The organism is Microbacterium sp. 71-36, from assembly GCF_001898305.1.
Lineage (GTDB): Bacteria > Actinomycetota > Actinomycetes > Actinomycetales > Microbacteriaceae > Microbacterium.
Genome location: NZ_MKTP01000006.1, coordinates 53,064 through 108,014 on the forward strand (window position 1 = coordinate 53,064; position 54,951 = coordinate 108,014).

Below are 54,951 nucleotides of genomic sequence, written 5' to 3' on the forward strand. Positions count from 1 at the left end.
ATGTCGCCGATGAGCGACCAGTTCTCGACGTAGAAGAGATCGAGGCGGATGGCATCCTCCCAGGACAGAGCCGACCGGCCGCTCACCTGCCAGAGGCCGCTCATGCCCGGACGCACGATGAGGCGGCGACGGGCGTCGTCGTCGTAGAAGGCGACCTCCGCGTCACGCTGCGGGCGCGGGCCGACGAGGCTCATCTGCCCCATCAGCACGTTGAACAACTGGGGGATCTCGTCGAGCGAGTATCTCCGCAGGATCCGGCCGATCGGGGTGATGCGCGGGTCGTCGTCGATCTTGAACAAGGGTGCTCCGTCGCGCCCCTGGGCGGTGAGGAGCTCCGACAGGCGGGCGTCCGCGCCGTCGACCATGGAGCGGAACTTGATCATGCCGAATCGGGCACCGCCCTGCCCGACGCGCTCCTGCCGGTACAGGATCGGCCCGGGGCCCGACAGTCGCACGAGCCCCGCCAGGACGAGCAGGACCGGGCTGAGGACGAGCAGCAGCAGCAGCGACCCGACGATGTCGAAGGCGCGCTTCAAGACGCGCTGCCGCGTCGAGTACTGCGGCGTCTCGACGTGCACGAGGGGGAGGCCCGCGACCGGACGCGTGTGGATGCGGGGACCGGCGACGTCCGTCAGGTTCACGGCCACGATCAGGTGCTGTCGTCCGGGTTCGAGGCCCCAACCGATCCGCCGGATGTCGTGGGCATCGATCCGTCCGCCCCCGGTGATGAGCACGCTGTCGGCGTCCAGTTCGTCGAGACGATGTTCCAGTCGGCGGGCATGGGCGTCCGTCCACGAACTCCCGTCGACGCCCCCTACGGTGTGGACGCCCACGACCGTCAGGCCCACTCCGGGTTGACGGGCGATCTCGCCGGCGACGCGGGCGTTCTCTTCGGCGCTCCCGACGAGGACGACGCGCGACGACAGGTCGCCCCGGCGTCTGCGGGCGATGAGCCAGGAACGCGCAGCCGTCCGTGACGCGAGGAGGGTGAGCGTTCCGGCCGGCAGGCTGAGGAGGAAGTATCCGCGGGACAGGTCGGCGCCGGTGAGGTAGGCGGCCATCGCGACGAGCCCGAAGAGTTGGAAGGAGGCCGCGATGACGAGTCGATGCTCGGCGACCCCGTGCCCGACGACCCGGGGCAGGCGCGTCCCCCACAGCGTCAGGGCGGCGAGCCAGGCGATGCACAGGGCCAGCGACACGGTGGTGTAGTCGATCGGTGCCGAGCTGACGCCCGCGTGATCGGGGCCGAGCCAGAGCAGTTGGGTGCCGAAGACGGCGACGATCACCACGAGCGCGTCGGACGCGACCAGGAGGCGTGCATATCGGGATTGCCAGGTACGCCGTCGCGTCGCGCGGGCTGGGGTGAAGCTTTTTGGTAGGGCAGGTGAAGTGAATGACGAGGTAGCGAGATCCATGAGTACTCCGCTGATCGGGCTCAGTGGCCGGAGATGATGCGCCTCTGGGCTGGAACAGGAGGCGCGGGGTCCGGGCACTCTGCCATCCGCGGTGTCGGCCCGAGGCTGCGGCGCTGGCGGGGCTCGGAGGGTGAAGGGACGTGACGGGAGGGCCGTCGCGGAGCGAAGGCCCGACGGGATCGGGACCGGATCGGCGATCCCACCACGGTTCGCCCCTCTGATCACCTCCACGACGACGCCCGTCACCTCGACGGACCGCGGGGCCACCGGTGCCGGCCCGGACCCGGAACAACATGTACACATGTTCATGTGCGCGTAGCCGAACGGACAAGCTGGGTGCATGACCGACGTGCCCGATCCCTGGAACGAGTTCGCGAGACAGTTCGGAGACCGTCTCCTCAACGCCCGGGCGAAGAGAGGGCTCTCGCAGGAGCACGTCGCGCATGCCGCCGGACTCGCCACCTTCACGTACCGCAAGCTCGAACACGGCGAATCCAACCCCGGCACTCCCGCGAACCCGCGCCTGCGCACCATCGTGTGCCTCGCGGAGGTCCTGGGGATCCCGCTCGCCGACTTGCTTCCGCCGCCTCCGGAGGGCATCGCGCCCGGTCGTTGATCGCGGTGTCGGAGGCTCGTGCTTCACTTCTTCCGTGCCCACCGATGATCGGGGAGTCCTCGCGGACGACCCGGAGAGAGAGGTGTCCGGCATGAGCGAGAACGATGTCCACCCCCGTCACGCAGGTGCGCGCTGCACATACGCGTGGTGCACGACCCGCCACGGCGTCACGGTCCATCCCGACGACGAGGCGCATCGCAGCGCCGGCTCCGGTTTCGCGGCGCGCGTCCGCGGATCGGACGACTCGGGGGCGGGGCGCGAGCTCGATGTGGAGGTGGGAGTCCTCCGTCGCCCCGGCGATGTCGAGAACTGGCTCGTGATCGAAGTCGGAGCGGTCGGGCTGGCGATGACGACGGACGGAGCACGCGAACTCCGTCGGGTGCTCGTCGAGGATCCACAGATCCGAGACGCGTTGTCGTCCTGACCCGATCGTGCGTCGCCGGCGGCATTCACCCGGGTGGGCCGGCGTCGGGATGGTCGGACGCGGGTCCGGAACGGCCGCGCCGGAGCGCTGTACTCGGCGAAGCGGTCGGCTCACCCGAGCGGCCCGTCACCCGAGCCGCCATCGAGGGAGACCCGTGAACCCGTTGTCCCGCCCGCGCGTGCTGATCGTGTGCACCGCGAACGCGATCCGCTCGCCGTTCGTCGAGCACCTGCTCCGCGCGCGTCTCGCCGACGCCGGAGTCGTCGCACCGGTCATCAGCAGCGCGGGTACCGCGGCCCGCCCCGAGCGAGCCGCGGTACCGGAGGCCGTCGACCTCGGTCGCGAGTACGGTCTGGACCTCGCCCCGCATCGCACCCGCCGCCTCGACGAGACGCTGCTCCGCCAGGCGACGACAGTGCTGTGCGCGGCGGCGGTGCATCGACGGGCCGTCCTGGACATGCGCCCGGACGCTCTGGACACGACGTTCACGGTGCGTGAGTTCGCCCGTCTGCTCCGGGAGGAGTCGGGGGTGTCCGTCGCGGGCGATTGGGAGACTCTCGTGTCCCGTCTCGCGCGGGGGCGAACCCGCGCACGCAGGGTCTCCGCGGACGATGACGACATCGTCGACCCGATCGGTCGGTCGGCGACGGTGTGGCGGGAGTTCGAGCGCACGACGGTGGACGCCGTCCAGACGATCGCGGGGCACGCGGCTCGGGTGCTCGCCGAGGCGACGGCGGGTCGGGAGGCGGGTCCGCCGCCGATGACTCGTCGTCAGCTTCGCTCGCGGCGCGCTGCGGATCCCGGCACGCCGCCCGGGTGAGGGCGACCGCTCAGTCCGGTCCGCGTCGACGTCGGCGGAGGCGGCGCACCCCCGCGAGCCCCGCCGCACCGATCACACCGCCGAGGGTGTTCGCCGCGACGTCGACGGCGCTCGAGGTCCGCCCGGGGAGGAACAGTCCCTGGGCGATCTCCGCCGACAGCGGTACGACCCACGCCACGCCGAGGAGGACGAAGGGTCGTCCGGGGAGGACAGTGGCGAGGATCATCCCGAACGGAACCATCATCACGACGTTCAGCGTCGCATCCACGCCGAACGGGAACGCCGCGGGCGCAAGGCGGACCATCGCTTCGTAGACTGGACCCGCGTTCGCGTCGATGTGCTCGGGCCAGAACATGACCACCGCGAGGAGGACCAGATAGCCCGACGCCAGGACGGCTGTCAGGGACCGACCCCGATCCCGTGGAGGTGTGGTGCGCATGCTTCACCGTACGAAGCCGCGCCCACGACCTCTCCCGCGCGGTCGGGTGGGATCAGAAGGTGATCGCGCGAGTCAGACCCGCGCCCGACGGGGTGTCGAGGGTCCGGCCCTCTTCACTGTCGGCGCGGGCGATGATGCGGCCGATGCCGATCCCTGCGGCGAGGGCGGCGACGATCCAGGTGACGATGCCGACGGCGATGGCGGCGACGATGAGGACCATGGGACTTCTCCTTTGGAGTCCGGTGGTGCATGACGTGATGTGCTGGCCACTGTAGTGCCCGGAAGCGTGCCGATTCGCCTCTGCCGCGCCGAGAGGAAATGCGGTATATCAGTCGCGTCGACCGAAAGTGCGGCGTACGACCCTCAACAGACCCAGGAAGCCGAACAGGCCGATCACCGCCCCCAGGATCGCGAACAGCGTGACGGATCCGCCCAGCACCGGCCCGCCGCCGGAGACGATCAGGACCACGGCGATCACGACCGCCGCGATCGAGACGAGGGTCGTCGCGATCTCGGAGGTGATCCGGCTCAGGATGCCGGTGGTATCGGTGCCGTCGTCGGAGCGCAGCGTGATGCCGATCGAGCCGCGTTCGATGCCGGTGAGCAGGGCCTCGAGGCGTTGCGGCATGCGCTGCAGTCGGGCGAGCGAGATCACCGCGCCGGCCTGGAGGTCGGTGGCCGCGCGCGTCAGCGACAGCGTGCGCCGCAGGAGAGTGGGCATGAGGGGGAGGGCGCGACCGACCATGTCGAAATCCGAGACGATCACGCGCAGACAGCCCTCGAGGGTGGCGAAGCTGCGCAGCGCCGACGCGAGCTCGCCCGGGAGGCCGATGTGGTGCTGGCGGATGACGTCGACGATCCGCGTGAAGATCGATCCCTGGCCCCCGCTGCCGAGGTGCTCCGCGGTGAGGACGACGCCGACGTCGTGACGGAAGGCGTCCATGTCGACCCCGTCGGGTGCGTCCACGATGAGCAGGAGCGCGTCGGTGGCGGCCACGTCGTTCTCGCTGAGTGCGGCGAGCAGAAGCGCGGTCATGTGCTGGCGACGGCTTCTCTCGATGATGCCGACGGCTCCGAAGTCGATCAGCCCGAGTGTTCCATCGGACTTCAGCAGCACGTTCCCGGGATGGAGATCGGCGTGGAAGACGCCGTACACCAGGATCTGTTCGATGACCGTGGTCATCAGGACCTGGGCGAGACGGTCGCGCGCCTCGGGCGTCAGGCCGGCGAGACGATCGGCGGAGTCGCTCAGGGCGGCGCCGTCGACCAGCGCCATCGTCAGGACCCGAGTGCTGGACGCATCGGGAAAGGCATCCGGCACGGTGACGACGCCGCGTCGCGTGGGCTCCGCCGCGTCGATGCGGGCGATGGTCGCGCGGATCAATTCCGTGTTGCGCGCCTCGATGCGGTAGTCGAGCTCTTCGCGGAGCGTCGTGGTGAACCCGCGGGCCACGGACTCGATGCGCAGATCGCGGCCGAATCGCGTGCGCGCCTCGGCGCGGTGGGCGAGGCGCACGATGATGTCGGCATCCGCCTCCACCTGTGCGCGCGCGGCGGGCCGCTGCACCTTGACCACGACGGGGGTGCCGTCGCGCAGGGTCGCGCGATGCACCTGTGCGACGGATGCGGCCGCGAGCGGCTGCGGGTCGATCGAGGCGTAGACCTCGTCGACGGGGCGTCCGAGGTCGCTTTCGATGACCTCGCGGATCGTTTCCCACGGCAGGGTCGTCGCGTTGGTCTGCAGCGTCGCGAGCGCGCTCAGATACGGCTCGGGGATGAGGTCGCGGCGCGTGGACAGCACCTGGCCGAGCTTGACGAAGCTCACGCCCGCATCGTTGATGGTGGCGACGATCGCGCGCGCGCGTTCCTCGGAGGTGCTCAGCTGCTGCTCGACACGGCTGTGACCGCCGTGGAAGAGCCATCCGACGCCGTGGCGGGACGCGATCGACAGGATCTCGACATACCTGCGGGTGCGTTTGCGCTGACGGAGACCGGCGCGGACGACGTCGATCGGGTTGGGGAGGGGGCGCGTGGGGAAGATCGCCTCGATCGCGACCAGGGTGGCGACGCCGAGGGCGAAGACCCAGCTGATGGACAGGGCGATCAGGCCGAGCGCGAGCCACACGTTGTCGCTGTCGGCGAGCGTCGAGCCCTCCGGAAGCCGTGTCTGCTGCAGAACCCATTCGGCCGCGGGGAACCCGAGGAAGAACACCAGGAGTCCGACGACGATGCTGCGCGGCCACCCCACGGTCGTCCCGAGGATCTGGCGGGCGACGAACCCGACGAGGATCGCGCAGATGATCGCCACGATGGCGATGAGCAGGGTGACGAGCACGGGGTCAGCGTAGCCGCCGGCTCACGAGATGCGAGCGAGACCGCACCCCGCGCACACCCAGGCGACCGCGGATCCCCGCCGTCGGGGCGCCATGCCGTGGAGGCAGCTCGGGCAGTGGGGCGGAAATCCGCTCGCCGCGTCGTCGTCGGGGAGCGGGGACGGGTCGGGGGTGGGAGGTGCGGCAGAGGGCGGGAGCATCGAGGTCCTTCGGTCGAGGACATCTTTACATGCGCATGCACTGTCGCGGGCGTCGTCCACAGCGGTGCCGACGGATGCCACGAAGGGGGAGGGACGACGTGCGTCCTCTCCCCCTCGGTGCGTCCGGGAACTCACTCCGTCAACGGCGGAACTCCCGCAGGGCCTTCTTCGCCTTCTTCTCGGCGCGGCCGGCGGCCTTCCGCCGCCGACGACGAGCCTTCGGGTCGTCCCACAGACGGACGAGCTGGTGCCCGACCGACTCGCGGTTCTTCACCTGCACCCGCGCGGCGCGGGTGCCGAGGACGTAGGCGATCAGGACGAGACCGCCGATGACGATGATGCGGTTGCGCATGGCATCCCTCCTCTAGCTGAGGCGCTTCTGGTCGTGCGCGAGTTTCGCGCGAAGGCTCGAATGCACCGAGATGTAGGTGCGGAACTGCTGTCCGGTGAGTGTCGCGAGGTTGGCGACGAGGGTGTCGACGTACTCCGCGATCTGTCGGGGCGACGTGTTCTGACGGGGCGTGACGCTCACGTGCAGCACCGTCTCCTTGCGCACCTCGTTCGAAGCGATGCGGGAGACCAGGATCTCGTCGCGCTCGTCGAGCGAGTTCTTCAGGGCCGCGGAGGCGAAGCCGTCGGTGATCGTGATGCGCCCGGCGTCGCTCTCGGCCCCGGTGGATTGCAGCGGCACGCGATGGCGTCCGCGGACGGCGCCCACGGCGACCAGGATCAGCACGAGGACGACGACCGCCAGCGCGGCGACGGCGCCGATCCCGAGGGACGGCTGCCCGATGCCCTCGGCCCACGAGCGCACGCCGTCGGCGGTCTGCGACCACACGTCGGCGGCACCGGGGAGGGCGACGACGGCGATCAGCAAGGCGCCCAGCACCAGCAGCACCACGCCGACGACGAACAGCAGGATGCGGTTGAGTGCGCGGTTGGTGTTCCTCATCGCACTCCCTCCTTTCCTGCGTCGAGCGGGCGCTCGACGCGCACGACGGTCCGCACCGACGGCGTCAGGCGGTACGAGGCGACCTCGTCGTCGACGATCTGTCGCAGACGATCGGTGTCGACGGGGATGCCGACCGGGGGACGGACCGTCACGTCGACCGTGCGGTGCGCGACGCCGACGACGACGTTCTCGCGGGCGATGCCCGACTCCGTGGCGAGATGCTGCGCGACGGCGGACGCCACCACGCCGTTGTCGACGACCACGGCGCGGTCGCCCCACGTCATCTCGTGCTTGGACAGGCGCCCGGGCGCCACGGCCAGGACGAGCACGACCAGGCCGATGATCGCCAGCACCACGCCCGCCGCGATCAGCGCCGCCGGGACGACGGCGCTCGGCAGGTCGGCGAGGGCGTCGAACGCGGCGCCCGGAGCGACGAGCAACGGCTGCTGGCCGGTGAGCGAGAGGACGATCTCGACGGCCGCGTAGACGGCGGCCAGCACGAGGACGACCACCACGACGAGCATCGCGGCGGTGCGCGGCGAGTGCGTCTCGCGGCGCACGACCGTACGCAGGACGCTGTCGGTCATTTCACCCTCCTTCTCTTCGGGGCGGTGGCCCCGGCGATGGTCAGATCCACGCGTGACACCTCGCGTCCGAAGAGACGGGTCAGGCGGTCGTGGAGGTCGTTCTGGATGCCGCGGGCGGCCTCGAGCACGGGGGTCGCGGCGCGGACGGCCTCGGAATCGTCGAGGCGGGGAACCGGGAACGGAGCCTGGACGCGCACCACGACGGTGTCGCGGGAGGCGGCGATGTCGACCGACACGTCAGCACGGTCGACTCCGATCGCCTCGGCGGCCGCCTGCTCGGCGGCCTTTCGGAACACGCGGTCGGCCACGTCGACGCGACCGCCGGTGCGCACGGTGACCCCGCCCCCCGGGGCGGCGACCGCCACCCCGGGAAGCGCGGTGGTCACGATGTGCTCCGACCCGAGAATGCGTTGGCGATGCTGCGGATGTCGATCTCGCCCGAGACGATCCGACCGACGACCGCGCCGATCGCCATGAACAGGGCGACCAGGAGGAAGCCCCAGAAGCCGAAGATCAGTGCGGCGGCGGCCAGGACGAGGCCGACGAGGGCACCGGTGACGGTCGGGTTCATGACACGCGGGAGGGGGTCGAGTCGTCGTCATCGTCACCCGGGATGTGGATGTCGTTGACGTCGACGTTGACCTCGACGACCTCGAGGCCGACGAGACGGCTGATGGCGCCGGCGACGCGTGCGCGCACCTGGTCGGCCACCTCCTGGATGGGTGCGGGGTACTCGACCACGATGGTGAGGTCCGCCGCGGCCTGGGTCTCCCCGACTTCGACCTTCACGCCCTGCGTGAGGTCGGTCGCGTTGATCGCGTCGCGGATCGCGCCGAACGCGCGCGCTCCGCCGCCGCCGAGGGCGTGGACGCCGGCCACCTCGCGCGCGGCGATGCCGGCGACCTTGGCCACGACCGAGTCGGCGATGGTGGTCTTACCGGCCGCCTGAGCGTCGGCGGGGGTCCGGGAGCCGGTGAACGCGCGGTCCACGCGCGACCCCTGGGGCGCGGCGGTGGGGGCCGCGGGCTGTTCTTCGATAGCCATCGGAGTGTCCTTCCTGTACGTCCTGGCCCCGGAGGTGATCCCGGGCCAGCGGTGTTCGCTTACTGATGAGACGTAGGTGGAAGGAGTTTCGTCACGCCGCGGCCCCCACTTTCTCGCGAGACCGTCGTCACCGGTCAGACGGGTGCGGCGAACTCCCGGATCGTGATGCCGGAGAACTGCGCCGTGCCGCCGTCGGTGTACAGCGAGATCCCGGTGTCGCCGTCGAGGAAGTGCACCTGCTGCGACAGGACCGTGTGCCCGGCGTTGACGAAGACCTCCACACTCTGGCGGTCGACGAAGATGCGCAGGTGCACGGATCGGGCCGCGGGATCGATGGGCGCGGCCGCGCGCGTGTACGGCGCGAGCGCGTAACCGGCGCGGTCGGAGGGGCCGCGGTCGACGTACAGGTCGGAGCCGTACTTTCCGACGTTGGTGTGCCGCGACCCGTCTGCGGACCGACCGACCGAGACACCGACGTTCGTGGCGTCCGTCCAGGCGACGTCGAGTTCGAGCTCGTACGCGCGTCCGGTCCAGGGGAGGACGTCGCTGCCGTTCACCGTGCGATCCGGCAGGGTCACCGTCGAGGTCGCGCGCGCGGCCAGCGCGGGGATCGGCGCGCTGAGCAGGCTGTACCACCCGCCCGGCTGCTTCTCCAGGCGCAGTTCGCGCACGATCGAGTTCTGGCCGTTGTAGCCGTCGCTGACGTCGGTGGGGACGTCGCGCGCGGCGTACTTCCAGTTGTTCATCCAGCCGATGGCGAGGCGCCGCGTGTCGGGCGCCTCGATGCTCGGCCAGGTCACGGCGCCGTACCAGTCCCAGCCCCAGTCCAGCCACTGCGGGGTCAGGTCGTCGGCGACGAAGTGCGTGCCGTTCCACGTACCCATCCAGTACGCGTAGGTCATCGGGAGCCCGATGCCGTAGGCATCCATGCTCGCGCCGAGCACCCAGTGCCGGCTGCCGTCGTCGGCGGTCATCTGGAACAGGTCGGGGCACTCGATGCCGCCGAGCTGGGGGTTCGGGTAGTCGAAGTTGCTGCGCCACGTCCACTGGCGCAGGTTCGGTGAGGTGTAGAAACCCGCGTACCGGGCGCGGCCGAGGGCCATGACCCATTCGCTGCGCGCCGCGTCCCAGTGCACCTTGGGGTCGCGGCACCACTCGGCGTTGTCGATCTCGGCCGGCGTCTGGGCGGTGCGGCCGTCGGTGTTGACCAGGACGGGGTCGGGCAGCATCGTGAAACTGAAGCCCCCGTCGGTCGACCAGTACAGGTACTGCTCCTGGTACTTGCGGATCCCGTCGGTGGGCCGGGTCGCGAGTGCGATCACCGCTCCCGCGCCGAATCCGGCGGTATTCGCCTCGTCGACGACGAGGCACCCCGACCACACGGGGACGCCGTTCGTGAGCGGCATGACGGTGCCGTGGTGGACGAAGCTCACGCCGTCAGTGGTGGCGTGGTCCCATCCGCCGGGGCCGTTGTTGACGTCGGAGTGCAGGTAGTACAGCTGGTACTGCCCGCCCGAGACGATCGGGCGCTGCGGATCGCACAGCCAGGCCGTCGGCGGGGTCATGTGGTAGATCGCGCGTTGCGACGGCGTGGTCGCACGCGCGGCGACGGGAGCCGCGGAGGCCAGGGCGAGGCCGAAGGCCCCGGCTCCGGCGCCCTGCAGCAGGGTGCGGCGGGAGATCTCGAACGGCATGATGCTCACTTCCTCGTGATCGGCGGGCGCGACGATGCACCCGCCGGGGTGTCCGGCGGTTCGGTGGGGAAAGGGTCAGGCGGCCGCCGGAGCCGCGAGACCTTCCTGCGCGTCGTCGGCGAGGGCGACGATGCGCACGGCGGGGGCCTCCGACCCTTCCGCGGTGGCGTGCACGGTCACGGGGCCGCCGCCGAGGGTCACCAGGTGCGAGAGCACCGTGGCGCCGCGATCGGCGAAGACCTCCAGCAGAGGCCCGTCGAGCACGATCGTGAACGCCCCGGCGCCCGTCTCGAGCAGCGGCGCGGTGCGCGTGCCCGCGAAGTCGGGGTGCAGCGTCCGGGCGGCCTCGCCCGAGCGCGACACCGCGAGCGTACGGGTGGCGGGGTCGTGGACGATCTCGACCGCGGCATCCGTCGCTCCCTCCAACCGGAGGCGCAGGATGCCGGTGGACGCGGGGTCGGGATGGACCTCGATGACCGCGTGCGGGGTGACGCCCGCGGCGGGGGAGGGGACGTCGTCGAGGTCTGCGGGGAGCACCGGATGCTGCACCAGCCGTAGGACGCCCGCGATGCGGCGGAGGCCCAGGGTGCGCGGCAGCGACATCGCGCCGCGCCACGGAGCCGTCGGCACGGCATGCGCGTAGCGCCAGTTGCTCATCCACGCGAGCATCACCGCCGCACCGCCGGGCGCGCCGTGGAACGTGACGCCCGCGTAGAGGTCGCGTCCGTGGTCGACGGGCACGAGCGCGTCCTCCTCGGCGCGGAAGACGCCGTCCACGAGGTCGCCCACGACGTAGTGCATCGCGGAGCCGGAGGGGTCGGCGTCGTCGCCCACCGGGTTGGTGCTCAGTAGCAGTACCCAGGCCGTGGCATCCGTTCCCTCGATCTCCAACCGGACGAGATCGGGGCACTCCCAGACGACGTCCTCGGGGCCGAGCGGTCCGTACGCCCCCGTCTCCCGCCACGTGTCGAGATCGTCGGAGGCGTAGAACACGACGCGACGCTCGACGGCCTCCACCGCCAGCATCAGCCAGCCGCCGTCGGGGAGCGCGATCACCTTCGGGTCGCGGAAGTCGGCGCTGCCGCGGTCGAGTACCGGGTTCGCGGCATCCGGGGTCCAGGTGAGGCCGCCGTCGACGCTGGTCGCGCGGGACTGGGCCTGGATGCCGTGGGCGTACGCGCTCGTGTAGAACGCCGTCAGAGTGGAGCCGGGGCCGGCCACGACCGAACCCGAGAAGATCTGCTCGTCGGGGCGGTGGGGGAGGGCGACGGGATGCTCCTCCCAGTGCAGGAGGTCGGAGCTGGAGGCGTGTCCCCAGCTCATGTTCCCCCAGTCGTTCCCCTCGGGGTTGTACTGGAAGAACGCGTGCCACCGGCCGTCGATGTGCACCAGACCGTTGGGGTCGTTCATCCAGTTGCGCGCGGGCGCGAGGTGGACGCGCGGGCGGGGCAGGCTCACAGCGACTCCCGGAGGACGGGCGGGCAGGCGACGAGGTGACGTGCTCCCGTCGCGGGCGACTCGAGCCCGAGGAGCGTGCGCACACCGGCGGCGCCGAGCTCGTAGTGCGGCAGCGCGACGGTCGACAGCGGCGGACGCAGGTGCGCGGCGATGACGTCCTGGTTGTCGAAGCCCATGACCGCGACGTCTCCGGGGATGCGCAGGCCCCGGTCGCGCAGGCCGTCGTAGAGGCCCATCGCGACGCGGTCGTTGTGGCAGAACACCGCGGTGGCGCCGGAGTCGACGACCGCTCCGGCGATGTCGTAGCCGCCCTCCTGCTCGGGCGCCGCCTCGAACACGAGCGCGTCGTCGACGGGCACACCGGCATCCGCCAGGGCCGCACGGTAGCCGGCGAGACGTCCGTCCCGCGCGGGGGACGGCGACGTCGTGTTGACGAAGGCGATGCGGCGGTGCCCGGCCGAGAGGAGTTCCTCGGTCGCCGTCCGTCCGCCCTGCACCTCGTCGGGCACCACCGCGGGGAAGGCGTCGTCGGCGGCGAAGCAGTTCACCAGCACCGTCTCGGTGTGCTGCAGCGGCGACGGCACGTCGATCTCGCGGTGGTACCAGGTGGAGTACAGGATGCCGCGCACCTGGTGCTCCAGCATCATCGCGATCGCGTCGTTCTCGGCGGCGGCGTTGCCCTCGGTGTTGGCCACGAGCAGGACGAACCCGTGACGCCACGCCTCGTCCTGTGCGCCGTGGATGATCTGTCCGGCGAAGGGCGTGGTGGCGATGGCATCCGCCACCAGCCCGATGAAGCGGGAACTCCCCTCGGACAGCGTCTTGGCGAGCGCGTTCGGCCGGTAGCCGAGCGCCGCGATCGCCTCGTGCACGCGGCGTCGGGCATCCTCGCCGATACGCGCGCCCGGCTTGTCGTTCACGACGTGCGACACGGTCGCCACCGAAACCCCGGCCGCCCGCGCCACGTCGCGCATCGTCGTGCTCATCCCTTGGTGGCTCCGCTCTCCAGGCCGGCGATCATCGCCTTGTTCAGCACGAGGAACACCAGCAGCAGTGGCGTCACCGTGACGCACACCGCGGCGAACGTCGCCGTCCAGTCGGTGTTGCCCATCGCTCCGATGTAGTTTTGCAGCCCCAGCGGGATGGTCTTGAGTCCATCGGAAAGAACGAACGTGTTCGCGAAGATGAAGTCGTTCCAGATGAAGATGCTGTTGACCAGCACGACCGTGATGATCGTGTTCACCGACAGCGGCGCCGTGATCTGCAGGAAGATCCGGTACGGCCCCGCACCGTCGAGGGAGGCGGCCTCGTACAGCTCGCGCGGGATGTACTCGTAGAACGACGAGAACAGGTACACGCCCATCGGCAGCGAGAACGCCGCCAGCGGCAGGATCATCGACAGGTGCGTGTCGAGCAGGCCCACCTGCGAGTAGTCGATGAACAGCGGCACGAGCGCGATCTGGACCGGGACGATGATGCCCAGCAGGAACAGCGCCCGGACGAACCCGCTGAAGCGGAAGCCCAGGACCTGCAGCGCGTACGCGGCCATCATCCCGGCCACGACGATCAGGACGCTGGCACCGAGGGTCACGAGGAAGCTGTTGGCGATGTTCAGCGCCAGGTTGCCGGTGGCGAAGGCGCGGGAGTAGTTCTCCAGCGTCCACTCCGACGGCAGGGCGAACGGGTCGCCGCCCGCGAAGTCGCTTGCGGTCCGGAAGCTCGTGAGGAACAGCCACAGCAGCGGGTACACCTGCACCACGACGATGAGCACCACCGTGACGGTCAGCAGCGTCCGCTGGACGCGCACGCGCGGCGAGCGGTGCACGGGACGCGGCCCCGGTGCGGGGGAGAGGGGGACGGATGCCACAGGGGCCGGGGCGAGTGTCGTGCTCATCACGCGTCCTTTCGACGCAGCAGCAGGAAGATGAGGCCCACGGCGACCAGGCACTCGACGACGATGAAGACCGAGATGGCGCTGGCGTAGCCGTAGTCGGTGTGGACGAAGGCCGTCTTGTACATGTAGGTGGTCAGGAGCTCGGACGCCTGCCCGGGTCCGCCGTTGGTGAGCAGGTACGGGATGTCGAAGCCGCGCAGCGCGAACGTGGTGGCCATGACGGTCGTGGTGATCCAGACGGGACGGATGTAGGGGAAGCGGATCCGCCAGAAGGTCTGCCACCAGGAGGCGCCGTCGAGGCGCGCGGCCTCCTCGAGCTCCTTCGGCACCGCGATGAGCGCCGCGTAGATGATGAGCATGTAGAGGCCGGTGAAGCGCCACCCTTCGGGGACCGACACCGCGGCCAGGACCGTCTGCACGTTGGAGAGCCAGGCCGTCTGGAGGCCGTCGAGTCCCACCCACGCGAGCAGCTGGTTGAGCAGCCCCACGGGTTCGAGCGAGTAGATGCGGACGAAGAGGAACGCGATCGCCACGGTGGAGATGACCGCCGGCAGCAGGTACAGCGTCTTGACCAGTTCGCGCGCCCGGGGGAGGGCGGTCAGCAGTCCCGCGACCGCGAGGGCGCCGCCGAGCTGGAGCACGAGGCAGATGGCGAGGTAGCCGAGGGCGTTGCCGAACGCGGTCCAGAACACGTCGTCGCGCGTGAACATCTTCACGTAGTTGTCCAGGCCCACGAATGTCAGGGCGGTGATGCCGTCCCACGAGAACAGGCTCAGCACCAGCGACTGCACGATGGGGAGCAGGACCGCGGCGCCGTAGAGCAGCAGCGGCGGGACGAGGAACACCGCGACGGCGAGGCCCGAGCGGCGCGGCAGCATCGACGCACGCATCGGCGCGCGACGCCGGGCGGGGGAGCCGGCCCCGGTGACCCGGGGCCGGCTCGGTGCGAGGGTGTCAGCCACCGACGTTCTCCGTGAGAGAGGCGTCCATCGTGCTGACGAACTCGTCAGGGGTGATGTCGCCCTGGACCAGCAGGGTCAGCTCCTGCTGGAGCCGGGTGTTCGTCGCGGGGTCGAGCTGCGTGTCCCACGGCATCGCGATCTTGGTGCCCACGTCGCCGGCCTGCTCGATCGCCCGGGTGTACAGCGGCGTCGCATTCGCGGGGATGGTCGTCTCCACGCCGGTGGTCGGGGAGAGGGCTCCCGACGCGGCGACCTCGGCGGGGTAGCGCTCGAGGGCGAAGCGCAGGAAGTCGCGTACGAGCGGGTCGTAGGTGGCGGAGTTGACCGCCATGCCGATCCCCGACGGGGTCACGTACTCGTTGTCGGCGGTCACGGCGCCGGGGAGCGTCGGGAGGGTGAAGTAGTCGACGCTGTCGCGCACACCCGCGTCGAGCTTGTCGGTGGCGAGGTTCGCCAGCTCCCACGTGCCGATGTTGTAGACCGCGGCCTTGCCCGAGGTGAACTGGGCCTGGGCGTCGGCATAGCCGGTGGCCGAGAAGCCCTCCTGGAAGCAGCCGGCCTGGCCGAGTCCGTACAGCCAGTCGGCCGCGGCGCGGCCGGGCGCGTCGGAGAACTTCGCCTGGCCGGTCTTCAGCTTCTGCACGTACTCGGGGCCGGCCTGGCGGAACGGGTAGTACGCCATGTACCGCTCCAGCGGCCAGCCGTCGGAGCCGTCGAGGGCGATGGGCGTGATGCCCTTCGCGCGCAGCGCCTGGCACATCGGGGCGAAATCGTCGAGCGTCGCGGGGACCGACACCCCGGCCTGCGCGAGGAGGTCCTTGTTGTACCAGAAGAACTCCAGCTGGAATTCGAACGGCACCATGTAGAGCGAGCCGTCGTCGAAGCGCTGGTAGTTCAGGGCGGCGTCCCGGTACTGGTCCGACAGACCGAGGTCTTTCAGCAGCAGGTCGACGTCGACCATGCGGCCCTGCTGTGCGAGCTTCTGCGCGAAGGGGGTGGCATCCGTGTCGAAGAGCTCCGGCAGCTTGTTCGCGGCGGCGAGGGTCTCGTACTTCTGGATGTAACTGGGGCGGTCCGGCGTCGTGATGAGGTTCAGCGAGAAGCCGGGGTGATCGGCGGCGTACTCGTCGGCGATCTTCTGCATCGCCGTGATCACGCCCCCGTCGGCCGGACGCGACAGCAGCCACGAGATCTCGCGGGGCTTGATCTCGCCCTCGGGGTTGACGTCGGTGGGATCGCCGGCCGAGCCGGTGGCGCCGCATCCGGACAGGACGAGCGCGGTGGCGGCGGTCAGCGCGACCCAGGAGGCCGCTCGGGTGAGGTGGACCATGTGAATCTCCATTGATGTGGTGGTGCGGGTGGTGGGGTGGTGCGGGTCAGGAAGAGGCGAGGAGAGCGTCGTCGAGCGACGACGCCGGTGCGGTGTCGGCGGACGGTCCGGTGACCTCCAGCGAGAGCACCGTCGCGGTGCCCTCGCCGACGAAGGCGCCGACGCGACCCTCGGTCCGGTCGTAGAGGCGCGTGCTGAGGGTCACCGAGCCGTCGACCGTGGCGACGCAGAGGTCGCCGTCGACGACGACCTCGAGCCGGTGCGGCCCCGGAACGAGCGTGACCGGGCGTTCGAGCTCGACGACGTGGGGGACGTCGCCCGAGATCTGCCACTGCTCTCCTCCGGTGCGGCGGCGGGGCCAGCGGTCGAAGACCAGGCGGTTGCGTCGCGGCTCGAGGCGCAGGACGTACGCTTCGTCGCCGTCGGCGCTCGCCCGCAGCAGCAGACCGCATTCGGTGGTCCCGGGGGCGATGTCGAAGACGGCGTCGACGCGGAAGGCCGCGGGCAGATCGACCGGAAGGACGATGTCGGCGTAGCCGTCGGGGGCGGACAGAGCGGTCCCGGATGCCGTTGCGACGAGCCGTTCGCCGAAGGTCTCGGCGAGCTCGATCGGCGGGTGGAAGCGCAGAGAGCCGTCGGCGTTCTGCTCCGCCTCGAGGACCGACAGCGTGCCGGCCCACTGCCACGCGCCGTCGTCGGTGCCGCCCTCGCGGGAGGAGATCCATCCGAAGAAGAACCGGCGTCCGTCGCGGGCGGCGGACTTCGCGGCGTAGTAGGCGCGTCCGTCGATCGTGTCGTTCTCGGGTACCTGCCACGGGCCGTGGAGGCTGCGGGAGACGCGGTAGCGCGTCGTGAAGGATTCGCTGAACTCGGAGTACACGAGGTACCACCACCCGTTCCACTCGAACACCTCGGGGCATTCGTGAGCGATGTAGCGGCGCGGATCCCAGAAGGGCTCGACGGCCTCCCACGTGCGCAGGTCGTGCGAGACGCACTGCGCGATCACTCCGCGCCGGCGCTCGGGGCCGTCGGCGTGACGGGCCGTGACGAGCATGCGCCAGAGGCCCGCTTCGTCGTCGCGGAAGACGAAGGGATCGCGCCAGTCGGCGGTCTCGTAGCCCGAGGTGGCGCCGAAGGTGTCCTCGAGCTGGCGCACCCACGTGCGCATCCCGTCGGTGCTCGTGGCGTGAAGGACGACCTGCAGCGGGAGGCCGTCGGCCCCGATCCGGTCGGGGTTCTGCCCGGTGTAGAAGACGTGGTGGATGCCGCCTTCCACGACGACGCTGCCGGTGTAGACGTTGAAGTCGGCGGCATCCGATCCTCCGGAGGGGAGGGCGGGACCGGTCTCGACGAAGGTGACGAGGTCGTCGGTGACGACGCGGTGCCACGGCATCCCGACCTTGGGGACCTGCCGGGACTCGTGCAGGTAGAAGAGGTGGAACCGGCCGTCTTCCTCCCACGGGATGACGTCGCCGACCCATGCGTTCGGCGGTCGGAAGAACCCTCGCTGGTCCATGCGGATGACTCCTCATCGAGACGATGTCGCCGACGAACCGGGGATGGTTAATCGGTTACGCAGAACGTAGCAACGTCTTGCAAGGTTGGTCAAGCGGTTAATCAGATGATGTCGCGATCCCTGATGCGCGAAGCACGGGAGCGCCCGCGGTGACCCTGGCCCCGCCGTCGACCGGGGTGAATGTGCGGTCGCCCGCGTGCGTGACGATGGTCATCACGACGGGATCCAGACCCGCGCCGACGATCGCGTCGAGGTCCACCTGCGCGAGCGCCTCGCCGACGACCACGCGGTCGCCGCTGCGGACGAGCGGCCGGAACCCCTCGCCGCGCAGCCGCACCGTGTCGATGCCGACGTGCACCAGCACCTCCGTCCCGCCGGATGTGGTGATGCCGTAGGCGTGCGCCGTCGCCGCGACGGCGGTGATCGTGCCGGATGCCGGTGCGACGATCAGGCCGCTCGAGGGTGTCACCGCCGACGTCGGCCCGAGGGAGCCGGAGGCGAACGCCGGATCGGGGAGCGACTCCACGGTCACGCGTCGGCCGGAGACGGGGGACACGATCACGGGCCCGTCGCCGTCCCGGCCGGGACCATCGGCGTCGATCGTACGGCCTCTCCGTCGCCGCCATCGCGCCCACGTCAGCGTGCCCCCGAACGACAGCAGCACCGCCACAGCCAGGCAGACCAGGAACGGCCCGACGCTCCCCGGCGCGATCGAGGCGAACCCGAGCACCCCCGCGGCGCCCAGTGTCACCGCCTGGACATGCCAGGCGGCCAGGAGCGCCGCCGACACCGCGGTCGCGCCCACCGCGATCAGGAAGGGCACGCGCAGCCGGAGGGTCACGCCGAACATCGCCGGTTCGGCGATCCCGAGGGCGGCGGGGGCGGTCGCCGTCGCCGCCAGGGCGCGCAGGCGGGTCCCTCGGCGCGCGCTGAGCCACACCGCGAGAGACGCCGCGGCCTGCGCCACGTTCGCGGCCGCGGCGATGGGGAAGATGAACGATCCGCCCGTGGACAACAGACCCAACTCGATCGCGATCAATCCCTGGTGGAGTCCCGTCACCACCAGCGGGGAGTAGACCGCGCCCACGAGAGCCCCGCCGAGAACCCCCGCGCTCGTGTACAGCCACTCCATCCCCTGTGCGGCTGCGTCGCCGAGGAAGCGCAGGACCGGCCCGAGCAGCAGGAAGGCCGGCAGGCCGGTGGTGAGCAGGGTCAGTAGTGGCACGAGCAGCAGGCGCGCCGATCCCCGCGTCCGTCGCGCGAAGAACCGCTCCAGGCGGGCCAGGACGAAACAGATCGCGATGATCGGCACGACGGTGCCCTGGTAGTCGATGGCCAGCACATCCACACCCGCGATGACCCACCCCGTGTCGGGCGCGAGGTGGATCGCCGGCAGGGTGCGGTCGGCGGTGAGGCCGGGCGCGGCGACGAGCGCGGCGCCCATCGCGGCGCCGAGGTACGGACTGCCGCCGAAGCGTCCGGCCGCGGAGAATCCGAGGAGGACGGGGAGCAACGCGAACACCGCGGCGCCGAGCAGTCCCACCAGGGCCACGGGGCCGCGCAGCCAGGTCACCATGTCGACGAGGGCTGCGTCGCCGAACACCCCGGGGCCGGCGAGGACGTTGTGGAGGGCCGTGAGGAGGCCTCCGGCCACGAAGGCCGGGAGCAGCGGCGTGAACACGTCGACCAGGAGGCCCACGGCCCGCGCCGGCAGTCGGCCGGGATCTGCGGGAGTCGGGGCGGATCCGGCTCTCCGGCGGACGGCTGCGGTGACCGCCTCCACCCTTCCCGGCCCGACGACGATCTGCACGCGCTCGCCGACCACCTGCGCCGCGAGGACGCCGGGGATCCGAGCGAGCGACGCGACGTCCACACGCGCGGCTTCGGCCGGCTCCACCCGCACACGTGTCGCGCAGTGCGTCACGTCGCGGACGTTCCCGGCGCCGCCCAGGGCGTCCAGGATCGCGTCGGCCATCGTCATGGCATCCATCGGCACCCGGACCCCTCGCACCCTTCCCCGGGGTGGTGACGTCCAGGCTACGCGGTCGGCAGGGAAGACGAACGGGGCCCCGCATCGCGGGACCCCGTTCGGGAGGAGGGAGCGTCAGCCGATCGGCCGCGGGTCGGCCGCGGGGGAGATGTCGTGAGCGTATCCCGAGGGGATGTCGGCCCAGCCGCCGAGGCCGTTCGTGCCGTACGAACGGTCGACGGTCACCGCGTCGCCCTCGATGTCGACACGGACGGTCGGGGCGAGGGTTCCACCGCGCACGAAGTCGTCACTGGTGCCGATGGTGTCGATGAACGACTGCACGAGGCCGTCGGGCATCACGTAGTGCGAGTACGCCTGGAACTGTCCCGGGTGCTGGTCGGGATGCGGAGCGAAGGGGGTTCCGACCGGGAAGTTCAGGTTGGCGGGGCTGCCGAGGGCCAGTCCCGAGCCGCGGTTGACCGGCTGGAAGTCGCTCCGGATGCCGTCGCCGACGAAGCCGTAAACGCCCTCGGGGCCGTCGATGCCGGCCGCGTACGTGCCGCGGTGCGTGATCGTGAACAGGTAGTACTTGCCGTCCTTGATGTAGATCTGCGGACGCTCGGTCTGGTCGTTGACGCAGTTGGCCGACAGGATCGGCGGCAGGAACCGCCACTCGGTCAGCGCCGCGTTCTCGGCGACGGCGAGCCCCACATTGGCCATCTGGAAGTGCGCACCCTGGTCCATCGCCTGGTCGGCGGTCTCGGCGTGCGGGTCGCCGGGCGCGTAGCCCATGTCGTCCTCGGTGCACGCCCGCTCGCCGCGGGCGAAGGCGGAGTTGCCCTCGAAGACCATGTACGTCTTGCCGGGGTGGGCGGGGTCCTCGAAGGTGAACGGGTCGCGGAAGTTGAAGAACTCGTTCTGCGCGCCGGTCTGGTAGTACTCGCCGTCGGCCTGCAGCATGTCGTGCTGGTCGCGGAAGCCGGTCATCCACACGCCGCTCTCATCGGCGAAGAGGCGGCCCTCGCTCTGGACGAGACGCGGGTCGTACGGCTTCCGGTTGGAGCCGTCCTCGTTGCGGTAGAACGCCACCGCGGTGTAGAAGATGCGCAGCTTGTTGCCGTCGAAGATCCGGGTCGAGCCCGACCACTCGGTCTGGTGGCTGAAGGACTGGTCCTCGAAGATCGCGCCGGACGCGCCCTCGGGGAACACCAGGCCGCCGTAGGTCCAGCCGCCGTCGGCGGGCCGCTCGGCCACGTCGGCCTTGCGGAAGAAGTAGCCGAGCTTGGCGTAGGTGTGCCGGTCGTCGAAGCCGAGCTTGCGGTCGGCGACGAGGGAGAACACCACCTCCCAGCCCTTGAAACTCGGCTGCGCGGAGGTGCCGTCGGTGAGGGTCCAGCTGTCCCAGACCCACACCTCCTCGTTGCTCATGTCGGGGAAGTCCTGGGGCACCGTCGGCATCGTGTAGTCCTCGGGCATCGAGTTCGCCCGCGACGGCGCGGCGGGATCGCTCATCGCCTTGAGCTGCCGTGCGTCGGCCCGAGTCCACTTGGCGGTGAAGTCGGCCTCGGGGTCGTACGCCTTCTGCGTGTGCGTCGTCGGTGCCGGGAAGCCCGGAACCGCTTCGGGGGTGTCCTGCGCCTGCGCCGGGGCGCCCGCCGCGAGTGCGGCGGTCGTGGCGATCACGGCGGTGATCGCGGCGAGCCGGAAGCGCGTACGCCCCGCTCGGTTGTGCGTGGTGGTCACGTCGTTCTGCTTTCTCGTTCGCAAGACGTGGATCCTTCTCCTCAGGGCCAGCGTAAGAAGTCATCCGCAATGTGTCAAACGATTGGCATAATTTGTGTTCGCTGGGAATCTCTGGCACTCTCGACGCGAGCCGCCGCAGGGCGTGCTCCGTGGCATCCCTCCTCTCCGCGGTCATCTGAGCCCGCATCCGCCACCCCTCGCGACGACGTGAACCCGGTCGAACAGACCCGCGTCCGGCGCGCCCGCCACCATCCTCTGGAGTGTCATGACCCCTCTCGTCCCCACCGCCCGCCGGGCGCTGTCCCGCCGGCTGCCCGCCGCGACGGCGGCTGCCCTGGCGTCCTCCGCGGCGCTGATCCTGCTCGCCGCCGCCCCTGCCCACGCGGCGACCTCCCTCTCGACGTTCGAGGCGCAGGACGTCGCGGAAGCGGCAGAATCCCTGATCGGAGAGCACGTCACGCTCGCGTCCGCGTCGCTCGCGGCGGGGCGTGGGGTGCAGGCGGGCTCCTTCTCCGACCTCGACCTCGGGCTGCCCGCCGGCCCGGTCTCCGGCGTGGCACTCAGCACCGGTTCGCTGCGTGCGGCGGATCCGTCGTCCGCGGCCGACGTCGACTTCACCGTGTCGGCGTTGACCGGCCCCAACGCCAAGCTCACCACCACGGGCGACCTCGGTGGGGGCGGCTCCGCCGTGTTGGAGTCCTCGTTCGGTCGCACCACGTACGACGCGGCCGAACTGCACCTCGAGCTGGTTCCCGCGGGCGAAACTCTGACAATCGTTTATCAGATCGGGAGTGAAGAGTATGCCGGCTGGGCCGGGCGCGATTACACCGACGCGTTCGGTGTCTACGTCGACGGCCGCCTCTGCTCGACCGTCGGCGACCTGCCCGTGGGGCTGGAATCCATCAACGCGGACACGCACTCCGACCTGTTCGTCTCGAATGTCACGGCTGACGGCGCTCCCGGCGACCGCGCGACCGAGATGAACGGCTACACCGTGCCCCTGACGTGCACCGCCGCGGTCACCCCCGGCCAGCCGGTTACGGTCGTGGCCGCGGTGGCCGACACCGTGGACGGTCAGCTCGACTCGACGCTCCTCCTCGCCGCCGGGGGCATCAGCTCCGTGGCCGGCCCCACGACGCCGACCACGCCCCCGACGGACGGTGACGGCGGAGCCTCGGCATCCCCCGATCCCGTCCCCGCCGCCGACACCTCGTCCACCGCCTCCGGGTCGACCCGGCCCGGCTCGCCGCTGGCGAACACCGGTGTCGACGGGTCCGCGCTCGCCGCCGGGGCCGGCATCGCTGCGGCCGCGATGGGGGCCGGAGTGGCCGCCCTCGTGATCGCCCGCCGCCGCCGTGCCCGCGACGGGGTGAGCGCGCCGTGATCCGCGTCGGCTCCCGCCTCCCCGTCCGTTGCGCCGCCGGCGTGGTGCTCGCCCTTGCGGGAGCGACGGTCCTCGCCGCTCCCGCCCACGCGCGCAGCGACCTGTCGCTCGTGGCGGAGACCACCGTGGTCCAGGACGGCCCCTCCACCGTCTCGGACGTGCGGTGGACGCTTCCCGCGGAAGCCGCTCCCGGTGACACCGTCGAGCTCTTCCTCCCGGAGCACGCGGGCGGTGCGGCGGGAGCCGACTGGATCTCCTCCACCGGGGTCGTGATCGGGACCGCCCGGCTCGACGCGACCGGTCGGCTCGTCATCGAACTCACCGACGCCGTCGCCGACCCGGCGAATCGCGTCGGCGAGGCCATCGTCCGCTCGACCGCCGACCCCGTGCCTCCGATCGTGACGACCTCGTCGTCCGAGGCGGATGCCACGCTGCGTCCCGGCGAGCGCCCCGGACCGTTCTACGGCATCCCCGATCGCACCCGCGGGAACAAGTACGGCTTCTGGGTCGACGAGGACGAGACCCGCGCGCGATGGGTCGTCGAGTCGCCCCGCGGTCCGTGGGACGTGCTCGACATCATCGACAGCGTGGGCCCGGGTCAGCGCATCGACTGCGCGGCGGGCGTGAGCGTACGGTCCGCGACCGCGACGGATCCGGACACGGGTGCCCTCGTCGAGCCCGTCGCGGTGCCCGCGGATCGTGTGCGCGTCGACTGCTCCGAAACCGAAGTGACCGTGCGCGTCGCGCCCGTGGCCGACGAGATCGTCGAAGTCGCGCTCGACACCGTGCCGGAGGCGCCGTCCAGCGAGATCACCAACGTGGCGACCTTCGAGGCCCGTCGCACTCAGACGGGGGAGCCGGTGCGCACGGTCGGGTGGGAGCCCGTCCTGATCGTGCCGCCCACGGTTCCGCCGACCACTCCGCCGCAGCCGGAGCCGCCGCTGCCGGAACCCCCGGTCACGGGGACCCCGACGCCCGCAGCGCCGGTGCCCGCACGCCTGGCCGAGACGGGGGCGGGAGACACCGCCCTTCCGCTCGGGGCGACCGCCGCCCTTCTGCTGGCGGCGGGGTGCGCCGTTCTCGCGGTGCGCGCGCGCCGTGTCCGGGGGCGTGCGTGACGGGCGTCGAGAACCCCCGCGCCGCACGCGCCCCTCGCCCGCGCGGGGGAGCCCTGCTCGCCCTGATCGCCGGCGTCGCGGTCGTGGCGATCGGTCTCGTCGTCCTCCTGGTTCCGCGCGACGCTCCGGCGCCCGTCGTGCCGACGCCCACGGCCGTACCCGACGCGTTCGACGTGCCCGAGGGCTGGGAGAGGTTCCGGCCGACGTTCCACCTCACGCCGGAGCGCCACTGGATCAACGACCCGCAGCGCCCCGTCCTCGTCGACGGCGAGTGGCACCTCTACTACCTGTACAACGCCGATTACCCCGAGGGCAACGGCACGGAGTGGCACCTGGCCACCTCGACCGACATGGTGACCTGGAAGAACCGGGGCATCGCGATCGAGAAGTACCGCAACGGCCTGGGCGACATCCTCACCGGCAGCGCCGTCGTCGACGAGCGCGACACCGCGGGGTTCGGCGCGGGCACGATCGTGGCGCTGACGACCCAGCAGGACGACGGGGTGCAGCGGCAGTCGTTGTTCACCTCGACCGACGGCGGGCGCACCTTCCAGGACTACGAAGGGAACCCGATCATGGACAACCCCGGCGCCGCCGACTGGCGCGATCCCAAGGTCGTGTGGGACGACGCCCACGAGCAGTGGGTGATGGTCCTGGCGGAGGGGGAGCGACTGGGCTTCTACACGTCGAGGAACCTGCGCGAATGGACCTACGTCTCGGACTTCGCCCGCGAAGGCTACGGGTTGCTCGAGTGCCCCGATCTGTTCGAGATGGTCGACCCGGTCTCCGGGCGTCGTACCTGGGTGCTCGGCGCGAGTGCGGATGCCATCCGCACGGGCGGCACGACCGGATTCGCGTACTGGACCGGTGCGTGGGACGGGGAGCGGTTCACCGCCGAGGCCGAGGAGCCGCAGTGGCTCGACGGGGGCGCCGACTTCTACGCCGCGGTGACCTGGGACGACCCGCGGGATGGGGACCGCGGCCGTCTGGAGCGCCGCTTCGCGCTCGCGTGGGTCAACAACTGGTCCTATGCCCGCGATCTGCCCGGCGGGACCTGGCAGGGCGGTTCGCTCTCGACGACGCGGGAGATCACTCTGCGCGAGGTGGACGGGCGCCTCACGCTGCTCTCGCAGCCGGTTGCCGCGGTCACGGCTCACGAGGGTCCGGTGCGCTCCGGCGTCGCCCCCGTGGAGATGGCCGCGGGAGAGATCACCTCGCTGCCGGTGCGGGGGACCGGGGGCGCCTACCGCCTCCGGGCGACCGTCTCGGCGCCCGACGGCGGCGAGGTGCGTCTGCGGCTGGGATCGTCCGATGGGGGCGAGGTCACCGTGGGCTACGACGCGGAGGCGGGCGTGGTCTTCCTCGACCGCCGCCGCGATCAGGTCGCGGACACCCTGCCGGCGACGTACCGTCAGGTGCGCGTGGCTCCTGTGGACGCCGACGGGATGCTGGTGCTCGACGTGATCGTGGACGCGTCCTCGATCGAGGTCTTCGCGGGGGAAGGGCGGGCATCGCTCACTTCCGCGGCCTATGTCGACCTCGCCGGAGGCGTCACGGTCGAGGCCGTCGGCGCCGCGGCGCGGATCCGTGACGTCGCGCTGTCCCCGCTGGCGGTCAACGACCCGAACGCCCCGTGAGTCAGGTGTGACTCCGTCGGAGGACCGGCGGGGTCGCACCCTCAGGACGTCCACCCCTGCAGCAGTTCGACCGGCAGCGGTTCCTCCGCCGTGTCGGACGCCGTGGCATCCGCGATCCTCGCCCGCAGCAGGTCGACGGCCCGCTGGGCCATCCGCTCGATCGGCTGACGGACGGTGGTGAGCCCGGGCACCGCCGTCCGCAGCGCGGCGGCGCCGTCGTATCCCACGATGCGGAGATCGTCCGGGACGCGCCGTCCGGTCTTGCGCGCCCATTCCAGTGCCATGAGCGCGGTGAGGTCGTCGCTGGCGAACACCCCGTCCGCCGGATTCAGCGACAGCCATGTCTCGATGGCGGCGCGGCGACGATCGACCGGGGTGTCGTAGCCGTAGGCCACCACCCGCGGGTCGATCCCGTGTCGCTGCATCACCTCGCGGTACGCGGCGGCGCGGGCGTTGCCCGGATGATCGGTCGCGGTGATGTGCACGGGTGCCCGTGAGCCACGGGCGACCAGGTGCTCGGCGGCGAGGAGCCCTCCGGTGCGATTGTCGCTGTGGACGGTCGGGATGCCGTCGCCGAGACGCCGGTCGATCGCGACGATCGGCAGGTCCGCGCGTCCGTAGCCCGCGATGTCCCGGTTGTGCGTGGAGCTGATGATGCCGTCGACCCGATTGCCCTGGAGGAGGTCGAGATAGCGCTCCTCGCGCTCGGGGGTGTCGTGGCAGTCGCAGAGCAGCATCTTGTAACCGCTCTGGGCGAGCGCGCCCTCGACATGCGTGGCGAGTTCGCCGAAGAACGGGTCGGACACCGTGGGCACGATGAGTCCCACGAGCGTGGACCGCTGGCCGATGAGCGACCGGGCGATCTCGTTCGGGCGATATCCGAGGGCGGACACCGCCTCGTCGACGCGGCGGCGGATGTCGTCGCTGAGGTAGCCGCGGTTGTTGAGGACGCGCGAGACGGTGGTGACCGAGACGCCCGCGTGCGCGGCGACGTCCTGCAGCTTGGGTCGGCTCATCGGATGCTCACGCTCCAGGTTCGGGAAACGGGCGCGGGCGCCCCTTCGACGCTATCCCACCGGAACAGGGACACCGCATCCGACGCCGGCGACGGACGACGTCGGGCCCGCGACAGGATGCCGCGGGCCCGACGTTCCACTCGTCCGAGGTCAGGGGCGACCCATGCCGTAGTAGGTCCAGCCCGCGGCGCGCCAGGCGGCGGCATCCAGGCAGTTGCGACCGTCGACCACCACGAGGCCGGCAGCCAGCTCGGCGGCCCGGGCCGGGTCGAGCTCGCGGCGGTACTCGTCCCACTCGGTGACGACGATGACGGCGTCGGCACCACGGAGGGCCTCGTCACGGTCCTCGACGTAGGTCAGCTGCGGGTGGATGCGACGGGCGTTGTCGATCGCGGCCGGGTCGGTGAGCGTCACGTCCGCGCCGAGGCCGTGCAGGCGCACCGCCACGTCGAGCGCGGGGGAGTCGCGGATGTCGTCGCTGTGCGGCTTGAAGGCCGCTCCGAGCACGGTCACCTTCTTCTCGAAGACCGAACCGCCCAGCGCCTGGACGGTGAGGTCGACGGCGCGGTCCCGTCGCCGCAGGTTGATCGCGTCGATCTCACGCAGGAACGCCACCGACTCGCCGCGGCCCAGCTCTTCGGCGCGCGCCGAGAAGGCGCGGATGTCCTTGGGCAGGCAGCCGCCGCCGAAGCCGATGCCGGCCCCGAGGAAGCGCCGGCCGATGCGCGCGTCGTGACCGATCGCGTCGGCGAGGGTCGTCACATCGGCGCCGGTGACCTCGGCGATCTCCGCCATGGCGTTGATGAAGCTGATCTTGGTCGCGAGGAACGCGTTCGCCGACACCTTCACGAGCTCGGCCGTCGCGTAGTCCGTGACGATGAACGGGGTGCCCTTGGCGATGGAGGGGTGGTACACCTCGCGCAGGACGTCCGCCGTCCGGGCGCCCTCTTCGCTCGGGGCGCCGTCGAGGCTCGGCACGCCGGCCACGAGACGATCGGGGTCGACGGTGTCCTGCACGGCCCATCCTTCGCGGAGGAACTCGGGGTTCCAGACGAGGGTGGCGCCGCGCTCGGAGACGCGCGGCGCGAGCGACTCCGCCGTCCCGACCGGAACGGTCGACTTGCCCGCGACGATGTCGCCCTCGGAGAGATAGGGGAGCAGACCGTCGACCGCCGCGTGGACGTAGGTGAGGTCCGCGGCGTACCCGCCCGGCTGCTGCGGTGTGCCGACGCCGATGAAGTGGACCTTCGCGCCCTGCGCCGCAGACATGTCGGTCGTGAACGAGAGCCGGCCGGAGGCGATGCCCTCGGTGAGGATCTCCTGGAGTCCGGGCTCGAAGAAGGGCGCTTCGCCCTTCGAGAGGGAGGCCACCTTCCGCTCGTCGACATCGATTCCGACGACCTCGTGTCCGATCGAGGCCATCGCCGCCGCGTGAACGGCTCCCAGGTATCCGCAACCAATCACAGAAAGACGCACAGGTCTCCTCCAGCTTTGTAGAGAGACGGCGCGCGAGTGTCGCGCCGTCGGCCCGCGCGGGAGCGCGGGGAGTTCACGCGGCCGTCTCGCCCGGCGCCAGGGCGGCGCGGGCGGTCTTGCCGAGGATGACGAAGTCGCCGACGAGCGTCCAGTTCTCGACGTACGACAGATCGAGGCGCACCGACTCCTCCCACGAGAGGGAGGAGCGCCCGCTCACCTGCCACAGGCCCGTGATGCCGGGCTTGGCCAGGAACCGACGGTGCACGTGATCAGCGTAGAGGGCCACCTCCGACGGCAGCGGGGGGCGCGGGCCGACGAGCGACATCGAGCCGCCGATCACGTTGAACAGCTGCGGCAGTTCGTCGAGGCTGAACTTGCGCATGATCCGGCCGATCGGAGTGACCCGCGGGTCGTTCTTCATCTTGAAGAGCACCTCGTTGCCGGCATCCCGTTCCTGCCGGGCGAGCTGCTCGAGGAGGTCCTCCGCGTTGACGACCATCGAGCGGAACTTGATCATCGTGAATTCGCGACCGCGGAATCCCACGCGCTTCTGCCGGAAGAACACCGGCCCCTCGCTGGAGAGTCGGACCGCCATCGCGAGGAACGCCAGGAGGGGGCTCAGGACGATGACGCCGACGACGCTCGCGATCAGATCGACGGTGCGCTTGAGGAAGACCTGGCCGCGCGAGAACCGCGGTGTCTCGACGTGGATGAGGGGAAGACCCGCGACGGGGCGGGTGTGCAGCCGCGGGCCCGCGATGTCGATGATGCTCGGGGCCAGCACGAGGTGCTGTCGGCCGGCTTCGAGGCTCCACGAGATCTGCTTCACCTTGTCCGCCGGCAGCTCGTCCGCACTCGTCACGGCGACGGTGTCCGCGCCGGTGACCTGCAGGGCGCGGGAGATGTCGCCGACGTGGCCCATGACGGGGATGTCGGTTCCGGGGATGGTGTCGGCGACCTTGCCGCTGGGGACGCAGGCCCCCACGACGCGGTACCCGGCGTTCGGGTTGCGCGCGAACTCACGGGCGAGCTGGGTCACGGACGGCAGGGACCCCACGAGGAGCACGTGCGCCGAGTACTTGCCCCGGGAGCGCTGCACGACCAGCCATTGCCGCCACAGCCATCGCGTGAAGATGAGGACCAGGATGCCGACGGGCAGGCTGATCAGCAGGTACCCGCGCGCGACGTCGATCTGCGTCAGGAAGGCGATGATCGCGATCGTTCCGAAGAGTCGGAAGCTGGAATCGAGGACGCGGATGTACTCCTGGGAGCCGGTGCCGAGGACTCGGTCGCTGCGGGAGTCGACGAACGACAGCGCCCACATCCACGACACGATCAGGACGGCCGAGAAGATCCAGTACGAGAGATCCGTGATGCGGTTGTCGCGGCTCGCCGCGACCGCGGCGTTGCCCGTTCCGAACCAGGCCAGCTGCGTGCCGTAGACCACCCAGATGAGGGAGGCGAGGTCCGTGAGGATGAGGTTGCGGCGATACCGCTGGCGCCAGCGGTCGTGCGTCGAGGCGGTGCCCTGGGGGTCACGGTCCAGGAAGGAGCGGACGGCCGGTGCCATCGTCGCCGGAGCGTCGATGTCGGTGCCCTGCGACGTCGATGTCGCGTCGACCTTGAGGTCAGACGTCACAGTGCGTGGGCCCCTTCCCCCGGATGACCCGGATCGTGGTTCTCCTCGGAACGATAACAGCCTCAACTTACCCCGTGAATCACCCCTGTATGAACGAATTGTTTCCTGAACGCGCGGGCTTGTCACCCGGCGTTTCTCCAGGTGACGACGGGTGTCCGCCGATTGGTGGACACGACCGCGGGTGGCCCAGACCGCTCGATGCATGTTCGCGAGCTCCTGTCAAGTGTCCGACGGGCAGCGTCGCTGTGGTGTACAAGGTGCCAGTCCCCTAGACTCGACCGCGGTCGGCGACGTCGCACGCCGTCCGATCGCGACGCCGGGGGGATCGCTCATGACTCGCGCCGACCGGTCGAATCCCCGGCACCTCGGGTGGGGTGCCGGTGCTCTCATCGCGGTGCTCGCGGTCGTCCTGCTCGTCGGCGGATCGATCGTCGTCTCCACCGCGCTCGGGGTCTGGCCCCTCGGGGCCGCCACCAGTCGGTCGGGTCTGGTGGCCACCCCGTCCCCGAGTCCGACGCCCACCCTCGCGTCCATTCCCCCGCGCGTGCCGTCCGAGACGGCGAGCCCCGCGCCGACGACGAGCGCCGCGCCGACAGTGCCGGCCTCGCCCGCGGCGCAGGCCTGCGCGGGTGACACGGTCCTGACGGTCTGGGCGCACCCCGACGACGACATCATCTTCGGCAACCCCACGATCTCCGACGCCATCGCGGCGGGCGAGTGCGTGCGCACCGTCTTCCTCACGGCGGGCGACGCCGGGAAAGGCCTGGACTACACCCACTCGCGCGAGCTCGGCATCCTGCGCGCGTACAACCACATGCGCGGCGTCGACGGACTGTGGGACTCCGCCGTCGTGACGCTCGACTCCGGGCTGCGGATGGAGCGGCTGACCCCGCAGAACGACCCGCGATTGTCGGTGATGTTCGTGCGGCTCCCCGACGGCAACATCACCGACGGCGGCTTCGACGCCACGGGTCACGCCACGCTGAGCAAGCTCCTCGACGGCGGCATCACCACCCTCGGCCCGATCGACGGGGGACCGGTCGTGGACCGCGCGCAGCTGTCGGCCTCCCTCAGCGAGATCGCCGCCGCACTTCACCCGGCGCGCACCCTCACCCACGTCCCCCGCGGCAGCGCTTACGCGCCCGGCGACCATCCCGATCACTCCGCGGTGGGGACGTTGGTGCGCGAATCGATCGGTCGCGATGCGGCGGCCGCGCCCGGCATCCGATACTTCGTCGGCTATCCGTCCCTGGATCTGCCGCGGACGCTGGACGGCGCGGTCCTGGACGCCAAGGTCGAGACCTACCGCATCTATGCGCAGCAGGACTCGGTGGTGCGCTGCGTCGATCGAGACGCCTGCCTGAAGACCCGCAAGTTCGGCGAGTGGTTGCGGAGGTCGTACCCGCTCGGCGAGGCCGACCTCCGCATGTCCTGACGCACTCCTCCTCAGTGCTGGAAGGTGCCGTGCACGATGGCACGGCCGAGCGTGTGGAACGCCAGGGCGAAGGACACGGCGGCGGGGGTCGCATCGGCCTCCGCGCCGAGGCTCTCGGCGCCCACGGCGTGGACAACGAAGAAGTAGCGGTGGGGCTGATCCCCTTCGGGTGGCGCGGCACCGAGGAAGCCGGCCTGCCCGCCGTCGTTGCGGACGTGGAAGGCTCCCGCCGGCAGGTCTCCCGTCGCGAAGCCGGCGGGGATCTCGCGTACGTCGGCCGGCAGATCGACGAGCACCCAGTGCCAGAAGCCGCTCGGTGTGGGCGCATCCGGGTCGAAGCAGGTGATCGTGAACGAGGCCGTGCCCTCGGGCACGTTCGACCAGCGCAGGTGCGGGGACGTGTTGCCGCGGGAGGCGACCTGGTCGTCCTTGAGGGGCCGACCGTCGGCGATGTCGTCGCTGACGACGTCGAAGGACGGTACGGCCGGGAGGAGCGGGTACGGATCGGGGGTCTGGGGGCGGGTCAGATCAACCATGACCGCACGATAGGGCGTCGATCCGGCGGTCACGTCGGGCTTGCGTCGTCGGCGCCCGCTCGGTAGTCGCCCGTCAGTCCTCCCGGCGCACGGCGAGCAGCGCGCGGGCCGCCTCGGCGCAACCGTCGGGGGAGGGGAGCCCGTAGTCCGTTTCGAGGACGGTGCGCAGATCGTCCGCGAGCTCCTCGACGCTCGGCCGCTCGGCGAGGGCCGCCATGAGCGGCAGCAGGAGGTCGTCGTACTCGTCTTCCGGCCAGCCGGCGCCGATCGCGCGCACGCCGATCGGGTCCCAGTCCCAGAGCACCGCACGGATGCGTCGGGCGAGGGGAGACAGTGACCGCGGCGGCGAGGACGTCTGCATCCCCCGAGTGTTCCCAGCCTCTCTAGGTGTCCGCTGAGGGAGTGCGATGAACGACGTGGATGCCGTCACCGTCCCGCCGCTCCGGTGAACGGACCCGCCGATCGGCGTCTGTCGCCCCGCCGGTCGGTGGGGCCGAGGCGTGTGCGCGGCGGATTCGGGATGTCGGCACGCTAGCGTCGTAGGGTCACGCCGACCGCCGACGACCCGAAGCCTTCGTCGCGCTCGGCCGGGGGGACACGGGACGGAGCCACGGTGCAGGACGACGACCTTTCCGGGGCGGAAGGCGACGGAGACGGCGGGGCGAACGACGCCCGCCGCATCCGCGTGAGTCGACGCGGCCTCCTCATCGGCGGTCTGGCGGTGGTCGGTCTCGGCGGCGGTGCGCTCCTCGCACGCCAGTTCCGGCGGGGCGGTCCGCCGGTCGGGGCGTGGATCCCGCTCCGGGCGATCCCCGCACCCGCGGTTCCGGCCTCGCCGTCGCCGGCGCTCGAGCCGGCCGGCGTCGATACGAGCGTGACGATGTGGGCGCACGCGGACGACGACATCATCTTCGCCAACCCGGAGCTGTCCGACGCGATCTCCCGCGGCGCCACCGTACGCGCGGTGTACGTCACCGCGGGCGATGCCGGAAAGGGCCTCGACTACGCCCGGGAGCGCGAGGCCGGCATCCGTGCGGCGTACGACCTCATGCGAGGTTCCACCGCCGAGTGGGACGAACGTCGACTGACGCTCCTCAGCGGTGCCGTCGTGACGCGATTCGTGCCGACCGATGAACCGCGACTGTCCATCACCGTCCTGCGGCTCCCCGACGGCGGACTGAACGGGAAGGGCTTCGCCGCCACGGGCGACGCGGGGCTCACCCAGCTCGTCAACGGCGGGGTCGCGGAGCTCGCCCCGATCGACGGCTCGCCGGCCTACGATCTGCCCCGGCTGACCGCGACGCTCGCCGAGCTCCTGGCGGCGGCGCAGCCGCGGCGTGTCAGCACCAACGTCCCGCACGAGAGCGCCTTCGCCCGCGGCGACCATCCCGACCACTCGTGCGTCGGCTCGCTCGTGCGCGCGTCGGCACCCGTCGTCGGCATCCCGGTGGAGGCCATGTCCTACTTCCTCGGGTATCCCTCGCAGGACCAGCCCGTCAACGTCACCGGCGAGGCGCTGGATGCCAAGGTCGAGGTGTACCGCACCTATGCCGCCGACGACCCGGTCGTCCGGTGCGCGGAGGCGTCGACGTGCCTGGCGCAACCCGGTTTCGGCGACTGGCTCCGACGGACCTACCCCAAGTCCGAGGCGGAGTTGCGGCTGTCCTGACCCGGGCTCAGCCCTCCGGGGTGCGGCGGGGGAGCGACACCGCGAGTCGGAAGGCCCCGCCCGGTTCGCTCGAGGCCGCCAGGCGGCCCCCGAGCAGTTCGGCCCGTTCCCGCAGCCCTCGGAGCCCGGCTCCGCCCGAGGGCAGGGCCAGCGCGGGTTCCGTGGGCGCGTCGTTCTCGATCACGACGTCGATGGTCGCGGTCGACGTGCGCACGCTCACCCGCACGGCGGCACCGGGAGCGTGCTTTCGGGCGTTCGTCAGCCCCTCCTGGATCGTCCGGTACACCGCGCGCTGCAGCGGTGGCGCGAGATCGGTGGTGACATCGGTGACCAGTTCCGCGGGAAGGCCGCTGTCGGCGACCAGCCGAGGCAGGTCGTCGAGGGTCGGTTGCGGTTTGTCGCCACGGGTCGGTGCGCCTTCGGCGCGCAGCACGCCGACCATCTGGCGGAGTTCGTCGAGCGTGCGCACCGCCAGGGACCGGATCACGCCGGCCGCTCCCCGGGCCGCCGGGTCGGGCGACGACACCTGGAGCGCGCCCGCCTGCACGGCGATGAGGCTCACCTGGTGGGAGACGACGTCGTGCATCTCGCGGGAGAGACGGGCGCGTTCCTGGCGCAGGACGTCCTGTTCGTCGCGGAGTCGCTCGGCCGCGCGCGCCGCCGAGAGCTCGGCGACCCGGTCGCTCAGTTCGCTGCGCGTGCGCACCAGTGCGCCCAGGGCGATCGGCGTCGCGGCGTAGAGGAGGGCGTACAGGAGGGAGGGAGCCAGGTAGTCCAGCTCCGGCAGCTGCCAGTCGGGGAGGAGGAAGCACACGAAGGTGACGGCCCCGGCCACCAGCAGCGGCGGGAGGCGTCGCTCGCGCACGGCGACGGAGTACAGCGCGATCGGTGCGGCGATGGTCATGGCATCCACGAGGAGGCCGGGGAGCACCAGCGCGAACGCGACCCAGGGCAGGCGCCGGCGGACCAGCAGCCCGAGGACGGCGACGGCGGCCAGCGCGATCTCGAACGGCGTCCACTCGGGCAGCAGGACGATGACGTCCACGATCGCCGCGCCGGCCAGCGCGAGGTCGGTGACGACGGCGAACCACCGGCTGCGGGTGACGGCCGCCAGACGATCGCGGGCGCCGGTGGTCACCGGCGTTCGCCGCCCCGGCGGGCGCGCTCGGCGATGAGGGCGGCTTCGAGCCGCGTGGAGACCGAGAGCTTGGCGAGGATGGCGCTGACGTGGTCCTTCACGGTTGCGCCGCTGAGATGCAGGCGCTTGCCGATCTCGGCGTTCGACTCGCCCGTGGGCAGGTGTTCGAGCACGTCGCGCTCGCGCTCGGTGAGCAGCGCGACGCGCTCCACGGCGTCGGGGTCCGGCGCGCCGACGTAGCCTTCGACCAACGTCCGCGAGACCTGCGGGGAGAGCACGACGCCACCGGCGGCGAGTGAGCGCACCATGGCCGCGAGGTGCTCGGGCGGGGTGTCCTTCACGAGGAACCCGGAGGCGCCGTCCTGCAGTGCGCGGGCGATGTGCTCGTCGGTGTCGAAGGTCGTCAGGATGCCGATGACCGGCCGGTCCGGGTCGTCGCGGAGGTCGGCCAGCACGTCCAGACCGCTGCGTCCCGGCATCCGGATGTCGAGGAGGACGACGTCGGGACGTTCGCGTCGGATGGTGTCGACGGCGCCGTCACCGTCGACCGCGGCGACCACCTCGATGTCGGCGGCGGCGCCGAGGATGAGCTCGAAGCCCGAACGGACGAGGGCCTCGTCGTCGACGACTACCACGCGGATCACGTCTGTCACCCTACGTCGCGGCGGGCCGGGACGCCCGCCCCGGAACGCGAAAGGGGATGCCGGGCGACCGGCATCCCCTTTCGCGCTGCGGGTCAGTCGTCGGAGACCGTGACCGTCACCTCGATGTTGCCGCGCGTGGCGTTGGAGTAGGGGCAGACCTGGTGCGCCTCGTCGGCGAGCTGCTGGGCCTGGTCGTGCTCGATCCCGGGCAGGACGACCTCGAGCAGCACGGCGAGCTGGTAGCCGCCCTGACCGTTGGGGCCGATCTGCACGCGACCGCCCACCGACGAGTCCTGCAGCTTCACCTTGTGGCCGCGGGCGACGGCGTGGAGGGCGCTGTGGAAGCACGCGGCGTAACCGGCGGCGAAGAGCTGCTCGGGGTTCGTGCCGTTGCCGGATCCGCCCATCTCCTTCGGGACGGCGACGTCGAGGTCGAGCTGGTCGCCGGCGACGACGTGACCGTTGCGGCCCTCTCCGGTGGACAGGGCTTCGGCGGTGTAGAGGACGTCCATGGGTGGGTGTTCCTTTCTCGAGGACGAACGGATGCCGGACGGCACACGTGGGCAGGGGGCGGACGCGCGGGGCGTCCGGTGATCAGGCGCGCGTGGTCCCGGTGACCACGTCGAGGACGGTCCGCGGGTGGTCGCGCAGGTCGCGCATCGCCACCGTCAACTGCTGGAGGGCGCGGATCAGCTCGTGGGCGCTGTCGGCGTCGGGGATGCCGGATCCCACGGCGATGCATCGCGGGACGTGGGCCAGCTCGTCGCGCATCTCGCGTCCGCGTGCGGTGAGCGACACCGTGACGACCCGCTCGTCGTCGGCGCGGCGCTCGCGGGTGACGTACCCCGCCGTTTCCATGCGAGCGAGCATCGGCGAGAGCGTGCCGGAGTCGAGCTGCAGGGCGTCGCCGAGTCCGCTGACGGTCTGATCGCCGTCGTTCCACAGGGTCACCAGCGCGAGGTACTGAGGGTACGTGAGATCCCACGGATCGAGGAGGACGCGGTAGGCCTGCGTGGTCGTGCGGCTAGCCGCGTACAGAGCGAAGCAGACGAGGGAGTCGACGGCGGGCATGGGAAAAGAGTTGCACACAATTTAGTTGCGCACAACTTGAATCGAAGAGAGTCGCGGAAGTCAACCCCTGCCACGAAGCCGGGCGCACCCGCACCATGGGTCGCATGACCCCCCGCAGCGACGCGAGCGCCGTGGCTTCGTCGAGCTTCCCGCTCGACGGCGATCGGGACGTCTTGGCCATCAACGGGCACCACTTCGATCTCGCCGTCCCGGGCGTGCCGGGCCTCGCCGAGCCCGCCTGATCGGCCTCGGCTCAGCGCTCGACCGTGCCGTCGGCCACCGCGACCGCGACCGTCCCGCCGTCGACGAACTCCACCGACCAGGCTGCGTCGGCGCCGGAACGCAACGCGACCTCCGCGACGCTCCCGTCGCCGTCGTGCGCGGCCACCGCGACGCGGATGCCGTCGGCCAGCGTCGTCGACGCCGAGGCCAACGCCGCGCGGTCCTCGCTCTCGACCTCGCCCTCGTCCCGACGGTCGGTCACCGTCGGGCCGGCGAGGTCGACATCCACCTCGACGGCGCGGTCGCCGGCCGCCACGTGCACCTGGGCGGTCGCGTCCTCGATCTCCACGTCGAACGCCCGTCCGCCGGCATCCGATTCCGCCAGCACGACCGCGGCGATCACCTTCTCGTACCCGACGTCGACGGTGGCGCCCGTCCCGCCCGCGGGGGCGCAGGCCGTCAGGCTGAGAGCGAGGCCCGCGGGAGCGAGGGCGGCGATGAGGGCGCGAGGGGATGCCATGGCGCGAGGCTAGTGACCGGACCGGAACCGAGGTCGGTCATTGCATCGCGCCGGGCGATGTGCCAGTTCATGGTCGTGATAGCAACCGCGGCCAGCCGCGTCAATGGCGGCCGCGCACCCAGGTCGGCGTCCGAGCATGACCGGCATGAGCGAGATCACCGCACACCACGGACTTCTGACCGACATCGACCTCCACGTGGACGACACCGGCGGGGCAGGGCGCCCGGTCGTCCTGATCCACGGCTGGCCCCTCTCGGGCGAATCGTGGGCCCACCAGGTCCCCGCCCTCGAGGGCGCAGGCTACCGGGTGGTCACCTACGACCGCCGAGGTTTCGGACGCAGCGACAAGCCGCGCACGGGCTACGACTACGACACGTTCGCCGACGATCTGCACGCCGTCCTCGAGGCCCGGGGCCTCCGCGACGTCACTCTCGTGGGCTTCTCGATGGGTGGGGGAGAGGTCGCGCGCTACCTGACCCGCCACGGCGCCGACCGGGTGCGCAGCGTCGTCTTCGCCGCCGCGGTTCCGCCGTACCTCGCCCAGACCGACGACAACCCCGAGGGTCCGCTCGACGCGGACACCGCTGCCGGGATGGAGAAGGGTCTCAAGGACGACGAAAAAGCCTTCTACCACCAGTTCACGACCGACTTCTTCTCGGTCGACGGAGCGCTCGTCGTTCCCCCCGCCGAGCAGGCCGAGGCCGAGCGTCTCGCGAACCAGGCCGACCACCACGCCGCGCTGAAGGCGATGGAGGCGTTCGCCACGACCGACTTCCGCGACGACCTTCGCAACGTCTCGGTCCCCGCGCTCATCCTGCACGGCGACAGCGACGCGACCGTCCCCTTCGAAGGGTCCGGGAAGCGCACCCACGCCGCGATCCCCGGCAGTGAGCTGCATGTCGTGGCCGGTGCCCCGCACGGCGTCAACGTCAGCCATGCCGACGAGTTCAACCGTGCGCTGGTGGACTTCCTCCAGCGCTGACCCGTCACCGCGCCCTCGATCTCGCCCGCGATCCCGCGGAGGGCAGTGACCACGCCCCCGGCACCACCCCGGTGCCGGGGGCGCTGTCGCGTGTCCGGAGGCGGGATCGGACCGATCGCGAGACGCGCGGCTCCGTTTTGGTCCTGGCATCCGGATGGCGTAAGCTCTCCCTTTGGTGCCTGCCTCACTGCGAGCGGGTCGCCCGAACGTGAGCCCTCCACCGGCCCTGTTCCTCCGTCGTCGATGGGGCAACGGACCACCGGAGCGGGATTCACGAACTCCTCCGTTCGATCAAGAAAGCAGCACTACTGTGACGCGCACTTTCACCCCCAAGGCCGCTGAGGTCACGCGCGAGTGGGTCGTTATCGACGCCACCGACGTCGTCCTCGGCCGTCTGGCCTCGCACGCGGCGGCCCTCCTCCGCGGCAAGCACAAGGCGACCTTCGCCAACCACATCGACTCGGGCGACTTCGTCATCGTGATCAACGCCGACAAGGTCGCGCTCACGGGTCAGAAGCTCGAGAAGAAGAAGGCCTACCGCCACTCGGGTTACCCGGGCGGCCTCAAGTCGGTCACCTACAACGAGCTCCTCGAGAAGAACCCCGAGCGGGCCGTCGAGAAGGCCGTCCGCGGCATGCTCCCCAAGAACAGCCTCGGTGCGGCGCAGCTCAAGAAGCTGAAGGTCTACCGCGGCGCCGAGCACCCCCACGGCGCTCAGCAGCCCACCGCGTACACCTTCGACCAGGTCGCCCAGTAAGCGCCGCCGGAAAAGGACGAAACAGTGTCGAACATCGACTCCAGCAACTACAGCACCGAGACGCCGGCCGAGCAGACCGCCGTCGCGGCCGAGCGCCCCGTTCTCTCGGTCCCCGGCGCAGCCGTCGGCCGTCGCAAGCAGGCCATCGCCCGCGTGCGCCTGGTCCCCGGCTCCGGCACGATCACGGTCAACGGCCGCACGATCGAGGACTACTTCCCGAACAAGCTCCACCAGCAGCTCATCAACGACCCGTTCACGGTCCTCGAGCTCGCCGGCGCCTACGACGTCATCGCCCGCATCTCCGGCGGCGGCCCCTCGGGTCAGGCCGGCGCTCTGCGCCTCGGCATCGCCCGTGCGCTCAACGAGATCGACGCCGAGAACAACCGCCCGGGTCTGAAGAAGGCCGGCTTCCTCTCGCGCGACGCCCGCGTCAAGGAGCGCAAGAAGGCCGGTCTCAAGAAGGCCCGCAAGGCGCCTCAGTACTCCAAGCGCTGAGTTCGATCCTCCGTATGCCTCTTTTCGGCACGGACGGGGTGCGGGGGCTGGCCAACGGCCTCCTCACCGCCGAACTCGCGCTGCACCTGGCCCAGGCGACTGCTGTCGTCCTGGGCCAGGGCCGTTCTGCGGAGACGCGCAAGGCCGAAGGCCGCCGCCTCACCGCAGTCATCGCGCGCGATCCGCGGGTCTCGGGAGAGTTCCTCTCGGCCGCGGTCGCCGCGGGTCTTGCCTCGTCGGGCGTCGACGTCCTCGACGCGGGTGTCATCCCCACTCCGGCGACGGCGTTCCTGATCGCCGACCGCGATGCCGACTTCGGCGTCATGGTCTCCGCTTCGCACAACCCCGCCCCGGACAACGGGATCAAGATCTTCGCGCGCGGCGGCACCAAGCTTCCCGACATCGTCGAGGAGCGCATCGAGCGCGCCCTCGAGTGGGAGCGGCTGCAGCCCACGGGCGCGGGCGTCGGTCGCATCCGTCGCTTCGCCGACGCCGAAGACCGCTACGTCGTGCACCTTCTCGGCTCGCTTCCGCATCGGCTCGACGGCATCCACGTGGTGCTCGACTGCGCCCACGGCGCGGCCGCGGGCGTGTCGCCCGAGACCTTCCGCGACGCCGGTGCGACCGTGACCGTCATCGGTGCCGACCCCGACGGTCTCAACATCAACGACGGTGTCGGCTCGACCCACCTCGACGTGCTCGCCGAAGCGGTCGTGCGCCTCGGCGCCGACGTCGGCATCGCGCACGACGGTGACGCGGACCGGTGCCTGGCCGTCGATGCCGACGGCAACGTCGTCGACGGCGATCAGATCATGGCGATCCTCGCGGTGGCTATGAAAGAGCGCGGTGCGCTGGTCGACGACACGCTCGTCGCGACCGTCATGAGCAACCTGGGCCTCCATCGCGCGATGGCGGAGCATGGCATCCGCGTCCTGCAGACGGCCGTCGGCGACCGCTATGTGCTCGAAGCCATGAACGAGGGACGGTACTCGCTCGGTGGCGAGCAGTCCGGCCACGTCATCATGAGCGACTTCGCCACCACCGGCGACGGACTACTGACGGGCCTGCACATCGTGGCCGAGATGGCGCGGCAGAAGAAGACCATGGCCGAGCTCGCCTCGATCATGACCGTCTACCCCCAGGTGCTGGTCAACGTCCGCGGCGTCGACCGCGATCGGGTGTCGGACGACGTGGTGCAGGAGGCCGTTCGTGCGGCCGAAGCGGAGCTGGGCGATTCGGGCCGCGTGCTGCTGCGCGCGTCGGGCACCGAGCCGCTCGTGCGCGTGATGGTGGAGGCGGCGTCCGAGGGTGTCGCCCGCGCCCACGCCGACCGCCTCGCCGAGGTCGTGCGCGAGCGTCTCGCCCTCTGACGCACGGCCTTTCCTGCGCACCGCGTCGCGGGGCCGGGATCCGCTGACTTCGGGAGAATGCTCGCCCGGCCACGCTGCGCGCGTACATAGGGCCGAAGTCAACGGGAGGGTGTGCGCCGACGCACGCGAGCGACATCTCGCTGACTTCGGGCGAATGCTCGCCGGGGATGCCGCGCGCGCGTACGTTCGACCCAAGTCAACGGAATACTGGGTACCCGCCCGCGGGTCAGTACTCCAACGACTCGATGTAGCGCAGAAGGACGCCCTCGCGCAGCGCCCACGGTGAGACCTCGAGCTCGTCGACGTCCATCGCCTTCATCGCGCGCTCGACCACGATCGCGGCCGCGACGATCTGGAACGTCCGGTCGGCGGTGATGCCGGGCAGCGCCTCGCGGGCGTCCGCCGGGATCCGCGCCAGGCGCGGGATCCAGTCCTTGAGCTCCCGGCGGGGCAGCACCATCCGGTCGATGCCGGACCATCCCGGCACCGGGTACCCCGCGAGCTTCGCGAGCGAGCGGATCGCCTTCGACGAGCCGATGACGTGGTCCGGGCGGGGGAGGGCGGCGAAACGCTCGGCGACGGGGGCGAGCACGTCCATCGCGTGTCGGCGGAGGGCGTCGATCTCGTCCTCGCTCGGCGGGTCGTGGGGCAGGAACTGCACGGTCGAGCGTCCGGCGCCCAGCGGCACCGACTCGGCGAGTTCGGGCAGCTCATCGGCGCCGCCGGCGATCTCGAGCGACCCGCCGCCGATGTCGAACAGCAGGATCTGACCGGCCGACCACCCGAACCAGCGGCGCACCGCCAGGTAGGTGTACCGCGCCTCGGTCTCGCCGCCGAGCACCTGCAGAGGCTGCCCGAGCACCTCCTCGATCTGCGCGATGACCGCCTCACCGTTGGTCGCCTCGCGCACCGCGGATGTCGCCGTCGCGAGCAGCTCGTCGACCCCCTCGGCCCGCGCCGTCTCGCAGGCCTGGGTCACGGCATCCACCAGTCCGGTGACGCCCTCGGGAGAGATCGAGCCGTCGGGCTCGAGGTACCGCATGAGGCGCAGCACCGAGCGGTGCGAGGTCGTCGCCGTGGGCCGACCCCCCGCGCGCGCGTTCGCGACGAGCAGGTGGACGGTGTTGGAACCGATGTCGAGTACCCCGAGTCGCACGCTCCGAGCGTAGTGGGAGGCCGCGGGTAGCATGAGCGGGTGTCCGCCGCAGAGACCGCCGCTCCCGCACCGTCGCTGAGCCCCTACCGTCAGATCGACCGCGCCGACTGGGCTCGCATGGCCGGCGGCATCGAGCAGCCGCTGACCGAGACCGAGGTCGTGCAGCTGCGCGGCATCGGCGACCGGCTCGACCTTCGCGAGGTCGCCGAGGTGTACCTGCCCCTCAGTCGCCTGCTGAGCCTGTACGCCCGCGCCACGCGTCGGCTCGGCGCCGACACGAGCGCGTTCCTGGGCGAACCGGATGCCACGACCCCCTTCGTCATCGGAGTCGCAGGTTCCGTCGCGGTGGGGAAGTCCACGATCGCGCGTCTGCTGCGCGAGTTGATGAGCCGCTGGCCGGACACGCCGCGCGTCGAACTGGTCACCACCGACGGGTTCCTCTATCCCAACGCCGAGCTCGAGCGGCGCGGCCTCATGGACCGCAAGGGCTTCCCCGAGTCGTACGACCGTCGCGCGCTGGTGGAGTTCCTCAGCGAAGTGAAGTCCGGGGCCGAAGAGGTGCGGGCGCCCTTCTACTCGCACGTGCAGTACGACATCATGCCCGACGCCCACGTCACGGTGCACCGGCCCGACGTCGTGATCATCGAGGGGCTCAACGTTCTGCAGCCCCCGCCCACGCCGAACGACGTCGCGGTCAGCGACCTGTTCGACTTCTCCATCTACGTGGATGCCGATGCGGCCCACATCGAGCGCTGGTACGTCGACCGCTTCCTGGCGCTGCGCGACAACGCGTTCACCAACCCCTCGTCGTTCTTCCGCGTCTTCGCCGACATCAGCGACGAGGAGGCAGTGTCCCGGGCGCTCGGCTTCTGGCGGGAGATCAACCTCCCCAACCTCGAGGAGAACGTCCTCCCCACCCGGCATCGGGCCAAGCTCGTGCTGCAGAAGGGGGCGGACCACACCGTCGATTCGGTGCTGCTGCGCAAGCTCTGAGCGCCCCCGGCCCACGGGGGTTCCCCCAGGCGCGGCCCCGTAGACTCGGAAGCTATGTGCGGAATCATCGGATACGTGGGTCCTCGGCCGAGCCAGGACATCCTGCTGGCGGGTCTGTCGCGGCTGGAGTATCGGGGCTACGACTCCGCCGGCATCGCCGTGATCGACGGCGACGGGGGCCTCGGCATGCGCAAGCGCGCCGGCAAGCTCGCCGTGCTGCGTGACGACCTGGCATCCACGCCGCTGGCCGACGGCACGACGGGCATCGGGCACACCCGCTGGGCGACGCACGGCGGTCCGACGGATGCCAACGCGCACCCGCACCTCGCGGACGACGACAAGCTCGCCGTCATCCACAACGGGATCATCGAGAACTTCGCCGAGCTCAAGAGCGAGCTCGTCGGCGAGGGCGTGACCTTCCGCAGCGAGACCGACACCGAGGTCGCCGCCGCGATGATCGGCCGCGAGTACGCGCGCACGGGGGATCTGGTCTCGGCGTTCCGTGCCGTGGTGTCGCGCCTCGAGGGTGCGTACACACTGCTCGCGATGCACGAGGACCACCCGGGCCTCGTCGTCGGCGCCCGCCGCAACTCCCCGCTCGTGATCGGCCTGGGCGAGGGCGAGAACTTCCTCGGCTCCGACGTCGCCGCGTTCGTCGAGCACACCCGCAAGGCCCTCGCGATCGGTCAGGACGAGATCGTCGCGATCACCCCCGGCGGCGTCGAGGTCACCGACTTCTCCGGCGCCCCGGTCGAGGTCGAGGCGTTCGAGGTCACGTGGGACGCGTCCGCCGCCGAGAAGGGCGGATGGTCGTCGTTCATGGCCAAGGAGGTCTCGGAAGAGCCCGAGGCCGTGGCCAACACGATCCGGGGTCGCATCCACGAGGGCCGCGTCGAGATCCCCGAGCTCGACGGCATGGACGAGTTCCTCGCCGACATCGACCGCATCCTCGTCATCGCGTGCGGCACCGCCGCGTACGCCGGCATGGTCGGCAAGTACGCGCTCGAGACGTGGACCCGCGTCCCCGTCGACGTGGAGCTCGCGCACGAGTTCCGCTACCGCGACCCGGTGCTCTCGCCCCGCACGCTCGTCGTCTCGATCAGCCAGTCCGGCGAGACCATGGACACGCTGATGGCGGTGAAGTACGCCCGCTCGCGGGGCGCCAAGACCCTGTCGATCTGCAACACGCAGGGAGCCACGATCCCGCGCGAGTCGGACGCCATCGTCTACACGCACGCCGGCCCCGAAGTCGCCGTCGCCTCGACGAAGGCCTTCGTCGCGCAGATCACCGCGCTCTACCTGCTCGCGCTGCACGTCGGCCGGGTCCGCGGTGCGATCGATCCCGTCGTCGCCGTCGAGGCGGTCACCGAGCTCGAGGCCGTCCCCGGCAAGATCGCGCGCGTGCTCGAGACCGAGCAGGCCCGCATCGAGCAGCTCGCGCACTGGATGGCCGATACCCGGTCGGTGCTGTTCCTCGGCCGCAACGTCGGGTACCCGATCGCCCTCGAGGGTGCGCTGAAGCTCAAGGAGCTGGCGTACATCCACGCCGAGGGCTTCGCCGCGGGCGAGCTCAAGCACGGCCCCATCGCGCTGATCGAGCCCGGCCAGCCGGTGTTCGTCGTCGTGCCGTCGCCGCGCGGTTCGGGCGAGATGCACAAGAAGGTCGTCTCCAACATCGAGGAGATCCGCGCCCGCGGTGCCCGCGTCATCGCGATCGCCGAAGAGGGCGATGTGGCCGTGCTGCCCGCCGCCGACGAGGTGCTCCGCATCCCGCTCGCGGCCCCGATGTTCGAGCCGCTCCTCGCCGTGGTGCCGTTGCACATCTTCGCCATGGGGCTCGCCGAGGCCAAGGGCCTCGACGTCGACCAGCCCCGCAACCTCGCGAAGTCCGTGACGGTCGAGTAACACCGCACGTTCTCGGGGTCGGATGCCGGTGGCATCCGGCCCCTTCTTCGTCGTGTGCCGACGCGGGCTCGCCGTGGCACCGGCAGAATGGACAGGATGCCAGGGAAGGAGGGCGCATGATCGTCGGAATCGGCGTCGACCTGGTCGACGTGCCGCGCTTCGAGCAGCAGCTCGCGCGGACCCCGCGCCTTCTCGAGCGCCTCTTCGCGCCGGCGGAGCGGCTGCTCAAGCCCCGCTCGCTGGCCGCGCGCTACGCCGCGAAGGAGGCGCTGATCAAAGCCCTGGGCGGATCCGACGGGGTGTACTGGACCGACATCGCGGTGACGCCCGAGCCCTCGGGCCGTCCGACCTTCACCCTCACCGGTGAGACCGCGGCGACGGTGTCCGCGCGCGGGATCACGGCGCTGCACCTGTCGATGTCGCACGACGCGACGCTCGCCACCGCGTACGTCATCGCCGAGACCGGACCCGCCGCATCCGAGGCCGGGCCCGCGGAACCGACCCGGGAGGGCGTCGCATGAGGATGGCATCCGGAGTCCTGCGCGAAGCGCTGATCGACGTCGACGCGATCGCGGAGAACGTGCGGCACCTGCGCCGCTTGACCGGCGTCGAGGTCATCGCCGTCGTCAAGGCCGAGGGCTACGGGCACGGGGCGCACCGTGCGGCGCTCGCGGCGCTGCGCGGCGGGGCGACCCGCATCGGCGTCTCCGACATCGACGAGGGGCTCGCGCTGCGGCGTCGGGGGATCCGTGCGCCGCTGTTCGCGTGGCTGCACGCGCCGGGGGCGTCGTTCGCCGAAGCCGTCCGCGAGGACATCGAGCTCGGCATCTCCGACATCGACCAGCTGCTGCGCGCGGGCGACGCCGCGCAGGGCGACCGCCCCGCCGCCGTGCACCTGAAGATCGAGACGGGTCTGTCCCGCAACGGCATCGCCCCGGCCGACTGGCGCGTGGTGTTCTCCGAGGCCGCGCGCCTGGAGCGGATCGGGCGCCTGCGGGTCGTGGGGCTGTTCTCGCACCTGTCCAACACGAGCGAGGCCGACGATCGCGCGGCGCTGGCGCGGTTCGAGGAGGGCGTCGTGCTCGCCGCGTCCGCCGGGCTGAACCCGCCCCTCCGGCACATCGCCGCGACGCACGCCGCGATCGCCCTGCCCGAGGCGCGGCTGAACGCGGTGCGCATCGGCATCGGCATCTACGGCATCTCTCCGTTCGACGATCGCTCCTCGGCCGACCTGGGCCTGCGGCCCGCGATGACGCTGCGCGGCGCGGTCGCGGCGGTGCGTCGCGTGCCCGCCGGCACCGGGGTCTCGTACGGCTACGCGTACCGCACCGAGACCGACACCACGCTGGCCCTCGTGCCCCTCGGATACGCCGACGGCGTGCCGCGGCAGGCGTCGGGCCGCGGCCCGGTGACCATCAACGGCCGACGCTTCACGGTGGCGGGCCGCATCGCCATGGATCAGTTCGTCGTCGACGTCGGCGACCACCCCGTCGCCGTCGGCGACGAGGCCGTGCTGTTCGGCGACCCGACGCTCGGCGTGCCGGCGGCGCGGGACTGGGCGGATGCCGCCGACACCATCGACTACGAGATCGTGACGCGCATCGGCGCACGCGTGCCGCGCCGGGAGGTGGGCGCATGAGCGTTCCCGACGAGCTGCTGGGCGAGCGCGAGGTCGCCGGCCCCGCCGACATGGAGGAGCTCGGGCGTGCGCTCGGGCGCGCGCTCGGACCCGGCGACGTGGTGGTGCTGACCGGTCCCCTCGGCGCCGGCAAGACGACGCTCACCCGCGGAATCGGCGAGGGGCTCGGCATCCGGGGTCCGGTCCAGAGCCCGACGTTCGTCATCGCGCGGACGCACCCGTCGCTCGTCGGCGGAGCTCCGCTGGTGCACGTGGATGCCTATCGCCTCGGCGCCGCGGTCGAGCTCGACGACCTCGACATCGACGTCGACCACTCGGTCGTGATCGTGGAGTGGGGCCGCGGCGTCGCCGAGTACCTCGCCGACGCGTGGTGGGAGATCGAGATCTCGCGGCAGACGGGCGGTCGCGGCGTCGACAACGCGTGCGGCGAGATCGCCCCGCACACCCTCGACCTGGATGCCGACGCGCCGCGGACGGTGACGATCTCGCGGAGGCCGTGACGGCTCACGTCGGCTGGCGGTCGCGCGACGCGCTCGAGCGGCGGTCGGGCTCGGCGGTCCAGACGTCGCGCAAGGCGCGCAGCGTCTCGTACGCCTGCTCGACGTGGGCGAGGTGACCGCTGTCGTCGAGCACGGTCTCGCGGTAGCCGGGGATGCGCCGGCGCGCGTCGCGCGCGTCGTGGGGCCTGGCGAAGACGTCGTGGCGACCGCGAACGGCCCGCACGGGCGCGATGATCCGCTTCCAGGCGGCGTCGTCGTGCGTGCGGGCGGCGCGCGCCGCCGAGAGGAACGCGGCGGGGCGGATCTCGTCGGCCAGCGCACCCGAGACCACCGGGTCGACGCGATCCGGATGCCGGAACAATGGGCGCGCCAACACGCGCAGCGCTCCGACGCGGCGCAGACCGTGCAGCAGCGGAGGGGCGAGCGGGCCGAGACCGCGGAGGATGCCCATCGCCACGACCATGCCGCCGAACGCGGGGAGCGTCAGCCATCCGGTCAGCGGGCGCCGCACCACGGCGCGCACCGCGGCGCCGGTGGGGGAGACGAGTCCGACGGCGACGGTCTGCGCCGGGAATCGTGCCGCGACGTCCAGGGCGATCACGGCGCCGAGCGAGTGGCCGACGACGCGCCACCGGGGGTATCCGAGGGCGCGGGCCACCGCGACGACCGCCTCCGCGGCATCCTGCGGCGAGGGTGCCGGGCCGGGGGACTCGCCCCACCCGGGCAGGTCGACCGTGATGACGTCATCGAGCGGGATGCCGAGTCGATCGGCCGCGCTGAGGAGTGGCATCCACGTCTTCCATGACCCTGCGGCACCGTGCAGCAGCAGTGTCGCGACCGTGCCGGCCGAGCGTCGGCCGGTGTGCGCGACGATCGGCCCGGCAGCCGTCGGCACCACCAGTCGGCGCAGGTGTCGTTCCATGCTTATTGTTCGGAGCCGAGCGACTCGTCGGATGCCTGCAGAACTCCGGCAATTCCGCCCGTCCGCAGCCAGCGATGCGCAGTGCGGCGCCATCCGCAGGAGTTGTGCTCGGCGAGCACCGACCCACCGCCCGCGGCAACGGTGTCGGGCGCCCCGGATACCCTGGAACGGTGATCATCGGCATCGACAGCTCCCTCGGCACCGCGGTGGCGGCGATCGCGCGCGACGGCGAGGTCCTCGCCGACGAGCAGAGCGAGAACGCCCTCGGGCACGCCGAGGTCATCGGCGATCTGCTGAGCCGCGCCCTCCAGGCTGCGCCCGAGCCGACGCACGTGGCGATCGGCATGGGGCCCGGGCCCTTCACGGGCCTGCGTGTCGGCATCGCCACGGCGCGCGCGTTCGCGCTGGGACGCGGCATCCCGCTCGTCCCCGTGCCGAGCCACGACGGCATCGCCCTCGGCGTCCTGCTCCGAGACGCCCTCACCGGCACCGAGACCCCGCGCTTCGCCGTCGTCACCGACGCCCGTCGCAGGGAGTTCGCGTACAGCGTCTACGACGGCATCGACGACGACGGGCTCCCGATCCGGATCCTGGATGCCGCGCTGAGCCCCCGCGACGAGCTCGACGCCCGTCTCGCCGAGCTCGAGGCCGTGCGCTATGACGCGACGGGGGTCTCGGCCGCGATGATCGCGCTCGCCGCCGCCCGCGCGCTCGACGCCGGTCGCGCGCTCGCCGGCTCCGAGCCGCTGTACCTCCGCAGCCCCGACGTCGTCGCCGCCCACGCCCCGAAGCGGGTGAGCTGATGCCCACTCGCACCGCGACGCTCGACGACCTCGACGCGATCATGGCGCTCGAGCACGCCTCGTTCCCGACCGACGCGTGGAGCCCGGCGATGATGCGCGAAGAGCTCGCGTCGCCGCACGGCTGGTACGTCGTCGTCGAAGAGGCCGGTCGCCTCGTCGGCTACGCGGGGCTGCGCGCCGTCCGCGGGGCGAGGGATGCCGACATCCAGACGATCACGATCGCCGAGACCGCTCGCGGTCGCGGGCGCGGCCGTGCGCTGCTGACGGAACTGCTCGACGAGGCCGCGCGGCGCGACGTGCACGACGTCTTCCTCGAGGTGCGCGCCGACAACCCCGTCGCGCAGGCGCTCTACGCGTCGGAGGGTTTCGCCGAGGTGGGTCGCCGCCCGCGGTATTACCAGCCGGACGACGTCGACGCGATCGTCATGCAGCTCGACCTTCGGGCGTGGTCCGCGCGGCGCACCCCCGACGACACGGCGACAGCAGGAAAGGGATGGTGCTGATGGACGCGCCCCTCGTGCTCGGCATCGAGACCAGCTGCGACGAGACCGGCATCGGCATCGTCCGCGGCCGGCAGCTGCTGAGCAACACCATCGCCTCGAGCATGGACGAGCACGCCCGCTACGGCGGTGTCGTCCCCGAGGTCGCCGCCCGTGCGCACCTCGAGGCGCTGCAGCCCTCGATCGACGCGGCGCTCGCCGAGGCGGGGGTGACGCTCGACGAGATCGACGCCGTCGCCGTCACCAGCGGCCCCGGACTCGCCGGCGCCCTGATGGTCGGCGTCGGTGCGGCCAAGGGCCTCGCGGTCGCGTTCGACAAGCCGCTGTACGCCGTGAACCACCTGGTCGGCCACATCGCCGCCGACATCCTCGACGCCGAGGCCGGCGAGCTCGAGTACCCCACCGTCGCGCTCCTCGTGAGCGGCGGCCACACGTCGCTGCTGCTCGTCCGCGACCTCACCAGCGACGTCGAGCTGCTCGGCGAAACGATGGACGATGCCGCGGGTGAGGCGTTCGACAAGGTCGCCCGCCTGCTGAAGCTGCCGTACCCCGGCGGTCCCGAGATCGACCGCGCCGCCGCCTCCGGCGATCCGACCGCGATCCGCTTCCCCCGGGGGCTGTCGCGCGCGTCCGACATGGCATCCCACCGCTACGACTTCTCGTTCTCCGGGCTCAAGACCGCCGTCGCCCGCTGGGTCGAGCAGCACGAGGCCGCGGGCGAGCCCGTGCCGGTCGCCGATGTCGCGGCGTCGTTCCGCGAGGCCGTCGTCGACGTGCTCGTCACCAAGGCGCTCGACGCGTGCGAGCGCCACGGGGTGCCCCGCCTGCTCCTCGGCGGCGGCGTGATCGCCAACAAGCGTCTGCGCGACGTCGCCCTCGAACGTGCCGCCGCCGCGGGCGTCGCCGTGCGCATCCCGCCGCTCCGGCTCTGCACCGACAACGGTGCCATGATCGCGGCGCTCGCCGCCGAGCTCATCGCGTCGGGGCGCCGCCCGTCCACCCTCGCCTTCGGTGCGGATTCCACGCTCCCGGTGACCGAGATCCAGGTCGCCGAAGATCCGGATGCCGTGGCCCCCGGTCCGCTGCCCGCCCGGGCGGCCTCATGAGCGAGGTGCCGCCGCCGAGCCGACGCGCGCTCAAGGCGACCGAGGCGGGGGCTGCCCCCACGGCCGCGGAGCAGATCGCCGCGGGCGACGCGCTCGACGACCATCGTCTCCCCACCGCGCAGCTGGAGCGTGCAGCGTTCGGCGAGCACATCGTGCCGTGGAGCCCGCCCGCACCCACCGCCCCTCCGTCGGTCGCGCCCTGGGCCCTGGCCGTCGCGATCGCAGCCCTGATCGCGTCGCTGTTCGCGGGTGTCCTGCTGCCGCTCGGCGTGATCGCGATCGTCATGTCGATCATCTCGCTGCGGCGCGCGCACGACAGCCGTCGCGTGGCGATCTGGGCGCTCGCCCTCGCGGTGCTGTCGGTGATCTTCAGCGCCGGGTGGCTGCTGTGGGCGCTGTCGCAGCTGTCACCGGTGTGACCCGCGCAGCTCTCCGAGCATCTCCGACACGATGTCCCGGATGCCGGGATGCTCCGCCGTGCGTCCGACGCGAGGTCCCACCGCCGGACCCGGTACGGTGTGGCCGCCGCCGCGCGCGACGTACAGGGTGACGGGTGGTCGTCCCGCCTCTCGGTGGGCGAGGATCTCCACCGGGACCTTCGCGGACGCCGCGGGCTCGCTCCGGTACGGCTCGACCGTGATCCCGTTCCGCTGGGCGAAGTAGTCCGCCGTCGCGACCGCGGAGAGCGTCCGGCCGCCGATGGAGAAGACCGTGCGCGCCCACCACGGCATCCGTCCACCCTCGAAGGGAATGATCGGGTCGGCCGTACCCGCCACGATCGTCACCGGGACGGGATGGTCGGTCCGGGCGGAGAACTCCGCGCCGAAGTTCTCGCGTTCGGGCATGGTCGCCGCCACGATCACGGCGCCGGCGAGCAGCTCCGCGGCCTCGTGGAGAAGTCGGATGACCATCTGCCCGCCGTTGGAGAAGCCCACCGCGACGACGGAATCGGTGTCGATTCCGTGGCTCTCGGCAACGGATGCCACGACCTCACGGGCGAAGGCGATGTCGTCGACGTTCTCCTTGCGTGCGGGGAAGGAACTCTGGACGCGGGCGTCGTTCCAGTTGCTTCGGTACCCGTCGAGGTAGGCGACCACCGCACGGCCCTCCGTCGCGAGAGAGTCCAGCGCGCGCCCCGTGAAGCGTCGGTGGCTCTCGCCGGTCTGCTTCGACCCGTGGAAGACCAGGACGAGCGGCCGTCCCGCCGGTTCGTCGGCCTCGCCGACCACGACGAATGTCCGGGTTCGGCCGCCGGCCTCGACGTGCGCGTTCATGATCCCCTTCCGCCTCCGGGCCCTCTGCCCCGCGGCGTGGGAGAGCGTATAGATTGACATTGTGTCAAGGTCAAGGCGGATGGCGTGAGGATCGGCGAGGTCAGCCGTCGGAGCGGAGTGAGCGCGCGCTCCCTGCGGTACTACGAGCAGCTCGGGCTCATCTCGTCCGAGCGGGAGTCCAACGGCTACCGCCGCTACGACGACGTCGCGGTGGAGCGGGCGATCGTCATCCAGCTGCTCTTCGGCATGGATTTCCCGCGCGAGATCGTGACGTCGGTGCTCGCCTGCACCGGCGATGCGCCGGCCGAGGCGCACGACGCGCTCGCCGAACAGCTCACCCGCGTGCGAGAGGATCTGTCCGCGCGCATCGCCACGCTCACGGCCACGCGGCGCAGCATCGACGAGTTCCTCGCCGAGCGCGCCGCCTGAGGGTCGTCAGCTCACGCGGTCGGCCAGCAGTGCGACTCGACGACCCGCGACCCGGGTCATCAGCAGCGTCGCCGACTCGTCGCCGCGCAGCGAGAGGCGCGTGCGCAGGACCGCGGGGTCGACGTCCACGCCGCGCTTCTTGATCTCGAGCGTGCCGATGCGCCGCTCCCGTAGTGCCCGCGCCAGCTTCTTGGTGTCCGCGGGCAGCTCCTCGCGTACGCGGAACGACGAGACGAAGGGACTCGTGAGCGCCGCGTCCGACGTCAGGTAGGCGATGCCGGGCGCCAGCATCCCGGCATCCAGGGACCGTGCGACCTCGCCGATCAGCCGGGCGCGGATGACCGCCCCGTCGGGTTCGTGCACGAAGGCGCCGAGTTCGCGGGGCTCGACGTCGGGTGCGTCGGCCGGAGCCGTCAGCTCCCAGGCCTCGTCGCCGCGCACGACGAGCGCGGCGCGGCGGATGTCGTCCCGCGCCAGGCTTCCCGCCCACAGGACGAGCTCGATCGTCGAGCCGTCGGCGCTGATCCACTGCGCCTCGACGTCGTCCGGGATCAGCTCGCGGTCGAACGCGGGGCCGAGCTTCACGCCGCCGGGCCGCTCCTGCAGCAGTCCGAACACCCAGTCCAGCGACGGCGACCACTGGTCGGCCGACACGCGACGGGTCTCCCCGTGCCCGGCGGTGCGTCGCGCGGGATCGAGCCACACGGCATCCGCCTCGCTCAGGTCGGTGTCCTCCGCGCGCCCGTGGGCCACGGTGACCGTGTCGCCGAAGGGGGCGAGGTTGTACGCGGCGATCGCGGCCGTGACCTCGTCGGCGTCGACGGCGTGCACCCGGATGCCGAGTCCCGCGAGCCCCAGGGCGTCGCCGCCGATCCCGCAGCCGAGGTCGGCCACGGACGAGACGCCCGCGGCGCGGAAACGGCCCGCGTGCCGCGCCGCGATCGGCAGCCGTGTGGCCTGTTCCAGTCCCGCCCGCGTGAACAGCATGCGGTCGGCGAAGGGTCCGAACTTCGCCCCGGCCTTCACGCGCAGCCGGGCCTGGCCCACGACGGCGGCGACGAGATCGGGGGAGTGGCCGGCCGCGCGCAGCCGCGACACCGCGCGAGCGGCTTCATCGGTCGTCGTGAGCGGACCCACCTCGTCGAGCAGGGTGAGGCCGGCGGGGGTGAGCAGGGCGGTCAGCTCGGCGATCTCCACCGGGCCAGCCTAGGTGTCGATTGTGCTGGCACTCGCGTTGCGTGAGTGCCAGCGCTTCTCTACACTCGGATTAGCACTCTCCCCGCGTGAGTGCTGACAAGTCTTCTGTAACGAGAAAGAAGAGGTAGACCGTGTCGGTTTCCATCAAGCCGCTCGAGGACCGCATCGTCATCAAGCAGGTCGAGGCTGAGCAGACCACCGCGAGTGGTCTCGTCATCCCCGACACCGCCAAGGAGAAGCCGCAGGAGGGCGAGGTCGTCGCCGTCGGACCCGGCCGTATCGACGACAACGGCAACCGTGTCCCCCTCGACGTCACCGTCGGTGACCGCGTGCTGTACAGCAAGTACGGCGGCACCGAGGTCAAGTTCGGCGCCGACGAGTACCTCGTGCTCTCGGCCCGCGACGTCCTCGCGGTGGTCGTTCGCTGATCGCTTCGCGATTTCTTCGGAACCCCGGATGCCTCGGCATCCGGGGTTCTGCTTTTTGGCGCGGAATGCGCGATCTCCGGCAGGTCCGCGTCGGTGCCCCGGCCTAGGCTGGGGAAGTGACCCCCGCTTCGCCGCCCGCCTCGGGAGCCGTCCGCGGCGGCCTGTTCGCCTTCGCCGCCTATCTCCTGTGGGGCGTGCTGCCGCTGTACTTCCTGCAGCTCGAGCCGACCGGTCCGTGGGAGCTCGTCGCGTGGCGCATCCTGCTGTCGTTCGTGTTCTGTCTGATCCTGCTGACGGTGCTGCGCGCGTGGCGCCCGTTCCTCGTGATCGTGCGGCAGCCCCGCCTCCTCGGCCTGACGGCCCTGGCCGGAGCCCTGATCTACGTCAACTGGCAGACCTACGTCTACGGTGCGCTGAACGACCGGGTGATCGAGACGAGCCTCGGCTATTTCATCAACCCCATCGTCACGGTGCTGCTCGGGGTGACGGTGCTCCGCGAACGGCTGCGCCCGGTCCAGTGGATCGCGATCGGGCTGTCGGTGGCCGCGGTGATGGTGATCGTGGTCGGATACGGGGCGTTCCCCTGGATCGCCCTCACCCTCGCGCTCTCGTTCGGCGTGTACGGCCTGGTGAAGAAGCAGATCGGTCCGTCCGTGGATGCCGTCAGCGGGCTGACGCTCGAATCCTTCTGGCTGCTCCCGGTCGCGATCGTGCAGCTGGTCGTCGTCGCGGTGACCGGTGGGTTGACCATGGGGGCGAACGGCCCCGTGCACACGGCCCTGCTGGCGTCGGCGGGCGCGATCACCGCGGTTCCGCTGCTGCTCTTCGCCGCGGGGGCGCGTCGGGCGCCGTTGACCGTGATGGGGCTGATCCAGTTCGTCGCCCCCATCATCCAGTTCGGCATCGGCGTGTGGGTGCTGCACGAGCCGATGACGCTCGAGCGCTGGATCGGGTTCGGCCTCGTCTGGGTCGCGCTCACCGTTCTGAGTGTGGATTCGCTCGTAGCGGCGCGGCGCCGTCGACCCGCAATATCGGATGTCGGTGAGCCCGTCTAGGGGGCGTTATGACGCCGTGACCTCGACGACGCACATCGTTAACGAACGGCAACACGACGAAAACGTGGGGGCGATTAGGTTTAGGACACCAGACGGCACCCCTGTGTCGTCGAACGTTCATCCACAGCAAGGAGCACTATGAGCGTCTTCACGCGTTCGCGTGCCGGCAAGGTCCTGGGCGGTCTCGCCCTGGTCGGTGCCAGCGCGCTCGTCCTCGCCGGTTGCGCCGGTGGCGGCGACGCCGCCGCCCCCAGCGCATCGTCCGGCGGAGGCGCCGTGTCCAAGGCCGACGGTACCTTCAGCGTCGGCACGATCCTTCCCGCCACCGGTAACCTCGCCTTCCTCGGCCCGCCCGAGGTCGCCGGCGTGAAGCTCGCGATCAAGGACATCGAGGCCACGGGCGACGCGTTCCCGTTCAAGACCACGCTCACCGAGCGCGACTCGGGTGACACGACGACCGACATCGCCACGCAGTCGGCGACGGAGCTCGTCAGCGCCGGTGCCGACGTCGTCATCGGTGCCGCGTCCTCGGGTGTGTC

The 54,951-nt window shown here is 71.2% G+C and carries 59 protein-coding genes (2 of these 59 running past the window's edge); 26 read left to right on the forward strand and 33 right to left on the reverse strand.

Features of this window, described 5'->3' with window-relative positions; translation table 11 throughout:
* On the reverse strand, window positions 1–1,286 hold the 5' portion of the coding sequence (locus BGO45_RS14330) for a sugar transferase (RefSeq protein WP_292695352.1). The gene continues 58 nt to the left of window position 1, outside the view; only the first 1,286 of its 1,344 coding nucleotides appear in the window; its start codon is at window positions 1,284–1,286; its stop codon lies beyond the left edge, outside the window.
* Window positions 1,287–1,755: 469 nt separating this feature from the next.
* Between BGO45_RS14330 and BGO45_RS14335 the strand changes: the two genes are divergently transcribed.
* From BGO45_RS14335 to BGO45_RS14345, 3 genes are all read left to right on the forward strand, one after another.
* Window positions 1,756–2,031 (forward strand): helix-turn-helix transcriptional regulator, encoded by a 276-nt coding sequence (locus BGO45_RS14335; protein ID WP_076491238.1) that lies wholly within the window; start codon window positions 1,756–1,758, stop codon window positions 2,029–2,031.
* A gap of 91 nt (window positions 2,032–2,122) precedes the next feature.
* Entirely contained in the window at window positions 2,123–2,455 is a 333-nt protein-coding gene (locus BGO45_RS14340; protein ID WP_292695355.1) for a hypothetical protein, read from the forward strand.
* A gap of 154 nt (window positions 2,456–2,609) precedes the next feature.
* Complete coding sequence (locus BGO45_RS14345) at window positions 2,610–3,275, forward strand: hypothetical protein (protein WP_292695357.1); 666 nt, start codon at window positions 2,610–2,612, stop codon at window positions 3,273–3,275.
* A 10-nt stretch (window positions 3,276–3,285) separates the two neighbouring features.
* Here BGO45_RS14345 and BGO45_RS14350 read toward each other — a convergent pair whose 3' ends face one another.
* The 18 genes from BGO45_RS14350 to BGO45_RS14435 form a co-directional block, all read right to left on the reverse strand.
* Window positions 3,286–3,714, reverse strand: a complete 429-nt coding sequence (locus tag BGO45_RS14350) for a VanZ family protein (RefSeq protein WP_292695358.1) — start codon at window positions 3,712–3,714, stop codon at window positions 3,286–3,288.
* Window positions 3,715–3,766: 52 nt separating this feature from the next.
* Window positions 3,767–3,934, reverse strand: a complete 168-nt coding sequence (locus BGO45_RS14355; RefSeq protein WP_175611045.1) for a hypothetical protein — start codon at window positions 3,932–3,934, stop codon at window positions 3,767–3,769.
* 108 nt (window positions 3,935–4,042) lie between these two features.
* Window positions 4,043–6,049: an AarF/UbiB family protein gene (locus BGO45_RS14360; protein WP_292695361.1), complete on the reverse strand. Its 2,007-nt coding sequence runs from the start codon at window positions 6,047–6,049 to the stop codon at window positions 4,043–4,045.
* 337 nt (window positions 6,050–6,386) lie between these two features.
* Window positions 6,387–6,599, reverse strand: coding sequence for a hypothetical protein (locus BGO45_RS14365; protein ID WP_292695364.1), 213 nt, complete (start codon window positions 6,597–6,599; stop codon window positions 6,387–6,389).
* Window positions 6,600–6,611: 12 nt separating this feature from the next.
* On the reverse strand, window positions 6,612–7,199 hold the full coding sequence (locus BGO45_RS14370; RefSeq protein ID WP_292695367.1) for a hypothetical protein: 588 nt from the start codon (window positions 7,197–7,199) through the stop codon (window positions 6,612–6,614).
* Entirely contained in the window at window positions 7,196–7,786 is a 591-nt protein-coding gene (locus tag BGO45_RS14375) for a DNA/RNA endonuclease G (protein WP_292695370.1), read from the reverse strand. Before BGO45_RS14375 ends, BGO45_RS14370 begins: the two co-directional genes overlap by 4 nt.
* Window positions 7,783–8,172, reverse strand: a complete 390-nt coding sequence (locus BGO45_RS14380; protein WP_292695372.1) for a hypothetical protein — start codon at window positions 8,170–8,172, stop codon at window positions 7,783–7,785. The genes BGO45_RS14375 and BGO45_RS14380 overlap by 4 nt, the downstream gene beginning before the upstream one ends.
* Window positions 8,169–8,357, reverse strand: a complete 189-nt coding sequence (locus BGO45_RS14385; RefSeq protein ID WP_076491230.1) for a DUF2273 domain-containing protein — start codon at window positions 8,355–8,357, stop codon at window positions 8,169–8,171. Before BGO45_RS14385 ends, BGO45_RS14380 begins: the two co-directional genes overlap by 4 nt.
* On the reverse strand, window positions 8,354–8,830 hold the full coding sequence (locus BGO45_RS14390) for an Asp23/Gls24 family envelope stress response protein (RefSeq protein WP_076491229.1): 477 nt from the start codon (window positions 8,828–8,830) through the stop codon (window positions 8,354–8,356). The genes BGO45_RS14385 and BGO45_RS14390 overlap by 4 nt, the downstream gene beginning before the upstream one ends.
* A gap of 134 nt (window positions 8,831–8,964) precedes the next feature.
* Window positions 8,965–10,524 (reverse strand): glycoside hydrolase family 32 protein, encoded by a 1,560-nt coding sequence (locus tag BGO45_RS14395; protein ID WP_292695377.1) that lies wholly within the window; start codon window positions 10,522–10,524, stop codon window positions 8,965–8,967.
* 75 nt (window positions 10,525–10,599) lie between these two features.
* Window positions 10,600–11,982: a glycoside hydrolase family 32 protein gene (locus tag BGO45_RS14400; RefSeq protein WP_292695380.1), complete on the reverse strand. Its 1,383-nt coding sequence runs from the start codon at window positions 11,980–11,982 to the stop codon at window positions 10,600–10,602.
* Window positions 11,979–12,968 carry a LacI family DNA-binding transcriptional regulator gene (locus BGO45_RS14405; protein ID WP_292695383.1) on the reverse strand — a complete coding sequence of 330 codons (990 nt, stop codon included), beginning with the start codon at window positions 12,966–12,968 and terminating at the stop codon, window positions 11,979–11,981. The genes BGO45_RS14400 and BGO45_RS14405 overlap by 4 nt, the downstream gene beginning before the upstream one ends.
* Window positions 12,965–13,876 (reverse strand): carbohydrate ABC transporter permease, encoded by a 912-nt coding sequence (locus BGO45_RS14410; protein ID WP_076491226.1) that lies wholly within the window; start codon window positions 13,874–13,876, stop codon window positions 12,965–12,967. The genes BGO45_RS14405 and BGO45_RS14410 overlap by 4 nt, the downstream gene beginning before the upstream one ends.
* Window positions 13,876–14,754, reverse strand: coding sequence for a carbohydrate ABC transporter permease (locus tag BGO45_RS14415; protein ID WP_076491225.1), 879 nt, complete (start codon window positions 14,752–14,754; stop codon window positions 13,876–13,878). Before BGO45_RS14415 ends, BGO45_RS14410 begins: the two co-directional genes overlap by 1 nt.
* 76 nt (window positions 14,755–14,830) lie before the next feature.
* The gene (locus BGO45_RS14420) at window positions 14,831–16,168 is read right to left on the reverse strand and encodes an ABC transporter substrate-binding protein (protein WP_292695386.1); all 1,338 of its coding nucleotides are present in this window, start codon (window positions 16,166–16,168) and stop codon (window positions 14,831–14,833) included.
* Window positions 16,169–16,214: 46 nt separating this feature from the next.
* Window positions 16,215–17,684, reverse strand: a complete 1,470-nt coding sequence (locus BGO45_RS14425; RefSeq protein WP_292695388.1) for a family 43 glycosylhydrolase — start codon at window positions 17,682–17,684, stop codon at window positions 16,215–16,217.
* 97 nt (window positions 17,685–17,781) lie between these two features.
* Window positions 17,782–19,674, reverse strand: a complete 1,893-nt coding sequence (locus tag BGO45_RS14430; RefSeq protein ID WP_292695390.1) for a glucose PTS transporter subunit IIA — start codon at window positions 19,672–19,674, stop codon at window positions 17,782–17,784.
* Between the two features lie 114 nt (window positions 19,675–19,788).
* Entirely contained in the window at window positions 19,789–21,396 is a 1,608-nt protein-coding gene (locus tag BGO45_RS14435; RefSeq protein WP_292695393.1) for a glycoside hydrolase family 68 protein, read from the reverse strand.
* 265 nt (window positions 21,397–21,661) lie between these two features.
* Between BGO45_RS14435 and BGO45_RS14440 the strand changes: the two genes are divergently transcribed.
* The 3 genes from BGO45_RS14440 to BGO45_RS14450 are packed head-to-tail and all read left to right on the forward strand — an operon-like array spanning window position 21,662 to window position 25,535.
* Window positions 21,662–22,780: a choice-of-anchor L domain-containing protein gene (locus tag BGO45_RS14440; RefSeq protein ID WP_292695395.1), complete on the forward strand. Its 1,119-nt coding sequence runs from the start codon at window positions 21,662–21,664 to the stop codon at window positions 22,778–22,780.
* A complete protein-coding gene (locus BGO45_RS14445) occupies window positions 22,777–23,898 on the forward strand; it encodes a hypothetical protein (RefSeq protein WP_292695396.1) in 1,122 nt (373 codons plus the stop codon). Before BGO45_RS14440 ends, BGO45_RS14445 begins: the two co-directional genes overlap by 4 nt.
* A complete protein-coding gene (locus tag BGO45_RS14450; RefSeq protein ID WP_292695398.1) occupies window positions 23,895–25,535 on the forward strand; it encodes a glycoside hydrolase family 32 protein in 1,641 nt (546 codons plus the stop codon). The genes BGO45_RS14445 and BGO45_RS14450 overlap by 4 nt, the downstream gene beginning before the upstream one ends.
* A 41-nt stretch (window positions 25,536–25,576) precedes the next feature.
* Here BGO45_RS14450 and BGO45_RS14455 read toward each other — a convergent pair whose 3' ends face one another.
* The 3 genes from BGO45_RS14455 to BGO45_RS14465 form a co-directional block, all read right to left on the reverse strand.
* Window positions 25,577–26,551, reverse strand: a complete 975-nt coding sequence (locus BGO45_RS14455; RefSeq protein ID WP_292695400.1) for a LacI family DNA-binding transcriptional regulator — start codon at window positions 26,549–26,551, stop codon at window positions 25,577–25,579.
* Window positions 26,552–26,701: 150 nt separating this feature from the next.
* Window positions 26,702–28,027: a UDP-glucose/GDP-mannose dehydrogenase family protein gene (locus BGO45_RS14460; protein ID WP_292695405.1), complete on the reverse strand. Its 1,326-nt coding sequence runs from the start codon at window positions 28,025–28,027 to the stop codon at window positions 26,702–26,704.
* A 73-nt stretch (window positions 28,028–28,100) separates the two neighbouring features.
* A complete protein-coding gene (locus tag BGO45_RS14465; RefSeq protein ID WP_292695408.1) occupies window positions 28,101–29,666 on the reverse strand; it encodes a sugar transferase in 1,566 nt (521 codons plus the stop codon).
* 331 nt (window positions 29,667–29,997) lie between these two features.
* On the opposite strand from BGO45_RS14465, the gene BGO45_RS14470 reads away from it, so the two are divergent.
* A complete protein-coding gene (locus BGO45_RS14470; RefSeq protein WP_292695410.1) occupies window positions 29,998–31,101 on the forward strand; it encodes a PIG-L family deacetylase in 1,104 nt (367 codons plus the stop codon).
* A gap of 11 nt (window positions 31,102–31,112) precedes the next feature.
* Here the strand turns inward: BGO45_RS14470 and BGO45_RS14475 are convergent, their stop codons facing one another.
* A complete protein-coding gene (locus BGO45_RS14475) occupies window positions 31,113–31,637 on the reverse strand; it encodes a YbhB/YbcL family Raf kinase inhibitor-like protein (RefSeq protein WP_292695413.1) in 525 nt (174 codons plus the stop codon).
* Window positions 31,638–31,710: 73 nt separating this feature from the next.
* Window positions 31,711–31,998: a hypothetical protein gene (locus tag BGO45_RS14480; RefSeq protein ID WP_292695416.1), complete on the reverse strand. Its 288-nt coding sequence runs from the start codon at window positions 31,996–31,998 to the stop codon at window positions 31,711–31,713.
* A gap of 252 nt (window positions 31,999–32,250) precedes the next feature.
* On the opposite strand from BGO45_RS14480, the gene BGO45_RS14485 reads away from it, so the two are divergent.
* On the forward strand, window positions 32,251–33,306 hold the full coding sequence (locus BGO45_RS14485; RefSeq protein WP_292695419.1) for a PIG-L family deacetylase: 1,056 nt from the start codon (window positions 32,251–32,253) through the stop codon (window positions 33,304–33,306).
* 7 nt (window positions 33,307–33,313) lie between these two features.
* Here the strand turns inward: BGO45_RS14485 and BGO45_RS14490 are convergent, their stop codons facing one another.
* The 4 genes from BGO45_RS14490 to BGO45_RS14505 form a co-directional block, all read right to left on the reverse strand.
* On the reverse strand, window positions 33,314–34,444 hold the full coding sequence (locus tag BGO45_RS14490) for a histidine kinase (RefSeq protein ID WP_292695422.1): 1,131 nt from the start codon (window positions 34,442–34,444) through the stop codon (window positions 33,314–33,316).
* A complete protein-coding gene (locus BGO45_RS14495; RefSeq protein WP_076491218.1) occupies window positions 34,441–35,088 on the reverse strand; it encodes a response regulator transcription factor in 648 nt (215 codons plus the stop codon). The genes BGO45_RS14490 and BGO45_RS14495 overlap by 4 nt, the downstream gene beginning before the upstream one ends.
* 92 nt (window positions 35,089–35,180) lie before the next feature.
* Complete coding sequence (locus BGO45_RS14500; RefSeq protein WP_076491217.1) at window positions 35,181–35,600, reverse strand: organic hydroperoxide resistance protein; 420 nt, start codon at window positions 35,598–35,600, stop codon at window positions 35,181–35,183.
* Window positions 35,601–35,682: 82 nt separating this feature from the next.
* Window positions 35,683–36,159 (reverse strand): MarR family winged helix-turn-helix transcriptional regulator, encoded by a 477-nt coding sequence (locus tag BGO45_RS14505; RefSeq protein WP_076491216.1) that lies wholly within the window; start codon window positions 36,157–36,159, stop codon window positions 35,683–35,685.
* Window positions 36,160–36,263: 104 nt separating this feature from the next.
* Between BGO45_RS14505 and BGO45_RS14510 the strand changes: the two genes are divergently transcribed.
* Window positions 36,264–36,401, forward strand: coding sequence for a hypothetical protein (locus tag BGO45_RS14510; protein ID WP_292695427.1), 138 nt, complete (start codon window positions 36,264–36,266; stop codon window positions 36,399–36,401).
* 11 nt (window positions 36,402–36,412) lie between these two features.
* On the opposite strand, the gene BGO45_RS14515 is transcribed toward BGO45_RS14510, so the two are convergent.
* Window positions 36,413–36,901 (reverse strand): hypothetical protein, encoded by a 489-nt coding sequence (locus tag BGO45_RS14515; protein ID WP_292695430.1) that lies wholly within the window; start codon window positions 36,899–36,901, stop codon window positions 36,413–36,415.
* Between the two features lie 145 nt (window positions 36,902–37,046).
* Between BGO45_RS14515 and BGO45_RS14520 the strand changes: the two genes are divergently transcribed.
* The 4 genes from BGO45_RS14520 to glmM all read left to right on the forward strand — a co-directional run bounded on the left by BGO45_RS14520 (window position 37,047) and on the right by glmM (window position 40,505).
* Window positions 37,047–37,883 carry an alpha/beta hydrolase gene (locus tag BGO45_RS14520; RefSeq protein WP_292695433.1) on the forward strand — a complete coding sequence of 279 codons (837 nt, stop codon included), beginning with the start codon at window positions 37,047–37,049 and terminating at the stop codon, window positions 37,881–37,883.
* Between the two features lie 310 nt (window positions 37,884–38,193).
* On the forward strand, window positions 38,194–38,640 hold the full coding sequence (gene rplM, locus BGO45_RS14525) for a 50S ribosomal protein L13 (RefSeq protein WP_076491214.1): 447 nt from the start codon (window positions 38,194–38,196) through the stop codon (window positions 38,638–38,640).
* 24 nt (window positions 38,641–38,664) lie between these two features.
* Entirely contained in the window at window positions 38,665–39,135 is a 471-nt protein-coding gene (gene rpsI, locus BGO45_RS14530; RefSeq protein WP_076491213.1) for a 30S ribosomal protein S9, read from the forward strand.
* A gap of 14 nt (window positions 39,136–39,149) precedes the next feature.
* Window positions 39,150–40,505, forward strand: a complete 1,356-nt coding sequence (gene glmM / locus BGO45_RS14535) for a phosphoglucosamine mutase (protein ID WP_292695438.1) — start codon at window positions 39,150–39,152, stop codon at window positions 40,503–40,505.
* 226 nt (window positions 40,506–40,731) lie between these two features.
* Here the strand turns inward: glmM and BGO45_RS14540 are convergent, their stop codons facing one another.
* On the reverse strand, window positions 40,732–41,661 hold the full coding sequence (locus BGO45_RS14540; protein ID WP_292695441.1) for a Ppx/GppA phosphatase family protein: 930 nt from the start codon (window positions 41,659–41,661) through the stop codon (window positions 40,732–40,734).
* Between the two features lie 39 nt (window positions 41,662–41,700).
* Between BGO45_RS14540 and coaA the strand changes: the two genes are divergently transcribed.
* The 5 genes from coaA (at window position 41,701) to tsaE (ending at window position 46,698) form a co-directional block, all read left to right on the forward strand.
* A complete protein-coding gene (coaA, locus tag BGO45_RS14545; protein WP_292695445.1) occupies window positions 41,701–42,654 on the forward strand; it encodes a type I pantothenate kinase in 954 nt (317 codons plus the stop codon).
* A 54-nt stretch (window positions 42,655–42,708) separates the two neighbouring features.
* Window positions 42,709–44,559 (forward strand): glutamine--fructose-6-phosphate transaminase (isomerizing), encoded by a 1,851-nt coding sequence (gene glmS, locus BGO45_RS14550; RefSeq protein ID WP_292695449.1) that lies wholly within the window; start codon window positions 42,709–42,711, stop codon window positions 44,557–44,559.
* A 116-nt stretch (window positions 44,560–44,675) separates the two neighbouring features.
* Window positions 44,676–45,080: a holo-ACP synthase gene (locus BGO45_RS14555; RefSeq protein WP_292695451.1), complete on the forward strand. Its 405-nt coding sequence runs from the start codon at window positions 44,676–44,678 to the stop codon at window positions 45,078–45,080.
* Window positions 45,077–46,198 carry an alanine racemase gene (gene alr, locus BGO45_RS14560; protein WP_292695454.1) on the forward strand — a complete coding sequence of 374 codons (1,122 nt, stop codon included), beginning with the start codon at window positions 45,077–45,079 and terminating at the stop codon, window positions 46,196–46,198. Before BGO45_RS14555 ends, alr begins: the two co-directional genes overlap by 4 nt.
* Entirely contained in the window at window positions 46,195–46,698 is a 504-nt protein-coding gene (gene tsaE / locus BGO45_RS14565; RefSeq protein ID WP_292695457.1) for a tRNA (adenosine(37)-N6)-threonylcarbamoyltransferase complex ATPase subunit type 1 TsaE, read from the forward strand. The genes alr and tsaE overlap by 4 nt, the downstream gene beginning before the upstream one ends.
* A gap of 4 nt (window positions 46,699–46,702) precedes the next feature.
* Here the strand turns inward: tsaE and BGO45_RS14570 are convergent, their stop codons facing one another.
* Complete coding sequence (locus tag BGO45_RS14570) at window positions 46,703–47,620, reverse strand: alpha/beta hydrolase (RefSeq protein WP_292695459.1); 918 nt, start codon at window positions 47,618–47,620, stop codon at window positions 46,703–46,705.
* 170 nt (window positions 47,621–47,790) lie between these two features.
* Here BGO45_RS14570 and tsaB point away from each other — a divergent pair, with 170 nt between their 5' ends.
* Genes tsaB through BGO45_RS14590 form a run of 4 tightly spaced genes read left to right on the forward strand, consistent with a single transcriptional unit; the run spans window position 47,791 to window position 50,448 of the window.
* Window positions 47,791–48,423, forward strand: coding sequence for a tRNA (adenosine(37)-N6)-threonylcarbamoyltransferase complex dimerization subunit type 1 TsaB (tsaB, locus tag BGO45_RS14575; protein ID WP_292695462.1), 633 nt, complete (start codon window positions 47,791–47,793; stop codon window positions 48,421–48,423).
* Window positions 48,423–48,926: a ribosomal protein S18-alanine N-acetyltransferase gene (rimI, locus tag BGO45_RS14580; RefSeq protein WP_292695465.1), complete on the forward strand. Its 504-nt coding sequence runs from the start codon at window positions 48,423–48,425 to the stop codon at window positions 48,924–48,926. The genes tsaB and rimI overlap by 1 nt, the downstream gene beginning before the upstream one ends.
* The gene (gene tsaD / locus BGO45_RS14585) at window positions 48,926–50,029 is read left to right on the forward strand and encodes a tRNA (adenosine(37)-N6)-threonylcarbamoyltransferase complex transferase subunit TsaD (RefSeq protein ID WP_292695468.1); all 1,104 of its coding nucleotides are present in this window, start codon (window positions 48,926–48,928) and stop codon (window positions 50,027–50,029) included. The genes rimI and tsaD overlap by 1 nt, the downstream gene beginning before the upstream one ends.
* Complete coding sequence (locus tag BGO45_RS14590) at window positions 50,026–50,448, forward strand: hypothetical protein (RefSeq protein WP_292695470.1); 423 nt, start codon at window positions 50,026–50,028, stop codon at window positions 50,446–50,448. The genes tsaD and BGO45_RS14590 overlap by 4 nt, the downstream gene beginning before the upstream one ends.
* Here BGO45_RS14590 and BGO45_RS14595 read toward each other — a convergent pair.
* Window positions 50,437–51,303: a dienelactone hydrolase family protein gene (locus BGO45_RS14595; RefSeq protein ID WP_292695472.1), complete on the reverse strand. Its 867-nt coding sequence runs from the start codon at window positions 51,301–51,303 to the stop codon at window positions 50,437–50,439. The genes BGO45_RS14590 and BGO45_RS14595 overlap by 12 nt on opposite strands.
* Window positions 51,304–51,387: 84 nt before the next feature.
* Here BGO45_RS14595 and BGO45_RS14600 point away from each other — a divergent pair, with 84 nt between their 5' ends.
* Entirely contained in the window at window positions 51,388–51,732 is a 345-nt protein-coding gene (locus BGO45_RS14600; protein WP_292695475.1) for a MerR family DNA-binding transcriptional regulator, read from the forward strand.
* A 6-nt stretch (window positions 51,733–51,738) separates the two neighbouring features.
* Here the strand turns inward: BGO45_RS14600 and BGO45_RS14605 are convergent, their stop codons facing one another.
* Entirely contained in the window at window positions 51,739–52,929 is a 1,191-nt protein-coding gene (locus BGO45_RS14605) for a class I SAM-dependent methyltransferase (protein WP_292695477.1), read from the reverse strand.
* A 131-nt stretch (window positions 52,930–53,060) separates the two neighbouring features.
* Here BGO45_RS14605 and groES point away from each other — a divergent pair, with 131 nt between their 5' ends.
* The 3 genes from groES to BGO45_RS14620 all read left to right on the forward strand — a co-directional run.
* On the forward strand, window positions 53,061–53,357 hold the full coding sequence (gene groES, locus BGO45_RS14610) for a co-chaperone GroES (RefSeq protein ID WP_076491199.1): 297 nt from the start codon (window positions 53,061–53,063) through the stop codon (window positions 53,355–53,357).
* Window positions 53,358–53,473: 116 nt separating this feature from the next.
* Window positions 53,474–54,412, forward strand: a complete 939-nt coding sequence (gene rarD, locus BGO45_RS14615) for an EamA family transporter RarD (protein ID WP_292695480.1) — start codon at window positions 53,474–53,476, stop codon at window positions 54,410–54,412.
* Between the two features lie 138 nt (window positions 54,413–54,550).
* A protein-coding gene (locus BGO45_RS14620; RefSeq protein ID WP_292695483.1) for an ABC transporter substrate-binding protein crosses the window boundary here: on the forward strand, window positions 54,551–54,951 show its 5' portion. Its footprint extends 880 nt past the window's final position; 401 of the gene's 1,281 nt are visible here — the first part of the coding sequence; its start codon is at window positions 54,551–54,553; its stop codon lies off the right edge, out of view.

What these genes read in the sequence shown, in the direction of transcription:
- alr (WP_292695454.1), top strand. Translation starts at nt 45,077, where the DNA reads ATGAGGATGGCATCCGGAGTCCTGCGCGAAGCGCTGATCGACGTCGAC.
- BGO45_RS14415 (WP_076491225.1), bottom strand. Translation starts at nt 14,754, where the DNA reads ATGCTGCCGCGCCGCTCGGGCCTCGCCGTCGCGGTGTTCCTCGTCCCG.
- BGO45_RS14355 (WP_175611045.1), bottom strand. Translation starts at nt 3,934, where the DNA reads ATGGTCCTCATCGTCGCCGCCATCGCCGTCGGCATCGTCACCTGGATC.
- BGO45_RS14385 (WP_076491230.1), bottom strand. Translation starts at nt 8,357, where the DNA reads ATGAACCCGACCGTCACCGGTGCCCTCGTCGGCCTCGTCCTGGCCGCC.
- BGO45_RS14395 (WP_292695377.1), bottom strand. Translation starts at nt 10,524, where the DNA reads ATGCCGTTCGAGATCTCCCGCCGCACCCTGCTGCAGGGCGCCGGAGCC.
- BGO45_RS14595 (WP_292695472.1), bottom strand. Translation starts at nt 51,303, where the DNA reads ATGAACGCGCACGTCGAGGCCGGCGGCCGAACCCGGACATTCGTCGTG.
- glmM (WP_292695438.1), top strand. Translation starts at nt 39,150, where the DNA reads ATGCCTCTTTTCGGCACGGACGGGGTGCGGGGGCTGGCCAACGGCCTC.
- tsaD (WP_292695468.1), top strand. Translation starts at nt 48,926, where the DNA reads ATGGACGCGCCCCTCGTGCTCGGCATCGAGACCAGCTGCGACGAGACC.
- BGO45_RS14480 (WP_292695416.1), bottom strand. Translation starts at nt 31,998, where the DNA reads ATGCAGACGTCCTCGCCGCCGCGGTCACTGTCTCCCCTCGCCCGACGC.
- BGO45_RS14440 (WP_292695395.1), top strand. Translation starts at nt 21,662, where the DNA reads ATGACCCCTCTCGTCCCCACCGCCCGCCGGGCGCTGTCCCGCCGGCTG.
- BGO45_RS14420 (WP_292695386.1), bottom strand. Translation starts at nt 16,168, where the DNA reads ATGGTCCACCTCACCCGAGCGGCCTCCTGGGTCGCGCTGACCGCCGCC.
- BGO45_RS14520 (WP_292695433.1), top strand. Translation starts at nt 37,047, where the DNA reads ATGAGCGAGATCACCGCACACCACGGACTTCTGACCGACATCGACCTC.
- BGO45_RS14390 (WP_076491229.1), bottom strand. Translation starts at nt 8,830, where the DNA reads ATGGCTATCGAAGAACAGCCCGCGGCCCCCACCGCCGCGCCCCAGGGG.
- BGO45_RS14405 (WP_292695383.1), bottom strand. Translation starts at nt 12,968, where the DNA reads ATGAGCACGACGATGCGCGACGTGGCGCGGGCGGCCGGGGTTTCGGTG.
- BGO45_RS14590 (WP_292695470.1), top strand. Translation starts at nt 50,026, where the DNA reads ATGAGCGAGGTGCCGCCGCCGAGCCGACGCGCGCTCAAGGCGACCGAG.
- BGO45_RS14430 (WP_292695390.1), bottom strand. Translation starts at nt 19,674, where the DNA reads ATGGATGCCATGACGATGGCCGACGCGATCCTGGACGCCCTGGGCGGC.
- BGO45_RS14470 (WP_292695410.1), top strand. Translation starts at nt 29,998, where the DNA reads ATGACTCGCGCCGACCGGTCGAATCCCCGGCACCTCGGGTGGGGTGCC.
- glmS (WP_292695449.1), top strand. Translation starts at nt 42,709, where the DNA reads ATGTGCGGAATCATCGGATACGTGGGTCCTCGGCCGAGCCAGGACATC.
- BGO45_RS14410 (WP_076491226.1), bottom strand. Translation starts at nt 13,876, where the DNA reads ATGAGCACGACACTCGCCCCGGCCCCTGTGGCATCCGTCCCCCTCTCC.
- BGO45_RS14570 (WP_292695459.1), bottom strand. Translation starts at nt 47,620, where the DNA reads ATGGAACGACACCTGCGCCGACTGGTGGTGCCGACGGCTGCCGGGCCG.
- BGO45_RS14350 (WP_292695358.1), bottom strand. Translation starts at nt 3,714, where the DNA reads ATGCGCACCACACCTCCACGGGATCGGGGTCGGTCCCTGACAGCCGTC.
- BGO45_RS14515 (WP_292695430.1), bottom strand. Translation starts at nt 36,901, where the DNA reads ATGGCATCCCCTCGCGCCCTCATCGCCGCCCTCGCTCCCGCGGGCCTC.
- BGO45_RS14455 (WP_292695400.1), bottom strand. Translation starts at nt 26,551, where the DNA reads ATGAGCCGACCCAAGCTGCAGGACGTCGCCGCGCACGCGGGCGTCTCG.
- BGO45_RS14335 (WP_076491238.1), top strand. Translation starts at nt 1,756, where the DNA reads ATGACCGACGTGCCCGATCCCTGGAACGAGTTCGCGAGACAGTTCGGA.
- rimI (WP_292695465.1), top strand. Translation starts at nt 48,423, where the DNA reads ATGCCCACTCGCACCGCGACGCTCGACGACCTCGACGCGATCATGGCG.
- BGO45_RS14370 (WP_292695367.1), bottom strand. Translation starts at nt 7,199, where the DNA reads ATGAGGAACACCAACCGCGCACTCAACCGCATCCTGCTGTTCGTCGTC.
- BGO45_RS14365 (WP_292695364.1), bottom strand. Translation starts at nt 6,599, where the DNA reads ATGCGCAACCGCATCATCGTCATCGGCGGTCTCGTCCTGATCGCCTAC.
- BGO45_RS14510 (WP_292695427.1), top strand. Translation starts at nt 36,264, where the DNA reads ATGACCCCCCGCAGCGACGCGAGCGCCGTGGCTTCGTCGAGCTTCCCG.
- BGO45_RS14425 (WP_292695388.1), bottom strand. Translation starts at nt 17,684, where the DNA reads ATGGACCAGCGAGGGTTCTTCCGACCGCCGAACGCATGGGTCGGCGAC.
- BGO45_RS14555 (WP_292695451.1), top strand. Translation starts at nt 44,676, where the DNA reads ATGATCGTCGGAATCGGCGTCGACCTGGTCGACGTGCCGCGCTTCGAG.
- tsaE (WP_292695457.1), top strand. Translation starts at nt 46,195, where the DNA reads ATGAGCGTTCCCGACGAGCTGCTGGGCGAGCGCGAGGTCGCCGGCCCC.
- BGO45_RS14375 (WP_292695370.1), bottom strand. Translation starts at nt 7,786, where the DNA reads ATGACCGACAGCGTCCTGCGTACGGTCGTGCGCCGCGAGACGCACTCG.
- BGO45_RS14500 (WP_076491217.1), bottom strand. Translation starts at nt 35,600, where the DNA reads ATGGACGTCCTCTACACCGCCGAAGCCCTGTCCACCGGAGAGGGCCGC.
- BGO45_RS14505 (WP_076491216.1), bottom strand. Translation starts at nt 36,159, where the DNA reads ATGCCCGCCGTCGACTCCCTCGTCTGCTTCGCTCTGTACGCGGCTAGC.
- BGO45_RS14340 (WP_292695355.1), top strand. Translation starts at nt 2,123, where the DNA reads ATGAGCGAGAACGATGTCCACCCCCGTCACGCAGGTGCGCGCTGCACA.
- BGO45_RS14475 (WP_292695413.1), bottom strand. Translation starts at nt 31,637, where the DNA reads ATGGTTGATCTGACCCGCCCCCAGACCCCCGATCCGTACCCGCTCCTC.